Annotated in this window: 62 protein-coding genes; 21 read left to right on the top strand and 41 right to left on the bottom strand. The window is 29.3% G+C overall.

All coding sequences use genetic code 11. The features are described 5' to 3' along the window. The coding region (locus CQA69_RS07455) for a type I restriction endonuclease (protein WP_137621157.1) at positions 1-866 on the bottom strand (866 nt) is incomplete at its 3' end. A 147-nt stretch (positions 867-1,013) separates the two neighbouring features. Between CQA69_RS07455 and CQA69_RS07450 the strand changes: the two genes are divergently transcribed. The 4 genes from CQA69_RS07450 to CQA69_RS07435 all read left to right on the top strand — a co-directional run bounded on the left by CQA69_RS07450 (position 1,014) and on the right by CQA69_RS07435 (position 2,581). Continuing rightward, on the top strand, positions 1,014-1,643 hold the full coding sequence (locus CQA69_RS07450) for a LexA family transcriptional regulator (protein ID WP_137621156.1): 630 nt from the start codon (positions 1,014-1,016) through the stop codon (positions 1,641-1,643). Positions 1,644-1,725: 82 nt separating this feature from the next. Then, positions 1,726-2,022, top strand: coding sequence for a hypothetical protein (locus CQA69_RS07445; RefSeq protein WP_137621155.1), 297 nt, complete (start codon positions 1,726-1,728; stop codon positions 2,020-2,022). Positions 2,023-2,032: 10 nt separating this feature from the next. Further along, on the top strand, positions 2,033-2,227 hold the full coding sequence (locus CQA69_RS07440) for a hypothetical protein (protein WP_137621154.1): 195 nt from the start codon (positions 2,033-2,035) through the stop codon (positions 2,225-2,227). A gap of 72 nt (positions 2,228-2,299) precedes the next feature. Next, a complete protein-coding gene (locus tag CQA69_RS07435; protein WP_137621153.1) occupies positions 2,300-2,581 on the top strand; it encodes a hypothetical protein in 282 nt (93 codons plus the stop codon). A 40-nt stretch (positions 2,582-2,621) separates the two neighbouring features. On the opposite strand, the gene CQA69_RS07430 is transcribed toward CQA69_RS07435, so the two are convergent. The 21 genes from CQA69_RS07430 to CQA69_RS07330 form a co-directional block, all read right to left on the bottom strand. Then, positions 2,622-3,434 (bottom strand): DNA adenine methylase, encoded by an 813-nt coding sequence (locus tag CQA69_RS07430; RefSeq protein WP_137621152.1) that lies wholly within the window; start codon positions 3,432-3,434, stop codon positions 2,622-2,624. 155 nt (positions 3,435-3,589) lie between these two features. After that, a complete protein-coding gene (locus CQA69_RS07425; RefSeq protein WP_137621151.1) occupies positions 3,590-4,558 on the bottom strand; it encodes a phage late control D family protein in 969 nt (322 codons plus the stop codon). A 22-nt stretch (positions 4,559-4,580) separates the two neighbouring features. Further along, positions 4,581-4,772, bottom strand: coding sequence for a tail protein X (locus tag CQA69_RS07420; protein ID WP_137621150.1), 192 nt, complete (start codon positions 4,770-4,772; stop codon positions 4,581-4,583). Then, positions 4,765-5,139 (bottom strand): phage tail protein, encoded by a 375-nt coding sequence (locus tag CQA69_RS07415; RefSeq protein WP_137621149.1) that lies wholly within the window; start codon positions 5,137-5,139, stop codon positions 4,765-4,767. Before CQA69_RS07415 ends, CQA69_RS07420 begins: the two co-directional genes overlap by 8 nt. 1 nt (position 5,140) lies before the next feature. Next, complete coding sequence (locus CQA69_RS07410) at positions 5,141-7,087, bottom strand: phage tail tape measure protein (protein WP_137621148.1); 1,947 nt, start codon at positions 7,085-7,087, stop codon at positions 5,141-5,143. A 244-nt stretch (positions 7,088-7,331) separates the two neighbouring features. Beyond that, positions 7,332-7,487, bottom strand: a complete 156-nt coding sequence (locus CQA69_RS08995; protein ID WP_171000359.1) for a hypothetical protein — start codon at positions 7,485-7,487, stop codon at positions 7,332-7,334. Next, on the bottom strand, positions 7,456-7,689 hold the full coding sequence (locus CQA69_RS07400; protein WP_137621146.1) for a phage tail assembly protein: 234 nt from the start codon (positions 7,687-7,689) through the stop codon (positions 7,456-7,458). Before CQA69_RS07400 ends, CQA69_RS08995 begins: the two co-directional genes overlap by 32 nt. A 9-nt stretch (positions 7,690-7,698) precedes the next feature. Further along, positions 7,699-8,214, bottom strand: coding sequence for a phage major tail tube protein (locus tag CQA69_RS07395; protein WP_137621145.1), 516 nt, complete (start codon positions 8,212-8,214; stop codon positions 7,699-7,701). An 80-nt stretch (positions 8,215-8,294) separates the two neighbouring features. Continuing rightward, the gene (locus CQA69_RS07390) at positions 8,295-9,485 is read right to left on the bottom strand and encodes a phage tail sheath family protein (RefSeq protein ID WP_137621144.1); all 1,191 of its coding nucleotides are present in this window, start codon (positions 9,483-9,485) and stop codon (positions 8,295-8,297) included. Positions 9,486-9,488: 3 nt separating this feature from the next. After that, complete coding sequence (locus tag CQA69_RS07385) at positions 9,489-9,752, bottom strand: hypothetical protein (protein WP_137621143.1); 264 nt, start codon at positions 9,750-9,752, stop codon at positions 9,489-9,491. A 103-nt stretch (positions 9,753-9,855) separates the two neighbouring features. Continuing rightward, a complete protein-coding gene (locus CQA69_RS07380) occupies positions 9,856-10,227 on the bottom strand; it encodes a DUF1353 domain-containing protein (RefSeq protein ID WP_137621142.1) in 372 nt (123 codons plus the stop codon). Then, a complete protein-coding gene (locus tag CQA69_RS07375) occupies positions 10,224-10,850 on the bottom strand; it encodes a DUF4376 domain-containing protein (protein WP_137621141.1) in 627 nt (208 codons plus the stop codon). The genes CQA69_RS07380 and CQA69_RS07375 overlap by 4 nt, the downstream gene beginning before the upstream one ends. A 14-nt stretch (positions 10,851-10,864) precedes the next feature. Further along, complete coding sequence (locus tag CQA69_RS07370; protein WP_137621140.1) at positions 10,865-11,647, bottom strand: hypothetical protein; 783 nt, start codon at positions 11,645-11,647, stop codon at positions 10,865-10,867. Then, positions 11,644-12,189: a phage tail protein gene (locus tag CQA69_RS07365; RefSeq protein WP_137621139.1), complete on the bottom strand. Its 546-nt coding sequence runs from the start codon at positions 12,187-12,189 to the stop codon at positions 11,644-11,646. Before CQA69_RS07365 ends, CQA69_RS07370 begins: the two co-directional genes overlap by 4 nt. Further along, a complete protein-coding gene (locus tag CQA69_RS07360) occupies positions 12,189-12,806 on the bottom strand; it encodes a phage tail protein I (protein ID WP_137621138.1) in 618 nt (205 codons plus the stop codon). The genes CQA69_RS07365 and CQA69_RS07360 overlap by 1 nt, the downstream gene beginning before the upstream one ends. Further along, entirely contained in the window at positions 12,803-13,957 is a 1,155-nt protein-coding gene (locus tag CQA69_RS07355) for a baseplate J/gp47 family protein (protein WP_137621137.1), read from the bottom strand. The genes CQA69_RS07360 and CQA69_RS07355 overlap by 4 nt, the downstream gene beginning before the upstream one ends. Beyond that, positions 13,954-14,244 carry a GPW/gp25 family protein gene (locus CQA69_RS07350; RefSeq protein WP_137621136.1) on the bottom strand — a complete coding sequence of 97 codons (291 nt, stop codon included), beginning with the start codon at positions 14,242-14,244 and terminating at the stop codon, positions 13,954-13,956. The genes CQA69_RS07355 and CQA69_RS07350 overlap by 4 nt, the downstream gene beginning before the upstream one ends. Continuing rightward, positions 14,241-14,453 carry a hypothetical protein gene (locus tag CQA69_RS07345; protein WP_137621135.1) on the bottom strand — a complete coding sequence of 71 codons (213 nt, stop codon included), beginning with the start codon at positions 14,451-14,453 and terminating at the stop codon, positions 14,241-14,243. Before CQA69_RS07345 ends, CQA69_RS07350 begins: the two co-directional genes overlap by 4 nt. A gap of 2 nt (positions 14,454-14,455) precedes the next feature. Beyond that, the gene (locus CQA69_RS07340) at positions 14,456-14,644 is read right to left on the bottom strand and encodes a hypothetical protein (protein WP_137621134.1); all 189 of its coding nucleotides are present in this window, start codon (positions 14,642-14,644) and stop codon (positions 14,456-14,458) included. After that, on the bottom strand, positions 14,641-15,228 hold the full coding sequence (locus CQA69_RS07335) for a phage baseplate assembly protein V (protein WP_137621133.1): 588 nt from the start codon (positions 15,226-15,228) through the stop codon (positions 14,641-14,643). Before CQA69_RS07335 ends, CQA69_RS07340 begins: the two co-directional genes overlap by 4 nt. Then, positions 15,225-15,689: a DUF1804 family protein gene (locus CQA69_RS07330; protein ID WP_137621132.1), complete on the bottom strand. Its 465-nt coding sequence runs from the start codon at positions 15,687-15,689 to the stop codon at positions 15,225-15,227. Before CQA69_RS07330 ends, CQA69_RS07335 begins: the two co-directional genes overlap by 4 nt. Positions 15,690-15,821: 132 nt before the next feature. Here CQA69_RS07330 and CQA69_RS07325 point away from each other — a divergent pair, with 132 nt between their 5' ends. From CQA69_RS07325 to CQA69_RS07270, 12 genes are all read left to right on the top strand, one after another. Then, positions 15,822-16,739: a phage protease gene (locus tag CQA69_RS07325; protein ID WP_137621131.1), complete on the top strand. Its 918-nt coding sequence runs from the start codon at positions 15,822-15,824 to the stop codon at positions 16,737-16,739. Next, positions 16,739-17,626: a Mu-like prophage major head subunit gpT family protein gene (locus CQA69_RS07320; protein WP_137621130.1), complete on the top strand. Its 888-nt coding sequence runs from the start codon at positions 16,739-16,741 to the stop codon at positions 17,624-17,626. The genes CQA69_RS07325 and CQA69_RS07320 overlap by 1 nt, the downstream gene beginning before the upstream one ends. Then, on the top strand, positions 17,626-17,850 hold the full coding sequence (locus CQA69_RS07315; protein ID WP_137621129.1) for a hypothetical protein: 225 nt from the start codon (positions 17,626-17,628) through the stop codon (positions 17,848-17,850). Before CQA69_RS07320 ends, CQA69_RS07315 begins: the two co-directional genes overlap by 1 nt. Beyond that, positions 17,847-18,200, top strand: a complete 354-nt coding sequence (locus CQA69_RS07310) for a hypothetical protein (RefSeq protein ID WP_137621128.1) — start codon at positions 17,847-17,849, stop codon at positions 18,198-18,200. The genes CQA69_RS07315 and CQA69_RS07310 overlap by 4 nt, the downstream gene beginning before the upstream one ends. Then, on the top strand, positions 18,200-18,574 hold the full coding sequence (locus CQA69_RS07305; RefSeq protein ID WP_137621127.1) for a hypothetical protein: 375 nt from the start codon (positions 18,200-18,202) through the stop codon (positions 18,572-18,574). The genes CQA69_RS07310 and CQA69_RS07305 overlap by 1 nt, the downstream gene beginning before the upstream one ends. Then, positions 18,552-18,941, top strand: a complete 390-nt coding sequence (locus tag CQA69_RS07300; RefSeq protein WP_137621126.1) for a YcbK family protein — start codon at positions 18,552-18,554, stop codon at positions 18,939-18,941. The genes CQA69_RS07305 and CQA69_RS07300 overlap by 23 nt, the downstream gene beginning before the upstream one ends. 9 nt (positions 18,942-18,950) lie before the next feature. Continuing rightward, positions 18,951-19,292: a hypothetical protein gene (locus tag CQA69_RS07295; RefSeq protein WP_137621125.1), complete on the top strand. Its 342-nt coding sequence runs from the start codon at positions 18,951-18,953 to the stop codon at positions 19,290-19,292. Then, positions 19,289-19,516 (top strand): hypothetical protein, encoded by a 228-nt coding sequence (locus CQA69_RS07290; protein ID WP_137621124.1) that lies wholly within the window; start codon positions 19,289-19,291, stop codon positions 19,514-19,516. Before CQA69_RS07295 ends, CQA69_RS07290 begins: the two co-directional genes overlap by 4 nt. A 119-nt stretch (positions 19,517-19,635) precedes the next feature. Beyond that, positions 19,636-19,950, top strand: coding sequence for a phage holin family protein (locus CQA69_RS07285; RefSeq protein WP_137621123.1), 315 nt, complete (start codon positions 19,636-19,638; stop codon positions 19,948-19,950). 80 nt (positions 19,951-20,030) lie between these two features. After that, positions 20,031-21,557 (top strand): phage terminase large subunit, encoded by a 1,527-nt coding sequence (gene terL / locus CQA69_RS07280; RefSeq protein ID WP_137621122.1) that lies wholly within the window; start codon positions 20,031-20,033, stop codon positions 21,555-21,557. Then, the gene (locus CQA69_RS07275) at positions 21,554-22,936 is read left to right on the top strand and encodes a phage portal protein family protein (protein ID WP_137621121.1); all 1,383 of its coding nucleotides are present in this window, start codon (positions 21,554-21,556) and stop codon (positions 22,934-22,936) included. The genes terL and CQA69_RS07275 overlap by 4 nt, the downstream gene beginning before the upstream one ends. Before the next feature lie 74 nt (positions 22,937-23,010). After that, complete coding sequence (locus CQA69_RS07270) at positions 23,011-24,060, top strand: phage minor head protein (protein WP_246023135.1); 1,050 nt, start codon at positions 23,011-23,013, stop codon at positions 24,058-24,060. Positions 24,061-24,199: 139 nt separating this feature from the next. On the opposite strand, the gene CQA69_RS07265 is transcribed toward CQA69_RS07270, so the two are convergent. The 14 genes from CQA69_RS07265 to CQA69_RS07200 form a co-directional block, all read right to left on the bottom strand. Next, the gene (locus CQA69_RS07265; RefSeq protein ID WP_137621120.1) at positions 24,200-24,679 is read right to left on the bottom strand and encodes a phage virion morphogenesis protein; all 480 of its coding nucleotides are present in this window, start codon (positions 24,677-24,679) and stop codon (positions 24,200-24,202) included. Continuing rightward, positions 24,660-24,857: an NrdR family transcriptional regulator gene (locus CQA69_RS07260; protein ID WP_137621119.1), complete on the bottom strand. Its 198-nt coding sequence runs from the start codon at positions 24,855-24,857 to the stop codon at positions 24,660-24,662. Before CQA69_RS07260 ends, CQA69_RS07265 begins: the two co-directional genes overlap by 20 nt. A gap of 47 nt (positions 24,858-24,904) precedes the next feature. Continuing rightward, entirely contained in the window at positions 24,905-25,339 is a 435-nt protein-coding gene (locus CQA69_RS07255) for a hypothetical protein (protein WP_137621118.1), read from the bottom strand. Then, a complete protein-coding gene (locus CQA69_RS07250; RefSeq protein WP_137621117.1) occupies positions 25,336-25,515 on the bottom strand; it encodes a hypothetical protein in 180 nt (59 codons plus the stop codon). The genes CQA69_RS07255 and CQA69_RS07250 overlap by 4 nt, the downstream gene beginning before the upstream one ends. Positions 25,516-25,624: 109 nt before the next feature. Then, positions 25,625-26,029 carry a YopX family protein gene (locus tag CQA69_RS07245; RefSeq protein ID WP_137621116.1) on the bottom strand — a complete coding sequence of 135 codons (405 nt, stop codon included), beginning with the start codon at positions 26,027-26,029 and terminating at the stop codon, positions 25,625-25,627. Then, positions 26,029-26,472, bottom strand: a complete 444-nt coding sequence (locus CQA69_RS07240) for a hypothetical protein (protein ID WP_137621115.1) — start codon at positions 26,470-26,472, stop codon at positions 26,029-26,031. The genes CQA69_RS07245 and CQA69_RS07240 overlap by 1 nt, the downstream gene beginning before the upstream one ends. Beyond that, positions 26,469-26,741 (bottom strand): hypothetical protein, encoded by a 273-nt coding sequence (locus CQA69_RS07235; RefSeq protein WP_137621114.1) that lies wholly within the window; start codon positions 26,739-26,741, stop codon positions 26,469-26,471. Before CQA69_RS07235 ends, CQA69_RS07240 begins: the two co-directional genes overlap by 4 nt. Positions 26,742-26,812: 71 nt before the next feature. Beyond that, positions 26,813-27,298 (bottom strand): host-nuclease inhibitor Gam family protein, encoded by a 486-nt coding sequence (locus CQA69_RS07230; protein WP_137621113.1) that lies wholly within the window; start codon positions 27,296-27,298, stop codon positions 26,813-26,815. 106 nt (positions 27,299-27,404) lie between these two features. After that, a complete protein-coding gene (locus CQA69_RS07225) occupies positions 27,405-27,743 on the bottom strand; it encodes a DUF7768 domain-containing protein (protein WP_137621112.1) in 339 nt (112 codons plus the stop codon). Between the two features lie 97 nt (positions 27,744-27,840). Continuing rightward, positions 27,841-28,026 carry a hypothetical protein gene (locus tag CQA69_RS07220; RefSeq protein ID WP_137621111.1) on the bottom strand — a complete coding sequence of 62 codons (186 nt, stop codon included), beginning with the start codon at positions 28,024-28,026 and terminating at the stop codon, positions 27,841-27,843. After that, on the bottom strand, positions 28,010-28,213 hold the full coding sequence (locus tag CQA69_RS07215; RefSeq protein WP_137621110.1) for a sigma factor-like helix-turn-helix DNA-binding protein: 204 nt from the start codon (positions 28,211-28,213) through the stop codon (positions 28,010-28,012). Before CQA69_RS07215 ends, CQA69_RS07220 begins: the two co-directional genes overlap by 17 nt. Next, entirely contained in the window at positions 28,210-29,067 is an 858-nt protein-coding gene (locus CQA69_RS07210) for an AAA family ATPase (RefSeq protein WP_137621109.1), read from the bottom strand. Before CQA69_RS07210 ends, CQA69_RS07215 begins: the two co-directional genes overlap by 4 nt. A gap of 99 nt (positions 29,068-29,166) precedes the next feature. Next, entirely contained in the window at positions 29,167-31,350 is a 2,184-nt protein-coding gene (locus CQA69_RS07205) for a Mu transposase C-terminal domain-containing protein (RefSeq protein ID WP_137621108.1), read from the bottom strand. After that, a complete protein-coding gene (locus CQA69_RS07200) occupies positions 31,350-31,550 on the bottom strand; it encodes a hypothetical protein (protein WP_137621107.1) in 201 nt (66 codons plus the stop codon). The genes CQA69_RS07205 and CQA69_RS07200 overlap by 1 nt, the downstream gene beginning before the upstream one ends. A 286-nt stretch (positions 31,551-31,836) precedes the next feature. On the opposite strand from CQA69_RS07200, the gene CQA69_RS07195 reads away from it, so the two are divergent. Further along, positions 31,837-32,541, top strand: a complete 705-nt coding sequence (locus CQA69_RS07195; protein ID WP_246023134.1) for an XRE family transcriptional regulator — start codon at positions 31,837-31,839, stop codon at positions 32,539-32,541. Positions 32,542-32,987: 446 nt separating this feature from the next. On the opposite strand, the gene CQA69_RS07190 is transcribed toward CQA69_RS07195, so the two are convergent. Beyond that, complete coding sequence (locus CQA69_RS07190) at positions 32,988-34,172, bottom strand: ATP-grasp domain-containing protein (protein WP_137621106.1); 1,185 nt, start codon at positions 34,170-34,172, stop codon at positions 32,988-32,990. A 97-nt stretch (positions 34,173-34,269) separates the two neighbouring features. On the opposite strand from CQA69_RS07190, the gene pseA reads away from it, so the two are divergent. The 3 genes from pseA to CQA69_RS07175 are packed head-to-tail and all read left to right on the top strand — an operon-like array spanning position 34,270 to position 36,753. Continuing rightward, the gene (gene pseA / locus CQA69_RS07185; RefSeq protein WP_137621105.1) at positions 34,270-35,406 is read left to right on the top strand and encodes a pseudaminic acid biosynthesis protein PseA; all 1,137 of its coding nucleotides are present in this window, start codon (positions 34,270-34,272) and stop codon (positions 35,404-35,406) included. Next, on the top strand, positions 35,403-36,005 hold the full coding sequence (hisH, locus tag CQA69_RS07180; RefSeq protein WP_137621104.1) for an imidazole glycerol phosphate synthase subunit HisH: 603 nt from the start codon (positions 35,403-35,405) through the stop codon (positions 36,003-36,005). Before pseA ends, hisH begins: the two co-directional genes overlap by 4 nt. Before the next feature lies 1 nt (position 36,006). Next, positions 36,007-36,753 (top strand): HisA/HisF-related TIM barrel protein, encoded by a 747-nt coding sequence (locus CQA69_RS07175; RefSeq protein WP_137621103.1) that lies wholly within the window; start codon positions 36,007-36,009, stop codon positions 36,751-36,753. Positions 36,754-36,838: 85 nt separating this feature from the next. Here CQA69_RS07175 and pseH read toward each other — a convergent pair whose 3' ends face one another. From pseH to pseF, 3 genes are read right to left on the bottom strand one after another with little or no spacing between them, the layout of a single operon-like run. Continuing rightward, positions 36,839-37,297, bottom strand: a complete 459-nt coding sequence (pseH, locus tag CQA69_RS07170; RefSeq protein WP_137621102.1) for a UDP-4-amino-4,6-dideoxy-N-acetyl-beta-L-altrosamine N-acetyltransferase — start codon at positions 37,295-37,297, stop codon at positions 36,839-36,841. After that, the gene (pseG, locus tag CQA69_RS07165) at positions 37,294-38,118 is read right to left on the bottom strand and encodes a UDP-2,4-diacetamido-2,4,6-trideoxy-beta-L-altropyranose hydrolase (RefSeq protein ID WP_137621101.1); all 825 of its coding nucleotides are present in this window, start codon (positions 38,116-38,118) and stop codon (positions 37,294-37,296) included. Before pseG ends, pseH begins: the two co-directional genes overlap by 4 nt. Beyond that, positions 38,102-38,800 (bottom strand): pseudaminic acid cytidylyltransferase, encoded by a 699-nt coding sequence (gene pseF / locus CQA69_RS07160; protein WP_137621100.1) that lies wholly within the window; start codon positions 38,798-38,800, stop codon positions 38,102-38,104. Before pseF ends, pseG begins: the two co-directional genes overlap by 17 nt. A gap of 83 nt (positions 38,801-38,883) precedes the next feature. Between pseF and CQA69_RS07155 the strand changes: the two genes are divergently transcribed. Then, positions 38,884-40,098 carry a DUF2920 family protein gene (locus CQA69_RS07155; protein WP_137621099.1) on the top strand — a complete coding sequence of 405 codons (1,215 nt, stop codon included), beginning with the start codon at positions 38,884-38,886 and terminating at the stop codon, positions 40,096-40,098. Between the two features lie 61 nt (positions 40,099-40,159). Here CQA69_RS07155 and CQA69_RS07150 read toward each other — a convergent pair whose 3' ends face one another. Beyond that, complete coding sequence (locus tag CQA69_RS07150) at positions 40,160-40,387, bottom strand: phosphopantetheine-binding protein (RefSeq protein ID WP_137621098.1); 228 nt, start codon at positions 40,385-40,387, stop codon at positions 40,160-40,162. Positions 40,388-40,461 lie beyond the last annotated feature (74 nt).

The raw sequence follows: 40,461 nt of genomic DNA, 5'->3' as shown, positions 1-40,461 counted from the left end.
AAAGTATCTTTATAATTTATATCTTCAAGATTAGCTCCAGCACTCGCAAGTATTGATTTTACTATATAGAAACCTTGTAATTCTTCTTCTGTTGTTACAATATCTCTACTTTCATTAATCTGCTCATTATCTTCATCATCATTGATGGCTTGGAGATTATTTTTTATATTTGTGATTTTATCATAAGCCAAATCATTAATAATTTCTTTAAAAGATTTTTTAATATAATTTTTAAATTCTTCTAAAACAGCACTAGTCATTCTTTTTTCTGTCATTTGTTTGGCAAAAAAACTTGTAAATTCGTCACTTGGATTTTCAATTTCATTTTTAAAGATATCTTGTATAGCTTTATAGTATTTTTTCTCCATAGCAATATTTAAAATTTCATCTAAATTTAAGTCAGTGCAAATAAAACGCTTTAAATCTTTAATATCTCTAGGTTTAAGCTTTTCAAGATTAATCACTAAAAAAGGTATTTTATCCATAAGATTTTGCTGCTCTATATCTGTAAAAAATCTATACTCGATTCCATTAGTAAGAATTGCAAATTTGATATTTGGATCAGTGTTAAAGTAACGGACAAGTTGATTGTTGTGATTGTCTAAATTTTCGGTATGATTTTTTGCTTCAATTAAAATAAAAGGTTTTCCATCTTTAAAAATAGCATAATCAACCTTTTCGCCTTTTTTAATTCCTATGTCTGCGGTATATTCTGGCACGACAATACTAGGATTAAATACATCATAGCCCAATACTTTTAAAAATGGCATTACAAAAGTCATCTTTGTAGCTTCTTCAGTATTAACAAGTGTTTTGCGTTCAGATATTGTTTCAACGATAGCATTTAATTGATTTTCAAAATCCATTTTTGCTCCTTTTTGCCTAAAAATTTATATATTATAATAGTTTGTTATTTAGTTTTTGGTTAAATATAATCTTTCATTTTAAAAGCTTTTTATTGTATTTTTAAATTTTATGTTTAAATTCTTTGAAATTAAAACCAAGGAATTTTTATGCAAATGCAAGAAGTGATTGAAAAGTTAAAAGATATACTTGCTAGCGAAGGTAAGCGTGATTTAAAAACAAAAGATATAGCCAAAGAACTAGGAATTCATCCTGATACTTTTAATTCTATGAAATTTAGAAATTCAATTCCTTATCCACAAATACTCAATTTTTTACAAGAAAGAAATATAAGTATAAATTATTTCTTTTATGGAAGCTCTCCTAAGAATCAGCTAGAGTGTGAGAATAAATATAAAATTTTAAAGCTTTATAAAACTAATGCAAGTTTGGGTGGTGGTGGAATCAATGATTTAATAGATTGCTCTGAACTTATCATAGATGAAAAACTATTAAGCTTTTTTGGAAGCAAAGAATGTGAGTTTATCACTTGTTATGGAGAGAGTATGGAGCCAATTATAAAAGATGGAAGCATTTGTGTAATAGATAGAAATAAGGCTTTTAAACATAAAAGCATTTGCGTGATTAATACTAGAGATGGCTTATACATAAAACAAGTTTTAAAACAAGTTGATGGAGTGATTTTGCATTCTTTAAATCCTTTATATAAAGATATTTTTTATAAAAATGGAGATTTTTTGTTAATTGGTGTTGTAATTGGAGAACTTTCCAAGCTATGACAGCACACATTCAGCTAAACGAAGCTAATCTCACAGAGAGTGTAAAACAAAGGTTGTCTTTATAAAACAAAAGGAGATTAAAATGGATAAATTAAAAGAAAAAATCATACAAGATTTAGAGAATGAATTTAAGGTTTTATACAAAAAGCTTTTAAAAGAAAAAGATTATCTTGCAAGGGATAATATATTAGAACTTATGACACTTTATAATTTAGGTATTCATTCTTATTTAATCGCTAACAAACTTGAAACAAATGAAGATGAAACTATCATACAAGTTCCTTTATTTGAAAGATATCTTATGGGTAGAAAATTTGTAGTTAAATACAATGATAAAAAACAAAAATATGAATTAAAAAGCACTTTTTGTGAATTCTAAGGAGTAAAAAATGAAATATCCTAATATTTATGTAAAATTAGCAGGAGAAGATGGTAATGCTTTTAGCATTTTAGCAAAGGTGGCTACAGCTTTAAAAAAAGCAGGCGTGAGCAAAGAAGAAATAAACAAATTTAAAGAGGAAGCCACAAGTAGTGATTATACTCATTTATTATCTGTTGTAATGGAATGGGTTAATACGGATTAATTTTAAAAACAACAGCACACATTCAGCTAAACGAAGCTAATGTTGTCTCCATAAAAACAAAAGGAGATAAAAATGACACTAATTCAAAATGATATCAAAGCACGTTTTACTAAAAGATTTGTAAGTGCAATTTGCAATCATGATAATGATCTTGTTTTAGAATATCTTAAAAATGGCATGAGTGCTACTAAAGAATGTATGGGAGATAAACCTATATTTTATGCTATTACTCATGGTAATTTCGGAGCCATTTTATTATTAATGAAATATGGTGCTACTTTAGAAAAAGAATATCTAGAAGATGAAACAAATGCGAGCAAAGAAATTTTAGAATTTTTAACTTCTTTGCTTTAAAAACTAGAGAATATTTTAAAAAACATTCTCTAATTATAGTTTAAAAATTCATAATCAAAAGCTCCTTATTCTCTTTTCTTTTTAAAACATTGTTATTTAAAGAATATCTTACTTTTAATTGCTTAAAATTAAAATCTTTATAAAGCTCTCTTACTAAATCACAATCATTATAAGAAAGCATAAATTTACCTTTGATATTTTTTAACAAATCGCATAAAAGCTCGTGTTCTTTTAAGCCAAAACAAGGCACATTTTTATAATAACTCTCAGTTCCAACATAAGGCGGATCCAAATAAAATAAAGCTTCATTGTAATCATACTCTTTTAAAATATATTCAAAGCTTTTATTTTCTATGCTTGCATTTTTAATTCTTTTTGTATGCAAACTAAAGTCTCTATATAATCTTTTAGGTGCTCTTTGCTTACTCATGGCAAATTGCCCCATGCTTGATCCAAAAGAAGTATTGATAAGATAAAAATAAAAAGCCGCTCTTTCTAAGTCATTTTTTGGTTTGATTTCTTTGTTTTTTAACATATAAAAGATTTTTCTACTTATTATCATAGAATTTAAAATATTAGCTAAACTTTGCGGTTTGTTTCTTATACAAAGATGTAAATTGATTAAATCGTCGTTAATGTCGTTAATCACTTCTATCTTTGAAGGACTTTTTTGGTAAAACACACTTAAAGCTCCTCCAAATACTTCTATATAGCTTTTATGCTCTGGCATTAAAGCAATGATTTCTTTAGCTAAATAGTTTTTGCCTCCTATCCAAGCAAATGGAGCTTTTAGTTTGGTTTGAATAGGTTTAGTAAGTGTGCTAGTTCTTAGAAATTTGTCTGCATTTTTCATACAAACTCCTTTCAAAATAAAATAAAAAAGTAGGCTTCTTTAAAAAGAAGTTATAATTTTTTTGTTAGTTCTTAGAAAAAGGAAGGCTAAGGCTTTCCTTGCTATTACTTTGTGCAAATAAAATCCGCCCAAAGTTGCACACCAAAGACGCTTACTTATCCTTCAAAATTAACACTTATGGTATATCCACTTAAAGAAAAGTCGTGTTTTACATCTTTAATGCTAAAAATAGCTTTTTCTTCAATACCTTTTATTTCTAAACTTCCCCCAGCTTTTAGATTTTTTCCTATCATACTAAAACTTCCTTCATAAGCTCCTTTATTTAAAGCATTGAGTTTTGCATTTGCTAAATTTAAAGCTTCGCTTTCATTTTTCACTCCACCGATTTTTAGCTCATATATTGTGCCTTTATCGCTACCGCTTAATACACTTTTAACACAGCCTTGATCAATATCTTGATAAGAAAGTTTTACTCCTGTATAATCATTGCGATTTTTAATACTAATGCTTAAATCACTAAGTTCGCTTATATCTAAAGTATATTTAATGCCACCTTCTTGCTTGCTGCCACCTTTTATACCTTCTTGTGCGGCTTGTTTTTGCTCTATGATAATAAGGGTTTGTTCTTTTACACAAGCTAAAAAACCATATTTAGCACAAAGCATATAAATAAATTCTATATCACTAACATTGTTTTGAAGTTCATGTTTGATGTAAATTTTGCCTGCACTATTAGTCTTTACTTTTAGATTATTCTCTTTAGCGATTTTTAATGCAATATCACCAAGATTAGTATTTTGCCAAGTTCTTGATTTTTTATTTTTAACATTGCTTGCAAAATTAATAGCTGTAGCTTTGATATCAGTCGATTTTGTGCTATAGTTTTTACTAAAACTATTAATGCTAAAGGTTCCGCATTTAAAAAGTTTATCATCAAAGCCAAGCCAAAGTTCTAGTTTATCGCCAAAAGGGGCTCTTGCATAAAGCCCATTTAGACTAAGACTTATCTCATCGCTTTCATCTTTGGCTTTATCATCGAAGCTAAGACTGATCAGATTAAGGCTTATTTTTTGAGTTATATTCTTATTGTTTGCAATGAGTTTGAAGTTGGGCTTCTTGACCATTTTTATCCTTCTTTTATGTTTTCTACCATAGCACTTCTTCTTTGTCTTCTTCAATTTCAATCTCTGGTAATATAACCTTATCTCCTGTTTTTAAAATAGGATTTAGCCTCGGATTAACCCTTAAAACCTGATCAAAATATAAAAGCGTTCCATAGTGTTTATAAACTACACTATCGAGTCTTTCATTGTTTTTTGCAATGTAAATTTCACTCATTAAAATCCCTTTGTAAGTTTAAATCAAAACTTTGTACCAAAAAGCCACTTCCTTCCAAAAAAGCACTTTGCTTTTCATTGATACCCAAGATGACAAATTTTCCAAAATAAAGTCCATTTGCGCTACACATTGTATAACTTTTATTTTTACTTGCCATTTGTTTTAAAGTATCTAAATAAGTATTTTTATCCTTACTTAAAGGCAAGGTTTTACCACTTATTTTAATGCTTTCATTTTCTTTTTTGGTGCTTATTAAAGCGCTATGATTATTGATACGATCTATACTTGTAATGCCATATTCATAATTTCTTTCAAGCTCATCAACATTTAAAGCTTCAAATTCAAATTCACCTAAACTAAATATCATTTTATCCCCAAATCGTGGTTTGTTTTGCTTTATCAGCATTTTTATTTAATGCATTTAAAACACTAGCTTCAACTTCTTTGGCAAAAGCTTTTAAATCAAATACTCCATCGTTTGAGCTTATATTAAAAGTCCCATTCACACTAACATTAATCGCATTGCTTGTTTTTGTTTCTACGCTTTTTTTGTTTGTAAGTGAGTTTTTTACTTCGCTTTGTTTTGTTTGAATGTTATCATTGCTTGCAATATTTTCTTTTTCATTATCACCCAAACCAAAAAAAGAAGCTACGCTTTTAGCTATATCTTTAATCTTAGAAAAAGCATTACTAAGCCATTCAAATTTAGATGAAAACCAGTTAAACAAAGAATCCCACAAAGAGCTAAAAAACTCACCAATTCCTTGCCAAATCCCCTTAAAGAAATCACCAAACGCACTAAAAGCAGAGCCTATTTTTTCTATAAAGTTCATAAAAAAGGCTTTCACTTTATCCCAATTCATTATTACCAAGGTAGCAATGGCAGCAATTGCCATAAGAACAAGTCCTATAGGATTAGTTAAGAAAGCGACTTTTAATATATTAAAAGCAATCCTTATAGTATTAATAGTAAAAGCAAATTGTGCCCCTGCTAGTTTTGCTACTAAAAAACCTACTTTTAAAGCACTTAAAGCCACACTAGCTGTGGTCAAAGCAACCACTAAAGTACCTATAACTTTACTTAAATTTGGAAAAGCGTCGATCATTTCTCTTACGAAATTGATTAAAGATGAAATGCTGTCCATTATTTTTACCAAGGCAGGCGCCAAGGCTTCACCAACACTAGCGCTAAGATTAGACATAGAAGTGCTAAGCTGTGTAAAAGAGGAATTAGTACTCGAGCTTATCTTTTTAAACTCGTCATTTAAAGCACCCATTTTTGTATTTTTTAAAGATTTTAAAGCATTTTCATATTTGTCTGTATTGTCGACTAAATTTTGCATCATACCTGCAGCACCTGTTCCAAAAACTGAATTTAAAAAATCCGTCATTTCATCTTTTGGTAAAGTTTTTATTTGGTTTAAAAGCATTTTAACTGCTTCGCTTGCATCTTGTTTAAAATAAGCACCAAGCTGTTCTGTGCTAAGACCTAATTTTAAAAACTTAGCTTTCATATCATCGCTTATATTATTAAGATTGCTCATAACCGCAGTCATTGCCTTAAAAGTTCCTACTGCTTCTCCCTCATCTTTAGTGGCACTCACAAAAGCTGCACTTAAAGCAGCGGTGGCTTCTGCATTCATACCAATAAGCTTTGCATCGCCTCCTACTTCATTCATAGTTTTAGCTACGCTACTAGCACTAACATTACTAGCCCTTGCAACGCTTATGATTTTATCTCCCAAGCCTTGCATATCTTTGGTACTTAATTTATAAATATTAGAAAGCTTGCTCATGAAATTAATACTTTCTTCATTGTTTAGCTTAAAAACTTGGCTGTATTTAGCACCAATTTCACTAAAAGCTAAAAGCTCCTTTTCACTTTTTATGCCAAGCCTTGCACCAAGTTCGCCAAATTTTGTAAGATCATTCACATTCATTTTTATATTTGAGCTTAGTTTTAAAAAATTCAAACGCAAAGATTTTAAACTTTCATTATCGGCATTTAAAAAGGTATTGATATTATTCATATCATCTTCAAGATTAGCGCTGATTTTTACAGGAACGCTTATAGCTAAAACACTTGCACCTTTAGCCATAAGCTCTCCTTTTAAAGAACCTAATTTTTCACTTACTTCTTTGATTTTAAGCTTTGATTTTTCTAAGGCATCAATGCTTTTATTTAAAGCTTTAACACTTTTTGTGCTTTGATCTAAATTAGTGCTAAATTTTTTAAGAGCCTCTGTGTTTTTAGCAAACTCTTTAAAACCCTTAAATGCTAAAGATATACCAAAACTAAGTCCTAAATCTTGCATATTTTTCCTTTTTATTGTAAAATCTAGTCTATGAAAAATATAGACAATATTTTAAAAACAAAAATCTTTTTAAAACATTTTAAAATCGTTTTTAAGGCCTTTTTAACACTTGGCTTTTTTGTAGCTTTTTTAATATCTCTTACAAGCGACGATTTTTTAACCAGCTTTTTTAATATCTCTTCATTTTTTGCACTTTTTGCTTTAAATCTTTTTATAGTTACTTTTATTTATGTATTTTTTAAAACTAAAAATTATTAGCCTTAGAAATTTTTAAACTGATTTCTAAAAACTCCATATAATCTTTTATGTTTAAATTCATAATCTCATTATAAGAAAAATGCAAAAAATGAGCTATCAATGCAATAGCTTCATTGCTTACTACTGGGAGCTTGATATTCATTTAATGTCTCACTTAAAAGATTGATATCTTCCAAGCTTAGCTTATCAAGCTCTTCTAAACTCATATTAGTGCATTCGCCGATTATATAAAACGCTCTTGAACCTTCTCCTTTTTGTATATCCATAGCCCTGCGTAACATTCCAGCTGTTGGAGTATTAAATTTTATTTCGTTGCCGTTTGATAATTGAATTGTTTTTGCCATTGATTTTCCTTATAAACTTAAATTTGATCTTATTTTTGCCATTTTATCGACGCCATTAAACTCTAAAATAAGATTTTTGACATCAGCTAAAAATAATCTTTGATTATCCATTGTGATTTTTATAAAATGCACATTGATTTTAATCTCATTTGTAAATTCACTTCCTGCAACAATAGAAGGTAAAACAATAGAAGTGAATTCTCCATTTAACTCAATCACAAAAGGCACTTCTTTTCCTGAACCACTTTGATGAATGCTTGCTTTAAAAACAAGTGGAATTTTAAATTTAGAAAAAGTATTAGAACCAAAAGCTTCAAAGGCTTGTATTCCCATTTCGCTTATTTTAAAAGAGCATTCCATTGCCTTAAAAACTCCAGTGCCATAATTTGCACTTAAAGCCCCTTTGCTTTCTAATACTTCTTGCTCTATAGTAGGCAAGGCGATATCTCTTGCCACTCCTGCATAACCATATCCATCTATGAAACAATTTGCTTGTTCTATTACTTGAGGTATTCTATTAAACATTTTTTCTCCTTTTTTGATTTCGCTGTGAAAAACGAGGTTTTATTTAAAGATTCTTTCTAGCAAAACTCACTATTTTTAAATCAATCCGCACTGATGATTTTAACCAAATCATCAGCCCATTCATCACTATAGATAAGCTCGAGTGTGATTTGTTTAACTATAGGATTATTCATCATCTTAATATCAAGATAAAATTTACCCGCACTGATGTTTGCATCCGTGTTACGCTCTTCATCCCAACTCACTTCATAACCAATTAAAACTTTTGCTCCTTTTAAATCTCTTAAAAGTTCTTCCACGCTTATTTTGATAAAGTAAAGCTCACTTGCTTTTTTATCAATCGCTTTAAAACTTGCTTTTTGGGCAGCAATTGCAATGCGATCAAAAGTTCTTACCCTTGCTAAATCTTGCCAAATCGTATCTTCATCACTTGTTTCTCCGCCCCAAGAGCGATAACCTTCACAAAGTATGCAAGTAGAAATATGATTTTTTCTAAGCCGATCTGCATCACAATCCTCACCAGCCACAAAATCAATAAAATGTTCCACTCCAGTAACGCCATTCATTACTCTATTTGAATAAGAATCACTAAAGCCATACTCTGTATCCCCATCTGTATGAGCTATCATACCTGCGATGATAGGAGATTGTGGAACATAAGCGTATTTTCCTTGCGAATTTAAAATTTGAACTTGAGGCCACGTGGCAACCAATCTTTTAGAACTAAAAGCCTCCATAGCATTTATAGCCTCTCCCGTATTTGTGGCATATAAATCCACAATAGCAGTGATATTCATAGCACTTGCTATGCTTTCAAGTTTAGCTTTCACGCCTGCTTCACTTGAATAATAAGGCGCTATGATAATATCAGGAGTAAAACCTGTGCGATGTTTAGCTTTTTTAAAAGCTTCTATTGCATTTAAACAATTTGTTAAGTTTGTAGCTTCCTCATCACTTTCTTCAAAGAAACTAATAATAATCACACAAGCAACATCTTGATTGTCTATACAAGTTAAAGAATCTAAGAGTCTAAAATCTTGCAAATTGTTTTCTTTGATTAAATCTTTTGTAAAATCAATCGCCTTGCTTGCATTTGAAAAAGCAAAGATTGGCATTTCATCTGTGCTTTCATATCCTGCTTTTGTATAAAGCATTTCTTTATTAGTACCTTTAATACAAGCAGCAATTCCTATAGGTGTATCACTTTGAACCTTAATAGGACTTGCCGCACCATTACTGATATTATAATTAACTCCATATTGTGCTGCCATAATTTACTCCTTGTTTGATTTTTTTGTATTTTTAAAACTCATAGTTTCTTTTGTGTCTTCTAATTTACTAATCTTGTCTCCTAATTCATTGATCGCATTCACTGCATTATTTTTTAAATTTGTATTTAAATTATTTAGGTTTCCTATTTTTTTATCGATAAGTTCATTAACCTTATCAACATCTACTTTATCACTCACTATAGGTTCGCTTGGTTCTTTTGAATTTTGATTAGCACTTGGAATGTAAGAAATTCCGTAATCTTTCATTTTAACTCCTTTTTATGCTTTTACTTTGTGCGAACAAGTCTGCCCAAAGTCGCTTTTTCTAAAGTCCCCGTCCCACTAAAGTGGGTAAGGCTCACCTTTTTATTTATTTGCTTTTTATCAGGCATTTTACAAAGTGAAACGCGTTACAAGCGTGATAAAACACAAAACATTTAAACTTAGAACATCCAAGCAATAGCATTGCTTCTTTTAAAGCTTGATCGGCAAGTTTATAATCCTTTCTTGAATTTGCCCTTTCACATAAATAATCGTGTATTACGCAAGCTGAAAAATATTCACTCCTATACGGCGGGAAAAAGCTCCAAAATATACGAGGGATACTTGCACCATCAGTTTTAAAGCCTTTTGGCACCACTCCATTGAAACTTGGTAATATAAAAGTATAATCTAAAACCACTTCGAATTTATCTTTATCGTATGGCTTGACACAAACTCTTTTTAATTCTGCTTTAGTCATTCTTTATTCTCCCATGCAATCTGATTTAATTCTTCTAAAGAAGTAGCCTGTTCTATCTTGTCTTTAAGCTCTCTTGCTTTTATAGTGTTAGTGTTAACACTATTTGCCATAATGGAGCCAAGCTGTATCAATTCTTCCAAAGTAAAAGGCACAGCAGTATTATCTTGTGTTATCCAAACAAAATCTTCAGGAACTTGCTTAGCGATTGAAAAAAGACTAACAGTGCTTGTAAGCAAGTTTCTATCCTTTTCAGAGCTCTGAAAAATCTTATCTTTAAAACTCACTCCACCTTCTATAGCTTTATCTCTTGCCTTATCAATCTCATCTTTTTTAAATTCTTTAGCATATTTCAAACTTGCTTCTTGTGTTGAAACTTCTTTAAACATTAAAAAATATTCTTTTAGAAGTTCATTTTCATTTGCAAGAATTTCTTTGACTGCTTCAAGTCCTTTGTTAAGCTCGTCTTGAGTGATATCATCAATAAATTCATTGTTTTTATCATAATTTATTTTTCTATCATCACTGACCACTACAACCAAAGTCTTAACGCTATTTATTAAATCGCTTATAATTGAAACGCTTAAACTATTATAAATTACTCCATTTTTAGTTATAATCTTCATTTTAATCTCCTAATTTAATTTTTAAAACATATTCCATTTGGTGTTAAAGTGTTAAATGCGATATTACAGTTAGATGTATTGTTTTCAAAATCAGCTGCATTGCAATTTACAAATGCACCACCAAGCACGTTAATAGCGATTTTATTATTTTCAAATTTTATTTTTTGGCAAGATGTAAAACTCATGCTCCAGCTATAAAATCCGTAATTACAGTTTGAAATTTTTGTTTCACTGCTTTCATTCAATAAATTAACTAAAGCCATATTATTAATACACACTCCAGAATTAAAACCGTCGATTTTAAAAGAGCAATTTCTGTTGTTAAAAATCGCAGCGTCGCTAACTGTAATTGCAGATCCGATTTTATTTTCAGGATTTGGATTTGATATTGTTATATCATTAAGCTTTGGTGCAACACAGTTATTAAAATTAAAAACTGCGTCATATATTCCATTATTTTCTTTTCTAATTGTATGCCCTTGCCCATCAATAATGATATTTCTACAATCGACACACGATAAATTTAAACCTTTAGTTAAGGTTAGATCTTCAGTAAGTTTTATGGTTATGGTTAAATTGTTTTGTTTAGAATATTTTAAAGCTTCGCTAATAGCTTTTTCTAAACTATTAAAATGTGTATCACTTTCTTCACCACTTCCTATAGTCCATTCTATGTTTTGAGTAAGAAGTTTGACTTTTTCTTTATTTAAAGCAAAATTATCTAATAATTCTTGTGAGTTTTTAACAAGCTCACTCAAATCATTAGCAATCAAATCAAGTTGTGCATTAGTGTTCATTTTTTCTCCTTTATATTAATTAATTCTTTGTTTGTAAGCTTGATAATTGAATTAGCATTAGTCACAATAGGACGCATTAATGTTAATTTCATATTTTCTACATATTCTTTAGTTGCCAAAGCTTTAGTATTATCTAGTTCTATAGTCAAATTTTCTACATTGGCAAGTTCCATAATTACTTCAAAAATCAATTCCTTTGCTGCACCTTCACTAAGCTTTGGTTTATAGGTAAAAGGAACAGATCCAACACCAATGAGTTCCTCTTCATCATCAAAAAGTCCTATAGAATTAATATTAAAACCGCCATATTCAGCACCTACAACGCATTCAAGTATTAGATGATTTGGATTGTTCTCATCAACAAATCTAGAATTAATATTGGCTTCGTAAACAATCTCGTTCAAGCTTTTCATATTTTCTTTGGGTATAATAGCTGCACTTGAGAGTTTAAAACTTTTTAAAATTAAAGCTTTGCCTTCTGCTCTGGCTTTAATGATTTTAGCTAAACCTATACTTGTTAAAATGGTATAAAACTCATTCATTAGCACACTCCTTTTAAGCTAAATTTACTTTTAAATCTTTCACTTATAAAAGTTCCAAAAGCGTTAAAATTAATACTTCTTAAAATTCTTTTTCTGATTCTAAGTGGCAAGATTTTAATTTTTTCAGTATCCCTATAAACACAAGCATTATATTTATCGCAATTGCTTTGCACTCTTAACTCAATGCTTTCTAAAACACTTCTAACATTTTTATATTCATAAACTAGTTTTTCAAGTTGTTTATAACTCGCTTCATCAAAGGGTTTATTTGTAGTAGTTACTTTAACTTTAAAAAAATAAGGTTTTCCATTGTAATGAAACCATTCTTCCACTAAAGCTGTATCAAATACCGCTGTTAAAGCTTCTTTAATAGCATATGTAGTTCCTGCATGTCTTTTAAGCATTAATGCCTTACTTAAAAGCCTTCTTGCTTCTTTTTCATTTAAGCCATCAATGCTTACATCATAAGCATTAGCTAGAACACTTAGTAATCTTTCATCGCAATTTAGAGCTAGATTTGTGATGCTAGCTAAATTTAAATCTTCAAATCTTTTTTTAGCACTTAAATCAATGACTTTACTTTGGAGTGGATGATGATTTAAAACTAAGCTATTCATAGCACCGCCTTTTCATAGCTAAGCTCAAAAGAAAGATGTGCAAATTCATCATCAGCTATTTCAATATCTTTTAACTCAAGCTCTTTTAGTTCTTCGTCGATTTTTTCTTTAATGCTTAAAATTTCACTCTTATAAACCCCATCTTGATGTAAGCATTTATATAAAAAACCAAGTGCTAAATCCACACTCAAATCAAAATCACTTTGTAAAGTATTGATCTTTTCACTGATTTCATTGGCACGTGAAAGCTCCAAAAGTAAAAGTTTGGCACTTATGATAAATTCTCTTTTTTTGGCAAGTTCGACACTCACTTCATCGGTTAAAGGTCTTACTTCATCTGCACTTAGATAAGAACGGACTACATTAACACTTTCCTCATCTTCGCTTTTTATAATCACTCTAACTTTTCCAGCACCATTATTTAAAGCTTTTATAGAGGCAACTTTAGCACTTGCACTTAAAGCATGGTAAATATAGCCTTTTTCGCTTCCAGCTGTTGAAAAGCGATGTACACTCATTACAGCTCTTTCTCTTAAAGCCTCGTCGCTCTCTTCGCTTGCTCCACCACTAAAACTTTCAAGTTGCTTGATTTTGGTTACAAAAGGAAGTGGGGTTTGTAAAAATTCAGTTTTAATTTCTTTACTTTGTACAAATTCATCAAGCTCTAAAATACCCTCGGCTTTACTTTCTCCTTTTTTGATTATCACTTCTTCTTTTAAGGTAGCAATATCAGCTTTTTCATTTGAAAAAATGGCACCTTTTGGAATGATGACATCATAATTTAATAAAGTGTTTAATTCAAATTCTACTTTGGCGGTAGGTTTAACCCCTTTTAATCTTTGGATTAAATACCCATTTGCTACAACATTATCCAAATCACTCCCGCTAGCATAATGCAAATAAGTCGCTTTTATGCTTTCATTTATCCTTGCCCTTATAATCATTTCTCTATAAGCAAGAGCTTCTAAAATAGCTTTGAAAGGATCAGATTCTAAAAGCTCTACTTCCTCTTTTAAAAAGCTTTTAAAAAGCTCTTCATAATCCTTTAAAAGTTTTTCATAATCAAGCTCTTCTATGATTTTTGGATAAGGAATATCTTTTAGAAAACTTTGTTTAAAATATGAATTATTAGTATTTAAAATTTCACTCATTTGTTAAGCTCCAAATCTAAATCCTTATAATCTTCAAAAAGCAAAGTAATACTCAATTTACCTTCTTGTATTTTATTAAGCCTGACGCCCTTAAGCTTTACTCTTTTTTCCCACTTTGAAATAGCTTCTGCTGTATATCTAGTAAGTTTTACTCTAAAATCATCATCGATTTTTCTATCTATAAGCGTGTAAAGCAAAGAACCATACTCGGGTCTCATTACACGAGATCCTAAGGGAGTAATTAAAATATCTTTAATGCTTTCTTCTATACTGATTAAATAACTCATTCTATATCCCATTCTCCGCCATCTGCTGTATCAATTGCTTTGGCATTTTCTTGTATTTCCTCAACCACTGCAGCAGCAATAGCTCTCAAAAAAGGCATAGAGTATCTTCTATAACCTCTACCATTATCTTCATCTTGGACTTTTGTGTAGCCTTCTTTTGCTAAATATTTTTCCATTTTTGAAACTAAAGAACTTTGACTGATTGCCATATTTAAAGCCCTATATAAAAATCAAAAATTATTTTTAATGTTTGTAAAAATCCTAAAAAGGTAAAACCCAAAATAAAACCAATAAAAATACTTTTGGCAAAAAATTTTAATTTTAAAAAAGCATAAAATGCCGCCATACAAAAGAGTATAAAAAATACAAGGGAATTAAAAAGTAAAAACCATTCTTTCATATCTTACTCCTAGTATTATTTGATCCATGCGGATGAACACTCCCTGTAAATGCACAAATGCATTCAGTGGTAACCACGCCTTTTCCACCAAGTCCTAAGTCAATACTAGGGCTATCGACTTTTACTTTGCTCGCTTTTATGTTGGCATTTTCACAAGTGATATTGATATTTTTGTTTGCTTGGATGCTTTTATTTTCACAGGAAATACTAATATTTTTGTTTGCCTTTATGTCTCCATTTTCACAAGTGATGTTAATATCTTTAATTACATTAAGTTTTAAAGTGCTTGTTTTAGAGTTGTATTCTAAATGGGTGCCATCTTCAAAATCTACATTAAAAGTATTTGTATCCGTATTTTTAGCCTTATGTTTTTCCTGATAAAGTCCGCGTAAAATCACACCTGAATTTAAATCACCTCTTATAGGTAAAACCAAAACTTGCTCTCCTATACGCAAAGGCGAAAAACTCACAGCATAAGAATTAGATATAGCTTGAAATACACTTAAAAAGTCAGTTACCATTTCACCAATAGCAACCTTAGCTTTACCCTCTTTAATATCGCAAATAATACCTAGTTCATTCATTTTAAAACCTTTGAAATAATTAAATCGCTATTGTCGCTGAGCCATTCGCAAACCACTTCATTATTTTTTGCTAACTCAATAATAGAGCTTATTGTTTTCTTGCAAGTTTGTAAATTTAAAGCCTTTATGTCTATTTTTTGAGGTGCTTTAATAGCCCAATATGTTTTAGCATATCTATTCAAATTTTCTAAAACTTCAATACTAAGTTCATTTTCACTAGCAGCTTTTAAAAATTTATCAAATTCGGCTATAAGAGCATTTAAAAAGATAGCTTCTTTATTCTCCAAATCTTTTTCATCTCTTAAAGCAGCAAGTTTTAAGCCTTCCCAATCAATACCCTTACCAAAATCATCTTTTTTCATATAATATATACCTTGTCTAGTAAGTCCTGTTAAAACACATATATCTTCAAGACTTTTTCCTTGTACAAAAAGATTTCTAGCAAGTTCTCTTTTACTCATAAAATTTTTCCTTTAATTTTCTTGAAAAATTATATTTTTTATTTTTTTTAAAATCAGTCTATATAAGCTTTAAATAGGTATTTAAAAAGCATTTTTTATTTTATGATTATGTGAAAAATTGAAAGGAATAGAGTGCAAGGATTATTGCTTGAAATTAATTCTAAAAATACAGATAAAAAAATCAAAATTTCACCTATTGGAATAGCTCATGGTCTTGATGGACGTGTATTTAAAATCGATGGAGAAAAACTGATTAAAAATATACAAAAAAACGATCTTGACATTGTACTTAATTTAAATCATCAAGGAGGAGAAGCTTATGGCTGGTTTGATAGAAATTCATTAGAATTAAGAGAAGATGGCATTTATGCAAGTTTAGAATTAACACCCAAAGGAAAGGAACTTGTTGAAAATAAAGCTTTTAGATACTTAAGTCCTGAATATTATGTAGATGATGATAAAAATGTTATCCATTTGGATGCTATGGGACTAGTAAATCAACCCAATCTTTTAAACAAAGCTTTAAACAAGATTAAATCACTGGTAAAAATCAGTGAGAATAAAATTAAAAAAGAAAGGAATATAATGAACGAAGAATTAGAAGAGCTGCGAAAATTAGCAGATGAAGCAGAAACTAAGGCTGAAAATTTAGAAGAATCAGCCAATCAAGCAGAAGAGAATGTAGGCAAGGGGGAAGATCCTAGCACTATAATTGAAGCTTTAAAAAAAGAAAATGAAGAATTAAAATCAAAGCTTGCAGAACTCAGTGCAAAATTAGAAGAAGTTTTAAACAATAATGAAAAGGAGCAAGCTGAGCTTAATAAAAAACGCCTTGACTCTCTTTTGCAAAATGGACTTATTTTACCTAATCGCTATCAAAAAGCTTTGAACATGAAAGGTAAATTTTTAGAAGATTATCTTGATGTTTGTGAAAAAGAAGCAAGTATTGTTTTAGGTAAGAAAGAAATCAATTTTACAAGCAAAAGAAAAGAACTTAACGCTTATGAAGCAAAAGTTTTTAAACAACTTGGAATCAAAGGAGATAAATAATGGCTTTTACAGAATTAACTACTGCTTATATGCAAGCAGTAAATAAAGGTTTTAGTACTATTTTTAACAATGCTCTTGAGAATGGAAATAAAGATTATGAAAAATTTGCAATGATTACTAATGCAAATTCTTTAGTTGTAGAATACCAATTTTTAGCATCTTTACCAAAAATGCGTGAATGGATAGGCGATCGTCAATTTAGCAAACTCAAAGGACAAGGCTATACCATTACTAAAAAAGACTGGGAAAGCTCCATTGAAGTGCCACGAGATGTGATAACTTATGATAATTTAGGAATCGTTAGACCGCAAATTGAAATGTTAGCTTATGAGGTACAAAATCATTATAATGACCTTATTTTTACCCTTTTAGAGCAAAATGAAACTTGTTTTGATGGTAAAGCATTTTTCTCAAACGATCATGATATAGGTGGCGTGTCCTTTTCAAATCTTGGAGACAAAAAATTAAGTGCACAAAGTCTTATGGAAGCTAGAAAAAACATGCGTGCCCTGACTAACGAAAGCGGACGCACCTTAAATATTAATCCTGCACTTTTAGTAGTTCCTTTGAGTTTGGAAGCTAAAGCGCTTGAGATCGTAAATAGTGATTTGATTAATGGCTCAAGTAATGTTTTTAAAGGTGTAGTAGAAGTATTTACCTCTTCAAACTTAAAAGATCAAGATGCTTGGTATTTGGTTGACAATACTAAACCTATTAAGCCTTTAATTTTACAAATTAACAAGGGTGCAGAGTTTGTAGCTAAAGACAATCCTACCGATGAGGCTGCATTTATGCGTAAAACTTTTCAATATGGAATCGATAGTGAAGATAATGCAGGTTATGGACTTTGGCAATTAGCATACAAATCAAGTGGAAAGGCGGAATAATGGATAATATTGCTTCAGCTAATAAGCTTAGAGAACAAAATGAGGTTTTAAAAATAGAAAATTCTAATGATGAGAAAGAAAGTTTCGAACAAGAAAAAGAAGAATTCTTAAAAGAGAAAGAAAGTTTCGAACAAGAAAAAGAAGAATTCTTAAAAGAGAAAGAAAGTTTCGAACAAGAAAAAGAAGAGATAAAGAACCTTAATGACAAAAAAGGCAAAAAATGATACCTTTGCTAACTCCTCCTAAGATGCTAGCTCTTACTTTAAAAGAGTTAGCACTTATGAAAAGAGCACAGCAAAACTTAGCAAATATCGATGAAATCACAAGAGAAGTGGTTGCCAAAGCTGCAAAAGATGCAGATGATGTTTGTAAAAATAAAAATGTTGCTAGTTTTATTTGGGAGGATTTTGCATATATTCGTATAAAAATTTATCTTAAAATCGTCTTAGATGATGAAGATAAAATGCTTTTAGACAATGCTTTAAAACAAATACAAAATGCTCCTGTGATAGATCAAGATGGAAATTTAAGTTCTTTAAGGCTTAGAGTAATACAGAGAAAGGATAGATTTTAATGACTCTAGAAAGCACAAGTAAAAAACTTTTAAAGCATTTTGATGCCATAGGTATAGCAAATTATGAAGATATAAAACAAGGTGGACTTTACTTAATGCTTGAAAGCCTCACGAGTATCAATCATCATAAAGATAGTGCGAGTTTTTCTTTGATTTTTAGCTCACATACTTTTAATAAAGATAAAAACTCACTTATTAGTCAAATTGATGAACTAAGACTAAAGCTTTATGAATTTGATACGACAAAAAAACTTTTAAGTAGCATTGAAAGTGGTTTTATAAACTCTTCATTATTTGCCTATAGACTTAAATTTAATATAGAAATTTTTTCTAAGCCAGAAGGAGATCAAGATGAAAAAAAATCCTTATTTTAAAGAATATGAATTTAAATGCAAATGTGGTAAGTGCGAACTACCAAAAGGTGTTCCAAGTGATGAGTTAGTCGATGTACTTTGTGAAATTAGAGGGCACTATAATGCACCTGTTACTATAAATAGCGGATATCGTTGCAAAGAACATAACGCAGAAGTAGGTGGAGCTAAAAGCTCACAACACACCATCGGCAGTGCGGCTGATTTTGTGGTTGAAGGTGTAAAGACTGAAGATGTGCATCAATATGTTTTAGAAAAATATGGTAATAAACCTTTTGGAATTGCTATAAAACATAATTTTGAAAATCCTTTTGGTGGTTTTGTCCATATTGATACCAGAGGTAAAAAAGCCAGATGGACTTATTCTTAAGGAATAAAAATGTTTAGCTTTATTTTGGAAAAGTTTTTTGGTGTTTCAAATATTATCATTGTTTTGCTTTTAAGTGTTTGTGGGTTTTTGTATTATGAGAATCACTCTTTGGTTCTTGAAAACAATCAATTAAAACTCACAAAAGAATATTTAAAAAATGAAATCAAAACAAACAAAGAGCAACTTTTAAAACAAAATAAAGCATTTGAAAATTTAAAGCTTGAGTTAAAACCTAAAGAGGCTTTAAAGGAGGTTTCAAAGGTAAAAGAAATTTTTATTAAGGACAAAAACTGCGAAAGTGAGCTTAAAGCTTATAAAGAGCTTTTTAAAATTTTAGGAGCTAAGCAATGAGAATTCTTTTTTATATTTTTATACCTTTTGTTTTTACAGCTTGTGCTCCTAAAGAGCTTTTAATTAAAACGCAGTATCAAGAAGTCAAAATTCCTATAAAGTGCCCCTTGAAACTTCCTTTAAAGCCTTTTGATAAGGGTGATTTAGAAAGTGCAAAACAAATCAGTTCTTATTATCTTGAAGTTGAAAATATAGCAAAGCAATGCACCGGAGATAACAAATGAAAGAAAGTAACAAATCAATTAAAAAAGATTTTATAAAAGAACTCTTTATAGCTCTTTTATTTTCTAGTTTTGCTTTGATTTTATTTTATGCGTTTGAAATTTTAACAAGGAACTAGCATATGAAATTTGAAGATATATTTATCTATTGCATTTTAAGTATTGTGAGTGTATTTGCTGGACTTGTAGGTATAGTAACAAAAGACAAATTAAAACCTTACAAAGATATAAAAGGTAAGTTTTTAACCTTTGTAAAAGGAATGCTAGGTTCTATGTTTGTAGCTTATCTTGTATTTGAAATAGCAAGTTATCTTGATTTTGGATTAAAACTAAGTGTCGCTTTTGGAGGTTTTGCAGCTTATATGGGAACAGATGCATTGCTTAAGATAGAACAGCTTGTAGAAAAGCTTGTAAATAGAAAAATAGACAAAATGTAATATCTTTGTATTAATCATTTAGATTTAAAAGATTTTAAACGCATTTTAAAGCTTTTTAAAAATACTTTTTTGGATTAAAAATGGATAAGATGGAATTAAACGAAATAAGAGCAAGATTAAAAGCATTGAAATTTAACCATAAAGAGGATAAAAAAGCAAGAAAAGAAAGGATTTTAAAACAAGGCTTCAAAGCTTTTGTTTTTGAATACTTTGCTCATCATATTAATTTTATTAAAAAAGAAAGCTCGCTTTTTAGAAATTTTATTTATGATAATATTGAAAAACTAGAAAAAACAAGCAAACATCTTTGTTTTAAAGCTTATCGTGGTAGTGCTAAAACAACACTTTTGGTAAGACTTTGGACGATTTACTCGCTTCTTAGTAATAAAAAGCAATACGCTATAATTATTTCCTCTACACTGGATATCGCAAGTGAAAGTATAGCTACTATAAAAACGGAACTTGAAGAGAACGCTAAATTAATCAATGATTTTGAGATTAAATTAGGTGATGAATGGACTAGTGAGGCTATAGTTTTTATAAGTGGCGGTGAATATAAAAAAATCAAAGCCTTTGGTGCTGGTAAAAAAATAAGGGGAACTAATTATTTAGGAAAAAGACCCGACTTAATCATTTGTGATGATATAGAAAATGATGAAAACGTAGAAAGCAAAACCCAAAGAGATAAACTTTACAAATGGTTCAATAAGGCGATTTTAAAACTGGTTGCAAGAACTACAGAAAATTATTTGTATTTAGTCGTTGGCACTATTTTACACCAAGATAGCTTATTAAATCGTTTAAACGATGATAAACGCTTTTTAATCTATGATTTTCCTTTGGTATTAAATTTTCCAGATAGTCTTGATTTGATTGATAAAAATAATATCTTAAAAGATGATCTAAGAGGTTTTAAAATTGATGATGAGAATTTAAACAAAATAGAAATTTTAAAAGAATATTTTGCAGATACATCAAGTTTTTATAGTGAATATCAAAATAAAGCTTTGAGTAGCGAGACTGCTATTTTTAACGAATATAAAGTCATAGAAAAAGAGCAAGATTTTGATTTGGTAGTTTTAGGAATTGACCCTGCACTTGGAAAAGCAAAAGGAGATTATTTTGCTATTGCAGAACTCAAAAGAATAGAAAAAAATAAATTTCACTTAAAAGCAAGTGGTTATAAAATTTCTCCAAGCAAAATGATAGATGTGATATTAAAACTTTATATAAAATATTTAAGTTTAGGCAAAGTAGTAAAAATAGCTATTGAAACTATAGCCTTTCAGGAGTTTTTCAAAGATAAATTAAAAGAAGAAGCTTTAAAACTCGGCATAGTTTTAAGTGTTTGTGAATTAAAAAATAAGGTTACAAAAGAACTTCGTATTGATAGTTTAGCTCCTTATATTAACGACGGCACGATTTTAATAGATAGTAATTCAAATTTACTTGTTGAAGAAATGCTAACTTATCCAAAGGCTGCACATGATGATTTATTAGATGCTTCCGAGATGGCTTTTAGAATTGCTTCAAGTGCAGGAAGTGCAGACTATAAAGCGATAAATAGATTACTTAGCAAGAAAAAGTTTAAAAAAGGATTTTTATGAGAATATTAAACAAAACTTCAAGAAAAAGTGTAGCAAACAGTGTTGATTTCGATACTATAATCAGTGCTCTAAATAGTGAAAATTTTAGCGAACTTATAAGTATTTATGATTATTTTAAGCGTTTTGATCCACAAATTGCAAGCGAGGTAATGAAAAGACGTTTTAAGATGTGTTCTTTTCCTATGTATATAAGCTGTAAAGACGAAAAACAAAAGGAATTTTTGCAAGATTATTTGGCTAAGAGTGATTTTAGAAAATTTGTATTTGAAATGAGTGCCGCGGTTGTTTATGGTTTTGCAGCATTTTTGATTGAATGGAAAGTTAAGGGTGTTAACGTTTTGCCAAATCTTAAATACATAAGCCCTAGATTTTTTTCAATGGATAACAAAGAAAGATTATTTTTTTATAGTGAAGGCAAAAAGCTTTTTATAGATGAATGTGATGATATATTTTTACATTTACATCCTAGCGATTCAGGTTCTTTTATAGAACAAGCTCTTTTTTATAATGTCATCAACATTGCCGTTTTAAAACAACTCGCAATGAGTAAAAATATCTCCTATCTTGACAATTTAAGCGTTCCACCCATTATCGTAAAAACTACAAATGCAAAAGATGTTAAAGAAATCGAAGAACTTTTAGTACAACTTAGTCATATAAGGAGTGCGAGTGTTGGAGTCTTTAATAAAGAAGACATGATAGAACTTTTAAATTCAGGGCTTTCAACTTCTACTTTTACTGATTTTTTAAGATACTGCGATGAAGCTATTTCAAAGTTAATTAGTGGACAGGTTTTGGCAGGAAATGCTGTACAAAATGGTACACAAGCTTTAGGAAATGTTCATGAAGAAGTTAGACTTAATGTAGGCGAAATGGATACGCTTTTTTTATCAAAAAGCATACAAAAACTACTAGAACAAATCTTAAAGCTTAATTTTGCTAATCCATGTGATTTTGAGTTCATTTTTGATACAAACAAAGAAATCGATGAGCAGTATTTAGCAGGAGTTTATAACACTATTTCAGGGATGGGCTATGAAATACCAACTGAATTTTTAGCTAAAGTTTTTAAAATAGAAGGATTAAAGAAAAAAGAACAAAACAACGATAATTTTGCTCTTAACTCTTTGATACTGGAAAAAAATAATAAACTTACAAAAGATAAAATAGAATTAAATGCAAATGCTGAAGAAGAAATCAGCGATGAAATTTATGAAAAAATTAAAAGCTTTTGGGAAGAATGTGAGAGTTATGAAGAATTAGAAGAAAGGATTTTTAAAGAATATCCTAATATTAGTTTTGAAAAATTAAAAGAAAGCTTAGATAAAAAAATAACTCTTGCATCTATGCAAGCTCTTTTGGATACAGGTAATGAGTGATATTTTTAATAAAAGTGTCGATGAAGCTTATGCTTATCTGGAAAATAAGGGGTTAAAAACAAGTTTTAAATACCATGAGATCAAAAAAACAAGCACACGATAGAGCCTTTAGTGCAGCAGGTATTATGAAAACAGATATTTTAAATGATTTACATGAAGAAATAAAAAAAGCAATGAAAGAAGGCACAAATTTTAATGAATTTAAAAACAATTTAAAGGATATTTTAACACAAAAAGGCTGGTATGGTAAAAAAGAGATCATAAATCCAAAAACAGGAGAAAAACGCATTATAAATATAAATGCGAATCGTTTAAAAACCATCTATCACACTAATATGCAAAGTGCTTATGCAAAAGCAAGAGCTAAACAACTTAGTTTATATACATATAAAACTTACTGGGTTTATAAATGTGCACTCTTAGAAGATTCTAGGAGTGAGCATAAAAAAATGCATAACGTCGCTATACATAAAGATGATCCTTTTTGGAGAACTTCTTTTCCGCCAAACGATTATAATTGTAAATGTAAGGTTATAGCAGTCAGCGAAAAAGAAGCGAAAGCTAAATACAAAATTTTAAAAAATCCAAAAAGTATAGCTTCTAAAAATTTTTCCTATGATAAAAGAGAAAACACACAAATTCCAAAAGAAACAAGAATAAGTCTAGATGAGAGTTTAGAAAATTTACCAAAAACAAAGAGTTATGAAAATTTAAGCGATAAAGAACTTATAGCAAAAGTTTATGAAGCTTTTAATGTTAAAAAAGGAGATTTACTTGTCGATAAAATTGGTGATGTGGTAAGCTTGGACGATGATTTTTTTTATGATAAGAAAAAACAAATTACTAAAATAAAGAAACAAAATCGCCATTTTTATATTGATTATCTACCAAAGCTTATTAATGATCCAGATGAGATTAGACTTTCTATGGAACAAGATCCTTACTATAAAGGTTTTACGAAAAAAACTTATATTAAATACTTTTATGATAAGGGTGTAAAAGCACTTGTGATGGTATTAAATCAAAAAGGAAATCAAATCAATAATAAAACTATATTTCTAAGCGAAGATAGCGAGTATTTTAAAAATATATTAAGCCAAGGAAAGCTTATTTATAAAAAGTAATAATCAATCAGCGACTAAGCCCTAAGCATGATGTTCCCGCGTCGCATCTGGGTTTTGGTTTAAGTAAAATAATTTACCCAAACATCGCTTAAAGCGACCAGAGAGCGTAATGATTGATTACGAGATATTATAAAAAATCTTATTTTAGACTTTGCTTAAATAAAGCCCAAAGCATGTCCTTTACTTCAGCCTCCATTTCATTTGCTATTCTTTGATTCATATTCAATTCTTTATCTATAGGTAAAAAGGGTCTTGCTACTACTTTTTTGCTTCCAAATTGATGCACACTAGCATAAGCAAAACCTTTATAAGTTGCATTCAGTGCCACAAATGCTCTATCATTTTCTACTCCATTGTGTAAAGAACTTTGCATAGATCCAGTTGCAAAAAGCTTTTTAGTATGCATGATCTTTTGTGCTCTTCTTGAATTTAATGTACTTTGTTTTAAAGGAGCCCATTTTTTCGCATTAGAATCTTGTTCTTTTTCTAAATTTTCTTTACTTTCTTTGTAGAGTTTTTCAGCAAAAATCTCTCTTAAAATGATTTGCTTTTTTTCATCTTCCAAATCTTCGCATTTTTTCAAAAGATTTTCAAGACCCTTAAGAGTAAAACTCTTCATCAAATAAACCTTTTTGAGTTTCTTTTATGTAGTGTTCGGCATATTTGTCTATCTTTACAAGTTCTATAGAAGTAAAAGCATAGCCACATTTAACACATCTTCTAAATCTCTCATTAATATCTGATTTTATTGTTTTTAAAACTCTTGTTTTATCGTTAGCACACCTTGGGCAGAACAATAGCAATCCTTAATCAAGAAAGTTTTTAAGAATTATAACTATTTTTTTTATTTTTTTTCAGTTTTAAGAATTTTCTCTAAAACGACTATCATGGTTGTATAGTCTTTTTTACTAAGATCTAAAAGTGAAAATACATCCTTTTTTAAAGTTTTTTTACAAAGTCTATAAAAACTAAAAACATTCATTTTATTTTGTTTTAAAAGAGCTTTTAAGTAAAAAAATTGTTTTACAGAGCCATTTTGTTTTAATATCACTCTACCTTTTAAATCAGGAATAAAAGACAGACTATCTTTAATTTTTCCATCAAAAATACCCAGTAAAATTTTGAGTTCATTTATGCTTAAATCTTTAGAGCTTTTTACTTCAAACCTTAAGGTTAAAAAATCCTGCCAAGCGTTGTGTTTTTTGTAATATAAATATTCTTTGTGCATATGAATTTTAGCTAAAAGTTGCTTTCTTAATGTAGCTTGTTTAGGGCTCATAAAAGCCCCCTTATATAAAGTTCTCTTTTTAAAAAGTTCCAGCTAAGACCACTTACACGGGATATCTTAGAGATATTTAATTTGCCATTTTTGTATCTATAAAAACCATTTTTATCATTTAAAATATCTTCTAAAAGCAACTTGAAATTCTTTAAAGCACACTCTCTCGTACTCATTTTTATCCTTTTTAAAAACTTAATTAAGCCCATTAGTTTTAATGGACTTGTTAAATTTTTTGGCTTTTTTAAACATATTTCATTTTTGTGTTAAAAATTTTTCATATTTTTAACATTTCAAAAGTTCAGGATTTTCGTGGATATTGCCGATGATTTCATAATTCTCAAGTGAAATTTCACTTATTAAGTCTATATAACTACTATTATACTCTGATGCATAAAATGAACCATATTTGAAAATGATTATATAAGTAAGAATACATCCATCATGATATTCACATCTTATAATATCTCCTTCATAAATCTTTTTGCCATTTTTATCATAAAATCCAGTCCAAAGTTCGATTTCTATATCATTATCATAATTTTCGCTCATAAACTCAAATTCGCCTATTTGACCTTCGTGTGTATTTCCTGCAAATATTCTATTATTTAAAATTGCTATTGTCTGATTTTCAATATATTTATTTATTCCTTTATCCCAAACCCTAAAATCAAAATCTTTTAATTTCATTATTTATCCTTTAAAAAAAACTTTTTAAAAAAGCCTTTGTTGCTTTGTTCATTTTCATATTCTTTTGCAAGTTTTTTAATATTTTCAACTAATTCACTTTTTTCTAAAATTTGTCTAATCTCATCATCTAATCTAAAAACTATGTCTTCTTTTTTTCTACTTTTCAGAAGAGTAAGTGTTTTAAGTAAATTATTACCCACAAATTCGCAAAGTTTTTCCATTAAAATATCTATCTTATCAAGTATTTTTATAGTTTTTGAATTTTGTTTTGCACCAAAAAGATAATGATATTCCACTTCTTTACTTTGAAATATTTCAAAATATTTAGTATATTTTTTTCCATTAAAAATCTCAAGTGCAATAAAATTTTCAACTTGAAATGTTCTAAAACTTATAATCGTTTCTGTTAATATATAAGTATTATCAATTTTAACTGATTTCATTTGTTATCTCCATTTATGTTTTTAGTAACCTCTCGCCACTCTTCATCGCTCTTAAACTCGCTATTAAGTTCTTTTAAAAGCTTAAGTGCTTCATCGTTAGACAAATTAGAAAGAATGGCTCTTATTCTTTCTATTGGCTTGGTATCCTTATGAATCATTCTAAAGAATTCCTCTTGCTCTTTTATGCTTAAATCTTCAAAAAGTTCAGCAAGATCATCAGCATCTATATCTTCTAAATCACTTGCATCTATACTTGCATTTACATACATTTTTTATCCTTTTGTTTTAAATTAAGTTTTAAAAACTTAATCAAATCCGCCTTAGCGGACTTGTTAAATTTTTAATTTTGAATTTCTAAGCTTTCAATCTTTGGTTCTATTCTAAAATTATCTTTTGTAACCCTTTTAAGTCCAAGTTTTACTAAAGTGCTATCTTCAAGTTCTACTATGGCTTCTTTGTTAAGTTCTTCTTTGTAAGTGATACACTCATTAAGCCCATAGCTTTTAAAGGCTTTAATTAAACTTTCTAGTTTTTCTTTTACACGTGGTAAAGATACACTTTTACTTAAGCGATAACCAATTTTGCCAAAGGTAAATTCCTTAGATCTTTTTTCAGCAAATTCATGCTTATTATTTTCACAAAAAGTAGTGATACAAGCTTCTATATATCCAAGCTCATCGCTTAAAACTTTAATCTCTCCTGCACGGCTTTCTTTGATTTCATTACAAGCTAAAGTTACCTCTCCATTGATTTTTTCTATTTGCACACTAAGCTCTGCTACTTTTTTAAGTGCTAAATTAACATCTTCAAAACTATTTATTTGCATTTAAATCTCCTTTAATTTATATTTTTCGATTTGATAATCCCAAAGAATCACACCATATTTTAAAGATATGGCATATTTATTTCTTTTCTTGACTATCCTTAAACCCTTATAAGGGCAACTCCAAAACTAATTCTTTAATGCCTAGCTTTTTAGCAAGCTCAGCTTCCATAAACATACTTGTTGAATTTTTAGCATCTTTGTGTTTGCTAAGATAAATATAATCACAAGCTTTTAAAAGTTCTTTCCCCATTTGTAAAGCTTTGTCTCTGTGTTTGTTTTCATCTAAATAGCTAAATTGTAGTATGGGTGAAACAGGTGTAAAATCTTCACATTCACGTATAATTTTTAAGCATTCTTGCTCGGCAACGCTTATAGCTAATGATTTGCGTCTGCTTTCTTGCACAGCTAAGCCTTTATAAGGTGAGGCTATATAAACTAATGGCATTGTTCTCCTTTTTTTGATGATTTTAGGGTTTTACCCTTTTTAAGTCTTCTTAAAAAAAGACTTAAAAAGAAAAAAACACGATTAAAGTGCTTTTAAATTAAGCACTTTTATTCAGCTTTTTATTCAAGTGAAAATTAAGAATTTTTTGTGCAATATGATCAGGATAAATTCCTTTTAAAACATCCACAAAAGCACCGCTTTCTTTAAAATAAATACTCACACCTCTTACTTCAAACAATGAAGCACTATAGTCTGCTTTTTCGCCTTTAATCATTGTTGTCATGATCTACTCCTTGTATTAAATTGTTTCTTTTTGTTTTTTCTTGCTCTATTAAGTCTAAAGTTTCAAAGATAGCAAGCCATTTATCTTTATTTCTAGGACTTTTTAATTTTTTAATAGCGTGTTTATAGATTTGATGAACACGTGTCAATGAAATACCTAGTTCTTTTGCTATCTCTTCAAAAGTCATAATATAACCATCTCACTCGCACTTAATATAAGCTCATCGTTTATTTCACATTCCTCAAGTTCTGCAAGTCTCAAAGCCTTTTTTAAAAGTTTTGCACTACTTCTAAAATTGCCATTTGTGAATTTAAAATAACTTTTGCCAAAAAATTCATCACTTTCTTCCTTACTAAGTCCTTTCATCATCCACTTACCGCAAATTCTTGAGTAAAGTTGTTTAAGCTCTTTATTTTTACCCATTAGATTTTTATATAAAACCTCGGTTCCTACCAAGATCAATGGCACTCTAGCAAAATCAGCAATACGTCTTAAATCTTCCAGTGCTTTAAGTGGCAAATATTCAGCTTCATCGACAATCAAAATCTTTTCATTTGCTTTTAAAAATCTTGCAATTGCTTTTAATTTAGAGGCATTATTATTATTTGCTTCGATTTTAAGTGCAAGAAGTAATTCATCAAGCATTACTCCTACGCTTGTATGGCAGGTTGCTTCTATTAAAATGCTTTGGGGTTTGTTTTTGATAAATTCTTTTATAATAGTCGTTTTGCCTGTTCCTGCCTCTCCAAAAATAAGAGCGATTTCTTTTTCATTCACAGCTTCACTCATAACAAAACTTGCCATAGAAAAATCTCTACTTTTAAAGATAGTTTCTTTTTTGATTTCTACTTCATTTTTACCTTGATAATTTGCTATAAAATCTCTTATCTTTTTAGCCCATAAAGCCACATCACCTTTATAGCTAGCACTTTTAATCTGTGAAATCAAACTAGCACTCGCTCCAATAGCACGAGCTAATGCACTTGGTTTCATACCACTTTGTTTTAAAAAACATTCTAATTCTTGACTTAATTCTTGCATATTTATTCCTTTTTATATTTTTTATAAAGCCTTTTAAAAAGCTTTTAAAAACTTTCAAAGCGTGTTTAAATAGACTTTAAAAGCTTTTAAAAACTTTTGTCAATATCCTGCCTTTTTCGCTGCATTTTCCCATTTAGGAATTTTGCGTTCAAGTTTTACCTCACTCTTTTTAGCAAAACGTTCCACATCGCCATTGCTTACAAGAGTATTTGAAAATTCAAGTTCTTCTTTAGCGTTATTGCTGATTTTTACTTTTGGTGCTTTTACTTTTTCTAGTTTTTGTGTGCCAAGTTCTAGATATTTCTCCATATTCTTTTCTAAAATCACTCTTTGCTTATCGATTTTATCTTTACTTGCTTTTATAGCTTTATTTACAAGCTTTCTAGCTTCTTTGGCTTCTTCAACACTCACTCCAAGTTCAAGGTCTAGATTGTTAGCTACGCAAATAAGTTCTTTTTGTTTATCAAAGCAAAAGATTTCATTTTGATTATTGAGATTTTCACACACATACACTTCTTCATGGATGTATAATTTTGGATTATAAAAAAGGGTGCCGTTTAAGCTTAATCCTTTATTTAATATCTTTCTTAGTTTTAGCTCGCCACCTAAATACATACTAAGACTAAGCTCATCCATAGCAATTGCATCTTCTATTTTTGTCTCATAACTTTCTTTTGGAGTAGCACCTAGCCGGTCGAGCCATTTATTATTCATAAAATACGCACTATAATCATCTATGCAAGCTCTCATAAATTCAAGTGTTTTAAGTCTTCTTTGATTGGTTTTATAGCCTTTTTTAAGACGTCTTTCCTTTTTAGAATAAAAAAACTCAATGGCTTGTCTTTCTTTGATATTAGCCCCTATGTATCCAACCAAGTTTGCAGTGAGTGAGTTTTGCAAATCTTTAAATTTATTTTCCACATAAGGCTTAGTCCAACCGCTATAAGCTGGCATAGCTTTATAATCAATATTTAATCTCTCTAAAAGAGCTTTGACATTTTTGCTTAAAAATGCCTTGCCATTATCCGAATGTATGCATTTTGGTAAGCCATAAGTGCTAATGTATTTTGCAATAGCTCTTGCTATGCTTAAACTATCTTCACTAAAGCCAAGATAAAAACTGGCTACACCACTATAGGTATCGATTAAAGATATAATAGTATAGCGTTTATGCCAAGAGCACTCCTCACCTTTTAAGCCGTATTTTTCATTAATAAAATCCACTTTACAAATGGCATCAAGCGGACTTGCATCAATCTCTACGATTTCATTAATGGTAGAAGCTTTCCAATTGCTCACCCCAAGTGCAGGCAGATGACGACTTATGGCTCCATCTTCTCCATGTAAGATGATATTTTTTATAAGCTTGTTTTCTTTTAAGTATTTTTTCATACTTCTTAAAATACACTCATAGCTTATAAACTCATCTTTTTTGCCTAGAAAATCTTTCAAATCTAATTTTCCATTTTTTGCAATTTCATAATTTATAATGCGATGGATATTAGAAGCATTAAGCCTTCCTTTTTGTGCGAGCAAGGTATTTACAAAAAGTTCTTTTATACCAAGTCTTTCGATCTCATCTGCTTTTTTATTTTCTCTTTTATCTACTAAAGCATCAAGCCCATGTGCTAAATATTCTTTTTGCCAAGCAAAGAGTTTGTTTTGCGTGAGTTTAAACTCATAAATTTTCTTAGCATTGATATAGCTTATAAAATCATTAGTGCTTATCTTGCCTTTAGCATGAAGCCACTCTTTAACCACAGCAGCTTTTTGCAAAGCTAAATTTTGCTTTTTAGAACTTGCTTTTGCAAATTCGCTTAAGCTATCTTTGTTTATTTGTATTTGATTTTCACTAAGTTTGGTTTTGTCAGTGTTTTGTACTTGTAAAGCATTAGAATTTTTAAGCAAAGCATCATCATTTAATGGCTTGCTTAAAACTTCTTTGCTTAGCTTTGTGTTATTTTCTACAATTGTTTTATTTAAATAATAGTGCGTTAAATCCTTGTTAGAACTTTTATTGTTTAAAAACTCATGGCTTATATCTTCTATATTAAAACCTTGTTCTACTATCTGTGCTTCTTCTTTGCTTAAAGGTTTAGACCAGATTTGGAGAGTTTTACCTGCGTGACCACCACGACAACCTTGTAAATATTTAAAGTATAAATTTTGATACTTTATTTTGCAAATTTTTTTATCATTTATAGAAGCTCTAAAACATGCCTTTTCTAAACTCTTTTTATTTATGTTATTTTCTATTGCAAATTCCTTGCTACTTATCCACATTAAGCCACCTTAAATCCATCTTTTTCTAACATTTCTTTTAATTCCTTGGCTCTACCTCTTATGCCTTTTGTTTTCCCATAGCTCATATTTAAAAGCAGTCTATAGTCACTCTCTTTTAGCTTTTTAAATTTAGCCCAAGTGCGAAGTTTAAACCCTTTTTCATTCATTTGCTCTGTAAGAGCGGTATATTTTTTACGCATTTTCACTCCTTTATGGTATAATCAGCTAAACCACTCTTAAAAAGAGTGATAAAGATGATTTTATAACTCGAGCTTGAAAGTGATTTTAACTTCCAAACTTTGAGTTTTACAACCACCTTTTTACACTTTAAACTTCCATTTTAAAGCTTCAAAAGCGACATTCTTCCTACCCACCCGAACCTCTTTTAAAAATTGCCTTTTTGTGATACAATTCTTTTAAAAGTAATAGAATTGTAGTATAATTTTTAATACTTGTCAATAAATTTTTACTTAAAAAGGATATATTTTGATACTTTCTAAAATTTTAAAAGAATATAGATTCTATAAAAACTGGACGCAAGAAGATTTAGCTAACTATTCAGGAGTATCATTACCAACCATAAAAAGATATGAGGCGGGAAACGATAATGCAACCACAACAAATTTAAAAAAAATTGCAGATGCACTTGAAGTTGATGTATCTAATTTTTTGTCTCCCAATTTGTCTCCCAAAAGTAAAAAAAATGTCTCCCAATCTACAAATTTAAATAAAAATTTGTCTCCTAATCAAACGAAGCTTAAAAAACCGCAAGAGGAGAGTTTTTACTATATTCCTAAGCTTAATATTAATGCTTCTGCTGGAGGTGGCAATGAAGTTGAAGGATTAGAGCATTATGAGAGTGGAGAGCTTATGGCTATAGATAAAGCCTTTTTTAAAACAATTCCGAGTACTAATATTAAAGCTATTCGTGTGGATGGGTATTCTATGACACCTATGCTTTTTCCTGATAGCTGGGTGATTTTTGAAGAAGGCTCTGATTTTAAAGGCGATGGATTGTATGTATTAAATTACAATGGACAGCTTATGGTAAAGCTTTTACAACTTAATCCTTTTGAAAACATTTTAGAAATAATTAGCGTAAATAAAGAATATAAAAGCTACAGCGTAAAATTAGACGAATCACAAATTTCAGTTCTTATAAAAGGTAAAGTTTTAAGGTCTGTAATATAATTTAAGTATATTTAAAAGGCTTTGTAAAGTATTTTTAAAAAGAATATAAAAAATATGTAAAGCTTTTGTAAAAAAAATGTAAAGTGATATGTAAAAATTTGTAAAGAATAAACCTTCACTTTGATTTCTAAAAAAACTTAATCAAAATACTATAAAATAATACTTTAATTAGATTTTATATCACTTTGCTTTTTTACATAACTTTATAACTTCTTTGGATTTAAAACAAAAGAACTTTCATAATCTTTTTTTGTTTGCTTATTTTTCTTTGTTATCCATAAATCTTTTGTCTCAAATATTCTGAAATAATATCCACTATCATCAAGAATTTGATATTTTCCATAATAAATTTATAACTTTTATATCAGTTGAGTCGGATAATTTAGAAATTTTATACGCCAAAGAAGATAGAGGTTTTGCACCCTTTAAAAATGAAAATGACTATTTTATATGCTTAATAGCCCAGAACAATTAATGTAAATTTCAGGATCTTCATCTTTTGAAATTCTCAAATAATAATAACCCTTAGAATCCATTAGTGATGAAGAATAAGAAAATTCTTCATCATTTTTAACATAAATTCTTTCTTTTACTATCATTTGAGGTTTTAAAGCTTTTAGTTTTTTGTAAAACTCGTAATCTTCCTTGGTAAAAATCATTTTAACCAGACAAAAATTTTCAGCTTTTGTATTTACTTTTTTTAATTCTTGTTTTAAAGAACTTTGAATTAAAAGTTGTAAATAATCAATATTGTAAGAGCAATAAACTAATACATCACGCCAACCTCCTACGCGGGTTGCGATTTCTATGACTGATAATTTAAATTTATGCTCCTTAGTATTAATTTTATCAAGTTTAATCTCTATATGTGAAGCACCAAATTGAACTTTAAAAGCATCTAGAATACGTAAAATCGTTTTTGTGATGATGTCTTTTTCTTCTTTGGAAATTCTTGCAGGAACTAAGTGTTGTGTTTCTAAAAAATCATCCGCAAATTCGCCTTCTCTTAGGTATTCTTCTGTAATGGCTACGATTTGATGTTTGCCATAAGAACTTATCGTTTCTACGCTAAATTGTTTGCCTTTTAAAACTTCTTCAGCCAAAACGATTTTATTGTAGGAAAAATCTTTAGCTTCATAATAACGTTTTTTTAAATTTTCTTTATCAAATACCTTTACAACTCCCCTTCCAGCACTTCGATCACTTGGTTTTATGATAATAGGAAATTCAGTAATCTGATCTAAATCTTTTTCATCTTTGAGTATAAAGTATTTAGCATGATTGATATTATTTTTTTCAAACACTTTTTTCATTAAGCTTTTATCAGTAGTATTTTTAGCACATTCGTAAGAATTAGTTCCAAGGCCGAGTTTTTCTCCAACATAACACGCTGTTAAATTTCCAAGTTCTGTAGCAGCTGTAGCAATACCTACGATGTTAAATTCAGTAGCTAATTCTAAAATTTTTTCTTTATCTGCTATAGAAATAGGGTGAAAATAATCTGCTAAATCTTTACAAAAACAATTTTCATTGTAATCAAAAACATGAGCGATAAAGTCTTTTTTTACGCTTAGAACCAAATCTGCTTGTAAATCACCACCGCCAATAATAAAAAAATGTTTGTTTTTCATAAAAAATTCTCTTATATTATTTATTTTAATTATAGCAAAATATTAATAAAATAAAAATATAGACGATATTTGGAAAATAATTTTTTTAAGGAAAGTGATGAAATTTTGTAAAAAATGTGTGATGCCAGATACTAAACCTGATTTGCATTTTGATGAAGAAGGGGTTTGCGATGCTTGTCGTTCTCAGGAAAATAAAAATAAAGAAATCAATTGGCAAGAAAGAGAAAAAGAATTTTTAGAACTCATTAAAAAATATAAAAAACATCCTATTTATGATTGTGTTATAGGAGTAAGCGGAGGTAAGGATTCCACTTTTCAAGTGATTAAGATGCTTGAGCTTGGACTTAATCCTTTGTGCGTTTGTTTTGAACCCAGTATTCCTACTAAAATAGGACGTAAAAATTTAAAAAACCTTAATAATTTAGGTGTTGATCTTATTCATATTAAAAGAAATCCAAAAGTTTATAAAAAACTTGCAAGAGAAGCTTTTATAAGAACTGGGGATAATGAGTGGCAAAACCATTTGGGAATTTTTACTTCTGTTCCACGTATTGCTGTTAATTTTAATATACCTTTAATTATATGGGGTGAGAGTCCGCAACTAGAATATGGTGGCCCAGCAAGTTCTAAAGATAAAAATGTTTTAGGAAGAGAGTGGCTTGAAGAATTTGGAGGACTTTTGGGTAATCGTGCTTCAGATATGCTAGGAGTAGGTGGAATAGATGAAAAAGATTTATATCTTTATACTTATCCAAGCGACGATGAACTGAAAAGAGTAGGAGTTACAGGACTATTTTTAGGATATTATTTTAAATGGGATTATAAAAATAATCTTATAATCTCTCAAAGAAATGGTTTTAAAACAAGTATTAAGCCGGTTGAAACTACTTATGAAAATTTTGAAAATTTGGATTGTTATTCTAATCACGTGCATGATTATTTAAAATACTGCAAATATGGTTTTGGAAGAGCAACGGATAATGCGTGTTTAGATATTCGTTTAGGGTATATTACCAGAGAAGAGGGTGTAAGACTTGTGCAAAAATATGATGGAAAACCACCTAAAAAAGCCATTAAAAAATACCTAGAATTTAGCGGCTTTAGTGAAGAAGAATTTCAAAAAATTGTAGATTCTTTTACCAATAAAAAAATTTTTAAACGCAATGAAAAGGGTGAGTTTTTAAGAGATTGCGATGGCTCTTTGATTAGAAAAGAAGAGTATGTTTTAAAATGATAGGTGTGATTGATTATAAGGCTGGAAATTTAAATTCGGTTTTAAAGGCTTTGGAAAAAATAGGGGTCAAAAGTTTTTTAGTCCAAAAAAAAGAAGATTTTTCTAAGGCGCAAAAACTTGTTTTACCAGGCGTTGGTTCTTTTAAAGATGCGATGACGCATTTAGAAAAAATGGAACTTATAGAACCTTTAAAAGAAGAAGTTTTGCAAGTAAAAAAGCCTATCTTAGGAATTTGTCTTGGTATGCAACTTTTTTTAGAAAAAGGTTATGAGGGCGGAATTTGTAATGGTTTTGGTTTTTTAGAAGGTGAGGTTGTTCCTTTTGAAAAAACTAATTTAAAAATTCCTCATATGGGATGGAATGATTTAGAAATTTTAAAGAAAGAGCCTTTGTATCAGGATATTCCTTTGCAAAATGATTTTTATTTTGTGCATTCTTTTTATGTTAAATGCAATGAAAAATTTATCAGTGCAAAAGCTCAATATGGCGATAAATTTGTAGCTAGTATTCAAAAAGATAATATTTTTGGCGTACAATTTCATCCTGAAAAAAGTCAAAATTTAGGTCTAAAACTTTTAGAGAATTTTTTAAGGTTTTAAAATGTTAAAAACGAGAATTATACCTTGTGTTTTACTAAAAAATGCACAACTGGTTAAAAGTATAGAATTTAAAGATTTTCGCATCATTGGCCATCTTACTTCAACGATGAGAATTTATAATGCACGTAATGTTGATGAGCTTATTATTTTAGATATCGATGCTTCTAAAAATGGGCAAATAGATTTTGAAAGTATAGAAGATCTTGCCAAAGAATGTTTTATGCCTTTAACTATAGGAGGCGGGATCAAAACTCTTGAAGATATACAAAGGATTTTAAATCTTGGAGCGGATAAAATCGCTATTAATTCTAAAGCCTTGGAGGATCCTAGTTTTATCTCTAAGGCGGCAAATCGTTTTGGGACACAATGTATTGTTTGCTCCATCGATGTTAAAAGAAAGGACAGCAAATTTTGTATCTATAGTAAAGATAACTTATTGGATATTGATCCTTTAGATCTTGCTTTAAGGTATGAAAATCAAGGAGCAGGTGAAATTTTGCTTACTTCTGTGGATTTTGAAGGAAAAGCACAAGGATATGATTTGGAACTTTTAAGTCTTTTCAAAGATAAACTTAAAATTCCACTTATTATTAATGGGGGCTTAGGAAAACCAAGTGATGCAAGTAAAGCTTTAAGTATGGGTGCAGATGCTTTAGCAGGAGCTTATATCTTTCATTTTTCTCAATACACTCCAAAAGATGTTAAAGAGGAGTTAGCTAGACAAGGTTTTGCTGTAAGAATGAGTTAAGATTTATTATGTACTTAGAATATAATGTTTATCTATAATGAGTAAAAAATTAATTTAAATTGAGAAAATATATCATTATAAATTTTTATTTTATAGAATTTACTAATGCTATATAAAAAAAATTTTCATCTTCTTTTGTAATGGTGAAATTATTTCTAAAATAAAGTTTTAATGCTTTTGCATTTTGTTTTAAAACACAAGCTTTTAGTTCTTTAACCTTTAAAATTTCAAAAGCATATTTTTTAACTTCATCCATTAAAGTCTGTCCTACTCCTTTTAAATCAGGCTTTGCATAAAGTCCAAAATAACAACTTTGTTGGTTGATATTGATAAAATCAATCACCCCTATGCTTTCATTTTTATCAAAAACTAAAAAATATTTTTTAGTTTTATCTTGTTTTAAGCTTTGAATGAAATTTTTATGTTTTTTAATATCAAAATTTTTAGTATGCATAAATTGATTGACTTTTTCGTCGTTTCTCCATTGCCAAACAAGCGTGATTTCTTGTTCATTAAGTTCGGTAAAAATTTTTAATGTTATCAAAGCTTATATTCCACTTCATAACCTTTTTGCGCAAGCCAATCAGCAGTTGGTCTTTGATTTTCAATATAGCATATGGCTTTAAAATTAGCTTTTAATATTAAAGCTTCATTGATCAAAGAACTTGCGCTTATGATAAGTTTAGTGCTTTCATTCATAAGCTTTGCAATATTATCGTGATCAATAAAAAGTTTTATATTAGAGTTTTCTTCGGCTAGTCTTTGAAGTTTTTTAATGTTTTTATTAGATGAGCTTGTTGCTATAGCAATTTTTTTATTTTGAGGCAGATCGTTTGCAATCTCCATAGAAAGATTTTTTATATCCGTCCCACCCATACAGATAAAAAAATCCCAAATTTTCTCTCTTTTTTCTTTGGATTCAATATAAAATTCATCCCTAATTAGAGCGTAAGAAAATCCACATCTTAGCTCACATTTAAAAGGAACCAAACCTTCATAATCACTTGCTTTTGCACAAGCGTTGACATTAAGCAATATATCACAATAATGAGGGTTTATTGTGTCATCAAAGCTTAAAATTTTAATTTTAGTTTCAAGTTTTATCAATTTTTCATCATCGGCTTTAATGTCATAATGATCAATCACAAGTAGATCAAATTTGTGCTCCTTGATAAGATGGATAAGCTCATAAATACTAGCACTTTGTAGTTCAAAAACAGGATAAGGAATCTCATCGATTAAAGAACCTTCTAAAGGCAAACAAGCAAAACTTACATCTTCGTATTGCTTTGCTAAAACTAGATCGCGTTTGATATGCCCAAAGCCTATTTGAATTGAACTATCACTTCTAAATAAGACTTTCATAATTAACCTTATAAAGTATTTTTGCAAATTCTAAATCTTGCGGTGTATCTATATCGCAAACTAAAGTTCTTGGTAGTAAAAATACACTTGAGTGAGGTTTAAACATAAAATGATTTTCAAGCCAAGCTTTGCTCGTACCAAAGTAAAAAGCTCCAGCATCATGGTAAGCTTTAGTAAGATCTTGAGAGCGGCTTTGGTAGTATTTTTCATCAAACATATAAACTTGTTTTTTTTCATCCAAATAAAAAGCCCTTTGTATAGGATAGTCGAATTCACAAGCACTAAATAAAAATTGACTTTTATTTTGTATAAAATTTTTAAAGGCTTGCTTTAAAATTTTAGCACTGATAAGTGGTGCTGTAGCATAAAGGCAACAAACATAATCATAAATTTGTCCCATACTTTGTAAATTTTGTATCGCATCTTGGATCACAGCGGTGCTTGAGGCGTAATCATCGCTTAAATGAGTAGATCTTTTAAAAGGAGCTTTTGCACCAAATTTTAAAGCTACTTCGATGATCTCTTTATCATCGCTTGAAACGATAACTTCATCAAAAATTTGTGAATTTAAAGCACTTTCTATACTATAAGAAATCAAAGGTTTTCCTAAAAAATCTACTATATTTTTTCTAGGAATTCTTTTTGAACCTCCACGTGCAGGTATAATGCAAAGATTTTTCATTTCTTGCCTTAAAATTATTTTTATTATGGTTTATTTTACCAAATTTTAAGTATAATCATCTTTAAATATTAAAAAGGTTATCAATGCTTGTCAATAAAACTTATGAAATTTCTTCTTGTGATGATGTAGAGCTTAATATCAAAAGAACTTCAAAATTAGAATATCGCATCACTTATGATGATGAAAAAGAAATGAAAGCTATAGTTTTTATATTAAAAGGATATGGAGCTAATGCTGACATTTATTTTTTAGACTTTGATAGAGAATATATCGCTAAAAAATTTGATGTAATCGCGGTTAATGTTTTTTATCATTGTTTTTGTCAAAGAAAATCAAACATAGAAAAATATAGCGCTACAATAACTTTTATAGAAGAAGATTTAGAAAATTTGCAAAAAGCTTTAGAAGGTATCGGCATAAAAGCACACGATTTAAGTGTCCATAATGCGAATAATTATTATCAAATTTTAAATCAAACAATATCAAATTTTAAATCAAACAATCAAATTCCTCAAAACTATCAAGCTTATTTTACTTCAACTTTTGTTCCACCAAATAATGAGTATCAAAACTATGGTATTATGGCTGCAATTGATCATATTAATGCTTTAAAAGATATCGCTAAAAACTATCCACAATTTGCAAATTTACCAAAGATTTACGGAGGAGCGTCTTATGGCGGATACCTGTCTTTACTTATAGCTAAAGTTGCTCCTTGGTATGTGGATGGAGTGATTGATAATTCAGGAGAAGCTTTACCTTCTTTAGCTTATCTCATAGGAAAAGATATAGGAAAATCTGATTATTTTTTTGATGATCCAAATACAATTGTAGGATGCAATGTTAAAACTCATTGGACTCGTAAAGATCCTAATTCACCCTATTATTTATCAGATGAAAATTATATGATAAGGTCAATTTTAAATTCTTCTCATCTTATTGCTCAGGTTAATGCTAATCCAAATATAATTTATATTTCTTATCATAGTTTCAGTGATGCAAATACTCCAGCTCAAGATAAAATAGAACTTTACAAATGCTTTAAACAACTTAAATTTGATGCAACTTTGCATCTAATCAAAGATGAAAAAGATATCGATGGTAGATTTATAAAAAGTTTAGATCACGGCATGAGGTTAAACATTAGAGCTTTATTTGAAAAAGAATTTCCTTTAATGCTTGAAAAATTAAAAGATAGAAATTCACCTATGAAAGAAAATTCTGTCTCTTATCCTTGTAAAGATAAAGTATTTAAATTTAAAGATGAAGGTGATGAGTTTAAGCTTGAGATTATTTAAAATTAATTTTTTAGTAAAATAAACCTTTATCAAGTGATTTTGAAAAATTCAAAATCACTTTTTAATCTTTCATAGCAAGCTCTAACATTTGTTTGATACTTTCAAAATTTTCAAAATATATAGGTCGCATAAAATCAGAATCTAAAGTTTTATTATAGTGTTTTTCAATTTCATTGATTAAATTCATTACATCTAAACTATCAATGATATTATCACTAACCAAATTTTGCATATCTTCATTAACATCAGCTCTGCCTATATTGATAAAAAACTGTTTAATCTCTTCCATTGTTTCTCCTTAAAGTTCTTTATAATAATTTCTATCAATCTTGCCATTTTGATTAAGTTTAAAACTATCTATTC

The sequence above is a fragment of the Campylobacter estrildidarum genome (assembly GCF_005406205.1).
In the GTDB taxonomy this organism is placed as follows: Bacteria; Campylobacterota; Campylobacteria; order Campylobacterales; family Campylobacteraceae; genus Campylobacter_D; species Campylobacter_D estrildidarum.
The sequence above is the reverse complement of the archived record's forward strand: the minus strand, read 5'-3'. Positions and strand labels throughout refer to the sequence as shown.

Bases quoted from the DNA above. Each gene is read 5' to 3' on its own strand.
- CQA69_RS07450 (WP_137621156.1), top strand. From the start codon at position 1,014: ATGCAAATGCAAGAAGTGATTGAAAAGTTAAAAGATATACTTGCTAGC.
- CQA69_RS07445 (WP_137621155.1), top strand. From the start codon at position 1,726: ATGGATAAATTAAAAGAAAAAATCATACAAGATTTAGAGAATGAATTT.
- CQA69_RS07440 (WP_137621154.1), top strand. From the start codon at position 2,033: ATGAAATATCCTAATATTTATGTAAAATTAGCAGGAGAAGATGGTAAT.
- CQA69_RS07435 (WP_137621153.1), top strand. From the start codon at position 2,300: ATGACACTAATTCAAAATGATATCAAAGCACGTTTTACTAAAAGATTT.
- CQA69_RS07430 (WP_137621152.1), bottom strand. From the start codon at position 3,434: ATGAAAAATGCAGACAAATTTCTAAGAACTAGCACACTTACTAAACCT.
- CQA69_RS07425 (WP_137621151.1), bottom strand. From the start codon at position 4,558: ATGGTCAAGAAGCCCAACTTCAAACTCATTGCAAACAATAAGAATATA.
- CQA69_RS07420 (WP_137621150.1), bottom strand. From the start codon at position 4,772: ATGAGTGAAATTTACATTGCAAAAAACAATGAAAGACTCGATAGTGTA.
- CQA69_RS07415 (WP_137621149.1), bottom strand. From the start codon at position 5,139: ATGATATTTAGTTTAGGTGAATTTGAATTTGAAGCTTTAAATGTTGAT.
- CQA69_RS07410 (WP_137621148.1), bottom strand. From the start codon at position 7,087: ATGCAAGATTTAGGACTTAGTTTTGGTATATCTTTAGCATTTAAGGGT.
- CQA69_RS08995 (WP_171000359.1), bottom strand. From the start codon at position 7,487: ATGAATATCAAGCTCCCAGTAGTAAGCAATGAAGCTATTGCATTGATA.
- CQA69_RS07400 (WP_137621146.1), bottom strand. From the start codon at position 7,689: ATGGCAAAAACAATTCAATTATCAAACGGCAACGAAATAAAATTTAAT.
- CQA69_RS07395 (WP_137621145.1), bottom strand. From the start codon at position 8,214: ATGTTTAATAGAATACCTCAAGTAATAGAACAAGCAAATTGTTTCATA.
- CQA69_RS07390 (WP_137621144.1), bottom strand. From the start codon at position 9,485: ATGGCAGCACAATATGGAGTTAATTATAATATCAGTAATGGTGCGGCA.
- CQA69_RS07385 (WP_137621143.1), bottom strand. From the start codon at position 9,752: ATGAAAGATTACGGAATTTCTTACATTCCAAGTGCTAATCAAAATTCA.
- CQA69_RS07380 (WP_137621142.1), bottom strand. From the start codon at position 10,227: ATGACTAAAGCAGAATTAAAAAGAGTTTGTGTCAAGCCATACGATAAA.
- CQA69_RS07375 (WP_137621141.1), bottom strand. From the start codon at position 10,850: ATGAAGATTATAACTAAAAATGGAGTAATTTATAATAGTTTAAGCGTT.
- CQA69_RS07370 (WP_137621140.1), bottom strand. From the start codon at position 11,647: ATGAACACTAATGCACAACTTGATTTGATTGCTAATGATTTGAGTGAG.
- CQA69_RS07365 (WP_137621139.1), bottom strand. From the start codon at position 12,189: ATGAATGAGTTTTATACCATTTTAACAAGTATAGGTTTAGCTAAAATC.
- CQA69_RS07360 (WP_137621138.1), bottom strand. From the start codon at position 12,806: ATGAATAGCTTAGTTTTAAATCATCATCCACTCCAAAGTAAAGTCATT.
- CQA69_RS07355 (WP_137621137.1), bottom strand. From the start codon at position 13,957: ATGAGTGAAATTTTAAATACTAATAATTCATATTTTAAACAAAGTTTT.
- CQA69_RS07350 (WP_137621136.1), bottom strand. From the start codon at position 14,244: ATGAGTTATTTAATCAGTATAGAAGAAAGCATTAAAGATATTTTAATT.
- CQA69_RS07345 (WP_137621135.1), bottom strand. From the start codon at position 14,453: ATGGCAATCAGTCAAAGTTCTTTAGTTTCAAAAATGGAAAAATATTTA.
- CQA69_RS07340 (WP_137621134.1), bottom strand. From the start codon at position 14,644: ATGAAAGAATGGTTTTTACTTTTTAATTCCCTTGTATTTTTTATACTC.
- CQA69_RS07335 (WP_137621133.1), bottom strand. From the start codon at position 15,228: ATGAATGAACTAGGTATTATTTGCGATATTAAAGAGGGTAAAGCTAAG.
- CQA69_RS07330 (WP_137621132.1), bottom strand. From the start codon at position 15,689: ATGAGTAAAAGAGAACTTGCTAGAAATCTTTTTGTACAAGGAAAAAGT.
- CQA69_RS07320 (WP_137621130.1), top strand. From the start codon at position 16,739: ATGGCTTTTACAGAATTAACTACTGCTTATATGCAAGCAGTAAATAAA.
- CQA69_RS07315 (WP_137621129.1), top strand. From the start codon at position 17,626: ATGGATAATATTGCTTCAGCTAATAAGCTTAGAGAACAAAATGAGGTT.
- CQA69_RS07310 (WP_137621128.1), top strand. From the start codon at position 17,847: ATGATACCTTTGCTAACTCCTCCTAAGATGCTAGCTCTTACTTTAAAA.
- CQA69_RS07305 (WP_137621127.1), top strand. From the start codon at position 18,200: ATGACTCTAGAAAGCACAAGTAAAAAACTTTTAAAGCATTTTGATGCC.
- CQA69_RS07300 (WP_137621126.1), top strand. From the start codon at position 18,552: ATGAAAAAAAATCCTTATTTTAAAGAATATGAATTTAAATGCAAATGT.
- CQA69_RS07295 (WP_137621125.1), top strand. From the start codon at position 18,951: ATGTTTAGCTTTATTTTGGAAAAGTTTTTTGGTGTTTCAAATATTATC.
- CQA69_RS07290 (WP_137621124.1), top strand. From the start codon at position 19,289: ATGAGAATTCTTTTTTATATTTTTATACCTTTTGTTTTTACAGCTTGT.
- CQA69_RS07285 (WP_137621123.1), top strand. From the start codon at position 19,636: ATGAAATTTGAAGATATATTTATCTATTGCATTTTAAGTATTGTGAGT.
- terL (WP_137621122.1), top strand. From the start codon at position 20,031: ATGGATAAGATGGAATTAAACGAAATAAGAGCAAGATTAAAAGCATTG.
- CQA69_RS07275 (WP_137621121.1), top strand. From the start codon at position 21,554: ATGAGAATATTAAACAAAACTTCAAGAAAAAGTGTAGCAAACAGTGTT.
- CQA69_RS07270 (WP_246023135.1), top strand. From the start codon at position 23,011: ATGAGATCAAAAAAACAAGCACACGATAGAGCCTTTAGTGCAGCAGGT.
- CQA69_RS07265 (WP_137621120.1), bottom strand. From the start codon at position 24,679: ATGAAGAGTTTTACTCTTAAGGGTCTTGAAAATCTTTTGAAAAAATGC.
- CQA69_RS07255 (WP_137621118.1), bottom strand. From the start codon at position 25,339: ATGAGCCCTAAACAAGCTACATTAAGAAAGCAACTTTTAGCTAAAATT.
- CQA69_RS07250 (WP_137621117.1), bottom strand. From the start codon at position 25,515: ATGAGTACGAGAGAGTGTGCTTTAAAGAATTTCAAGTTGCTTTTAGAA.
- CQA69_RS07245 (WP_137621116.1), bottom strand. From the start codon at position 26,029: ATGAAATTAAAAGATTTTGATTTTAGGGTTTGGGATAAAGGAATAAAT.
- CQA69_RS07240 (WP_137621115.1), bottom strand. From the start codon at position 26,472: ATGAAATCAGTTAAAATTGATAATACTTATATATTAACAGAAACGATT.
- CQA69_RS07235 (WP_137621114.1), bottom strand. From the start codon at position 26,741: ATGTATGTAAATGCAAGTATAGATGCAAGTGATTTAGAAGATATAGAT.
- CQA69_RS07230 (WP_137621113.1), bottom strand. From the start codon at position 27,298: ATGCAAATAAATAGTTTTGAAGATGTTAATTTAGCACTTAAAAAAGTA.
- CQA69_RS07225 (WP_137621112.1), bottom strand. From the start codon at position 27,743: ATGCCATTAGTTTATATAGCCTCACCTTATAAAGGCTTAGCTGTGCAA.
- CQA69_RS07220 (WP_137621111.1), bottom strand. From the start codon at position 28,026: ATGACAACAATGATTAAAGGCGAAAAAGCAGACTATAGTGCTTCATTG.
- CQA69_RS07215 (WP_137621110.1), bottom strand. From the start codon at position 28,213: ATGACTTTTGAAGAGATAGCAAAAGAACTAGGTATTTCATTGACACGT.
- CQA69_RS07210 (WP_137621109.1), bottom strand. From the start codon at position 29,067: ATGCAAGAATTAAGTCAAGAATTAGAATGTTTTTTAAAACAAAGTGGT.
- CQA69_RS07205 (WP_137621108.1), bottom strand. From the start codon at position 31,350: ATGTGGATAAGTAGCAAGGAATTTGCAATAGAAAATAACATAAATAAA.
- CQA69_RS07200 (WP_137621107.1), bottom strand. From the start codon at position 31,550: ATGCGTAAAAAATATACCGCTCTTACAGAGCAAATGAATGAAAAAGGG.
- CQA69_RS07190 (WP_137621106.1), bottom strand. From the start codon at position 34,172: ATGAAAAACAAACATTTTTTTATTATTGGCGGTGGTGATTTACAAGCA.
- pseA (WP_137621105.1), top strand. From the start codon at position 34,270: ATGAAATTTTGTAAAAAATGTGTGATGCCAGATACTAAACCTGATTTG.
- hisH (WP_137621104.1), top strand. From the start codon at position 35,403: ATGATAGGTGTGATTGATTATAAGGCTGGAAATTTAAATTCGGTTTTA.
- CQA69_RS07175 (WP_137621103.1), top strand. From the start codon at position 36,007: ATGTTAAAAACGAGAATTATACCTTGTGTTTTACTAAAAAATGCACAA.
- pseG (WP_137621101.1), bottom strand. From the start codon at position 38,118: ATGAAAGTCTTATTTAGAAGTGATAGTTCAATTCAAATAGGCTTTGGG.
- pseF (WP_137621100.1), bottom strand. From the start codon at position 38,800: ATGAAAAATCTTTGCATTATACCTGCACGTGGAGGTTCAAAAAGAATT.
- CQA69_RS07155 (WP_137621099.1), top strand. From the start codon at position 38,884: ATGCTTGTCAATAAAACTTATGAAATTTCTTCTTGTGATGATGTAGAG.
- CQA69_RS07150 (WP_137621098.1), bottom strand. From the start codon at position 40,387: ATGGAAGAGATTAAACAGTTTTTTATCAATATAGGCAGAGCTGATGTT.